45 protein-coding genes and 2 pseudogenes are annotated in these 48,724 nt (G+C 47.3%); 16 read left to right on the forward strand and 31 right to left on the reverse strand.

The genetic code is table 11. The features are described from left to right. Window positions 1-143 (forward strand): annotated as a pseudogene (locus RDO88_RS11840) (fructose-bisphosphate aldolase); the annotation flags it as partial. A gap of 83 nt (window positions 144-226) precedes the next feature. Here the strand turns inward: RDO88_RS11840 and RDO88_RS11845 are convergent. After that, window positions 227-1,522, reverse strand: a complete 1,296-nt coding sequence (locus tag RDO88_RS11845; RefSeq protein ID WP_307759571.1) for a DUF6198 family protein — start codon at window positions 1,520-1,522, stop codon at window positions 227-229. A 124-nt stretch (window positions 1,523-1,646) separates the two neighbouring features. Between RDO88_RS11845 and RDO88_RS11850 the strand changes: the two genes are divergently transcribed. Continuing rightward, window positions 1,647-2,522, forward strand: a complete 876-nt coding sequence (locus tag RDO88_RS11850) for a helix-turn-helix domain-containing protein (protein WP_307759572.1) — start codon at window positions 1,647-1,649, stop codon at window positions 2,520-2,522. A 562-nt stretch (window positions 2,523-3,084) separates the two neighbouring features. Here RDO88_RS11850 and RDO88_RS11855 read toward each other — a convergent pair. The 17 genes and pseudogenes from RDO88_RS11855 to mce all read right to left on the reverse strand — a co-directional run bounded on the left by RDO88_RS11855 (window position 3,085) and on the right by mce (window position 18,874). Then, window positions 3,085-3,411 carry a DUF2200 family protein gene (locus tag RDO88_RS11855; RefSeq protein WP_307759573.1) on the reverse strand — a complete coding sequence of 109 codons (327 nt, stop codon included), beginning with the start codon at window positions 3,409-3,411 and terminating at the stop codon, window positions 3,085-3,087. Between the two features lie 13 nt (window positions 3,412-3,424). Continuing rightward, complete coding sequence (locus tag RDO88_RS11860; RefSeq protein WP_307759574.1) at window positions 3,425-3,907, reverse strand: DUF2867 domain-containing protein; 483 nt, start codon at window positions 3,905-3,907, stop codon at window positions 3,425-3,427. Between the two features lie 6 nt (window positions 3,908-3,913). Further along, window positions 3,914-4,273 (reverse strand): DUF3795 domain-containing protein, encoded by a 360-nt coding sequence (locus RDO88_RS11865; RefSeq protein ID WP_075317752.1) that lies wholly within the window; start codon window positions 4,271-4,273, stop codon window positions 3,914-3,916. A 316-nt stretch (window positions 4,274-4,589) separates the two neighbouring features. Beyond that, window positions 4,590-5,090, reverse strand: a complete 501-nt coding sequence (locus tag RDO88_RS11870) for an HXXEE domain-containing protein (protein ID WP_307759575.1) — start codon at window positions 5,088-5,090, stop codon at window positions 4,590-4,592. A gap of 5 nt (window positions 5,091-5,095) precedes the next feature. After that, window positions 5,096-5,560, reverse strand: coding sequence for a GNAT family N-acetyltransferase (locus RDO88_RS11875; protein ID WP_307759576.1), 465 nt, complete (start codon window positions 5,558-5,560; stop codon window positions 5,096-5,098). 15 nt (window positions 5,561-5,575) lie between these two features. After that, entirely contained in the window at window positions 5,576-6,112 is a 537-nt protein-coding gene (locus RDO88_RS13570; protein WP_374043948.1) for a GNAT family N-acetyltransferase, read from the reverse strand. Beyond that, window positions 6,107-6,577: pseudogene (locus tag RDO88_RS13575) on the reverse strand (N-acetyltransferase family protein); the annotation flags it as partial. The gene RDO88_RS13570 and the pseudogene RDO88_RS13575, both read right to left, overlap by 6 nt. 174 nt (window positions 6,578-6,751) lie before the next feature. Beyond that, on the reverse strand, window positions 6,752-7,621 hold the full coding sequence (locus tag RDO88_RS11885; protein WP_307759578.1) for a fimbrillin family protein: 870 nt from the start codon (window positions 7,619-7,621) through the stop codon (window positions 6,752-6,754). Window positions 7,622-7,640: 19 nt separating this feature from the next. Then, window positions 7,641-9,443, reverse strand: a complete 1,803-nt coding sequence (locus RDO88_RS11890) for an IdeS/Mac family cysteine endopeptidase (protein WP_307759579.1) — start codon at window positions 9,441-9,443, stop codon at window positions 7,641-7,643. Window positions 9,444-9,642: 199 nt separating this feature from the next. Beyond that, window positions 9,643-10,404 (reverse strand): SDR family NAD(P)-dependent oxidoreductase, encoded by a 762-nt coding sequence (locus RDO88_RS11895; protein WP_307759580.1) that lies wholly within the window; start codon window positions 10,402-10,404, stop codon window positions 9,643-9,645. A 282-nt stretch (window positions 10,405-10,686) separates the two neighbouring features. After that, the gene (locus tag RDO88_RS11900; protein ID WP_307759581.1) at window positions 10,687-12,540 is read right to left on the reverse strand and encodes an alpha-amylase family glycosyl hydrolase; all 1,854 of its coding nucleotides are present in this window, start codon (window positions 12,538-12,540) and stop codon (window positions 10,687-10,689) included. A 113-nt stretch (window positions 12,541-12,653) separates the two neighbouring features. Then, window positions 12,654-14,006 carry a tetratricopeptide repeat protein gene (locus tag RDO88_RS11905; RefSeq protein ID WP_307759582.1) on the reverse strand — a complete coding sequence of 451 codons (1,353 nt, stop codon included), beginning with the start codon at window positions 14,004-14,006 and terminating at the stop codon, window positions 12,654-12,656. A 180-nt stretch (window positions 14,007-14,186) separates the two neighbouring features. Further along, window positions 14,187-15,347 carry a sodium ion-translocating decarboxylase subunit beta gene (locus tag RDO88_RS11910; protein ID WP_307759583.1) on the reverse strand — a complete coding sequence of 387 codons (1,161 nt, stop codon included), beginning with the start codon at window positions 15,345-15,347 and terminating at the stop codon, window positions 14,187-14,189. A gap of 1 nt (window position 15,348) precedes the next feature. Next, a complete protein-coding gene (locus RDO88_RS11915) occupies window positions 15,349-15,789 on the reverse strand; it encodes a biotin/lipoyl-containing protein (protein WP_307759584.1) in 441 nt (146 codons plus the stop codon). Window positions 15,790-15,813: 24 nt separating this feature from the next. Further along, window positions 15,814-16,746, reverse strand: a complete 933-nt coding sequence (locus RDO88_RS11920) for an OadG family transporter subunit (protein WP_307759585.1) — start codon at window positions 16,744-16,746, stop codon at window positions 15,814-15,816. A 35-nt stretch (window positions 16,747-16,781) separates the two neighbouring features. Then, entirely contained in the window at window positions 16,782-18,335 is a 1,554-nt protein-coding gene (locus RDO88_RS11925; RefSeq protein WP_307759586.1) for a carboxyl transferase domain-containing protein, read from the reverse strand. A 122-nt stretch (window positions 18,336-18,457) separates the two neighbouring features. Further along, a complete protein-coding gene (gene mce / locus RDO88_RS11930) occupies window positions 18,458-18,874 on the reverse strand; it encodes a methylmalonyl-CoA epimerase (protein ID WP_307759587.1) in 417 nt (138 codons plus the stop codon). Between the two features lie 239 nt (window positions 18,875-19,113). On the opposite strand from mce, the gene RDO88_RS11935 reads away from it, so the two are divergent. Further along, a complete protein-coding gene (locus RDO88_RS11935; protein WP_307759588.1) occupies window positions 19,114-21,369 on the forward strand; it encodes a cation:proton antiporter in 2,256 nt (751 codons plus the stop codon). A gap of 21 nt (window positions 21,370-21,390) precedes the next feature. On the opposite strand, the gene RDO88_RS11940 is transcribed toward RDO88_RS11935, so the two are convergent. From RDO88_RS11940 to RDO88_RS11960, 5 genes are all read right to left on the reverse strand, one after another. Then, complete coding sequence (locus RDO88_RS11940) at window positions 21,391-22,377, reverse strand: Gfo/Idh/MocA family oxidoreductase (RefSeq protein WP_307759611.1); 987 nt, start codon at window positions 22,375-22,377, stop codon at window positions 21,391-21,393. A gap of 31 nt (window positions 22,378-22,408) precedes the next feature. Further along, the gene (locus RDO88_RS11945) at window positions 22,409-22,837 is read right to left on the reverse strand and encodes a S4 domain-containing protein (RefSeq protein ID WP_307759589.1); all 429 of its coding nucleotides are present in this window, start codon (window positions 22,835-22,837) and stop codon (window positions 22,409-22,411) included. After that, a complete protein-coding gene (pth, locus tag RDO88_RS11950; RefSeq protein WP_075318978.1) occupies window positions 22,834-23,397 on the reverse strand; it encodes an aminoacyl-tRNA hydrolase in 564 nt (187 codons plus the stop codon). The genes RDO88_RS11945 and pth overlap by 4 nt, the downstream gene beginning before the upstream one ends. A gap of 236 nt (window positions 23,398-23,633) precedes the next feature. After that, window positions 23,634-24,224: a 50S ribosomal protein L25/general stress protein Ctc gene (locus RDO88_RS11955; RefSeq protein WP_307759590.1), complete on the reverse strand. Its 591-nt coding sequence runs from the start codon at window positions 24,222-24,224 to the stop codon at window positions 23,634-23,636. 141 nt (window positions 24,225-24,365) lie between these two features. Continuing rightward, window positions 24,366-24,788 carry a DUF3276 family protein gene (locus RDO88_RS11960; protein WP_307759591.1) on the reverse strand — a complete coding sequence of 141 codons (423 nt, stop codon included), beginning with the start codon at window positions 24,786-24,788 and terminating at the stop codon, window positions 24,366-24,368. Window positions 24,789-24,990: 202 nt separating this feature from the next. Between RDO88_RS11960 and nusB the strand changes: the two genes are divergently transcribed. From nusB to RDO88_RS11985, 5 genes are all read left to right on the forward strand, one after another. Beyond that, a complete protein-coding gene (gene nusB / locus RDO88_RS11965; RefSeq protein WP_307759592.1) occupies window positions 24,991-25,917 on the forward strand; it encodes a transcription antitermination factor NusB in 927 nt (308 codons plus the stop codon). 46 nt (window positions 25,918-25,963) lie between these two features. After that, window positions 25,964-26,296: a preprotein translocase subunit YajC gene (gene yajC, locus RDO88_RS11970; RefSeq protein ID WP_307759593.1), complete on the forward strand. Its 333-nt coding sequence runs from the start codon at window positions 25,964-25,966 to the stop codon at window positions 26,294-26,296. Between the two features lie 13 nt (window positions 26,297-26,309). Continuing rightward, window positions 26,310-27,335, forward strand: coding sequence for a CdaR family protein (locus tag RDO88_RS11975; protein ID WP_307759594.1), 1,026 nt, complete (start codon window positions 26,310-26,312; stop codon window positions 27,333-27,335). Further along, entirely contained in the window at window positions 27,316-27,933 is a 618-nt protein-coding gene (gene coaE, locus RDO88_RS11980) for a dephospho-CoA kinase (protein WP_307759595.1), read from the forward strand. The genes RDO88_RS11975 and coaE overlap by 20 nt, the downstream gene beginning before the upstream one ends. Window positions 27,934-28,020: 87 nt before the next feature. Beyond that, window positions 28,021-28,443: a DUF5606 domain-containing protein gene (locus RDO88_RS11985; protein WP_307759596.1), complete on the forward strand. Its 423-nt coding sequence runs from the start codon at window positions 28,021-28,023 to the stop codon at window positions 28,441-28,443. Between the two features lie 63 nt (window positions 28,444-28,506). Here the strand turns inward: RDO88_RS11985 and clpB are convergent, their stop codons facing one another. After that, window positions 28,507-31,101, reverse strand: a complete 2,595-nt coding sequence (gene clpB / locus RDO88_RS11990; protein ID WP_307759597.1) for an ATP-dependent chaperone ClpB — start codon at window positions 31,099-31,101, stop codon at window positions 28,507-28,509. A 206-nt stretch (window positions 31,102-31,307) separates the two neighbouring features. Between clpB and RDO88_RS11995 the strand changes: the two genes are divergently transcribed. Beyond that, a complete protein-coding gene (locus RDO88_RS11995; RefSeq protein WP_307759598.1) occupies window positions 31,308-31,925 on the forward strand; it encodes an L-selectin in 618 nt (205 codons plus the stop codon). A gap of 92 nt (window positions 31,926-32,017) precedes the next feature. Here the strand turns inward: RDO88_RS11995 and RDO88_RS12000 are convergent, their stop codons facing one another. The 5 genes from RDO88_RS12000 to RDO88_RS12020 form a co-directional block, all read right to left on the reverse strand. After that, window positions 32,018-33,094, reverse strand: a complete 1,077-nt coding sequence (locus RDO88_RS12000; protein WP_307759599.1) for a putative sulfate exporter family transporter — start codon at window positions 33,092-33,094, stop codon at window positions 32,018-32,020. 126 nt (window positions 33,095-33,220) lie between these two features. Further along, the gene (locus RDO88_RS12005; RefSeq protein ID WP_307759600.1) at window positions 33,221-34,102 is read right to left on the reverse strand and encodes a LysR substrate-binding domain-containing protein; all 882 of its coding nucleotides are present in this window, start codon (window positions 34,100-34,102) and stop codon (window positions 33,221-33,223) included. A 240-nt stretch (window positions 34,103-34,342) separates the two neighbouring features. Continuing rightward, window positions 34,343-35,383: a recombinase RecA gene (gene recA, locus RDO88_RS12010; protein ID WP_307759601.1), complete on the reverse strand. Its 1,041-nt coding sequence runs from the start codon at window positions 35,381-35,383 to the stop codon at window positions 34,343-34,345. Between the two features lie 30 nt (window positions 35,384-35,413). Next, on the reverse strand, window positions 35,414-35,860 hold the full coding sequence (gene bcp / locus RDO88_RS12015) for a thioredoxin-dependent thiol peroxidase (protein WP_205095645.1): 447 nt from the start codon (window positions 35,858-35,860) through the stop codon (window positions 35,414-35,416). 90 nt (window positions 35,861-35,950) lie between these two features. After that, a complete protein-coding gene (locus RDO88_RS12020) occupies window positions 35,951-37,144 on the reverse strand; it encodes a saccharopine dehydrogenase C-terminal domain-containing protein (RefSeq protein WP_307759602.1) in 1,194 nt (397 codons plus the stop codon). A gap of 211 nt (window positions 37,145-37,355) precedes the next feature. On the opposite strand from RDO88_RS12020, the gene RDO88_RS12025 reads away from it, so the two are divergent. Further along, window positions 37,356-38,150, forward strand: a complete 795-nt coding sequence (locus tag RDO88_RS12025) for an META domain-containing protein (protein ID WP_307759603.1) — start codon at window positions 37,356-37,358, stop codon at window positions 38,148-38,150. A 379-nt stretch (window positions 38,151-38,529) separates the two neighbouring features. Then, entirely contained in the window at window positions 38,530-40,449 is a 1,920-nt protein-coding gene (dnaK, locus tag RDO88_RS12030; RefSeq protein WP_307759604.1) for a molecular chaperone DnaK, read from the forward strand. Between the two features lie 720 nt (window positions 40,450-41,169). Here dnaK and RDO88_RS12035 read toward each other — a convergent pair. Beyond that, window positions 41,170-41,586 carry an AAA family ATPase gene (locus tag RDO88_RS12035; RefSeq protein ID WP_307759612.1) on the reverse strand — a complete coding sequence of 139 codons (417 nt, stop codon included), beginning with the start codon at window positions 41,584-41,586 and terminating at the stop codon, window positions 41,170-41,172. Next, window positions 41,583-41,816, reverse strand: coding sequence for a hypothetical protein (locus RDO88_RS12040; protein ID WP_307759605.1), 234 nt, complete (start codon window positions 41,814-41,816; stop codon window positions 41,583-41,585). The genes RDO88_RS12035 and RDO88_RS12040 overlap by 4 nt, the downstream gene beginning before the upstream one ends. A 1,567-nt stretch (window positions 41,817-43,383) precedes the next feature. Between RDO88_RS12040 and RDO88_RS12045 the strand changes: the two genes are divergently transcribed. The 5 genes from RDO88_RS12045 (at window position 43,384) to RDO88_RS12065 (ending at window position 48,701) form a co-directional block, all read left to right on the forward strand. Beyond that, entirely contained in the window at window positions 43,384-44,322 is a 939-nt protein-coding gene (locus RDO88_RS12045; RefSeq protein WP_307759606.1) for a hypothetical protein, read from the forward strand. 795 nt (window positions 44,323-45,117) lie between these two features. Beyond that, a complete protein-coding gene (locus RDO88_RS12050) occupies window positions 45,118-45,447 on the forward strand; it encodes a hypothetical protein (protein ID WP_307759607.1) in 330 nt (109 codons plus the stop codon). Next, window positions 45,431-46,543: a HigA family addiction module antitoxin gene (locus tag RDO88_RS12055; RefSeq protein WP_307759608.1), complete on the forward strand. Its 1,113-nt coding sequence runs from the start codon at window positions 45,431-45,433 to the stop codon at window positions 46,541-46,543. The genes RDO88_RS12050 and RDO88_RS12055 overlap by 17 nt, the downstream gene beginning before the upstream one ends. A gap of 279 nt (window positions 46,544-46,822) precedes the next feature. After that, entirely contained in the window at window positions 46,823-47,788 is a 966-nt protein-coding gene (locus tag RDO88_RS12060) for an MBL fold metallo-hydrolase (protein WP_307759609.1), read from the forward strand. Next, window positions 47,763-48,701 (forward strand): hypothetical protein, encoded by a 939-nt coding sequence (locus tag RDO88_RS12065; RefSeq protein WP_307759610.1) that lies wholly within the window; start codon window positions 47,763-47,765, stop codon window positions 48,699-48,701. Before RDO88_RS12060 ends, RDO88_RS12065 begins: the two co-directional genes overlap by 26 nt. The last annotated feature ends 23 nt before the right edge of the window (window positions 48,702-48,724 follow it).

The following is a 48,724-nucleotide window of genomic DNA, read 5'->3' on the forward strand; positions in this document are numbered from 1 at the left end:
CTGCTATCCGCAAGGTATTCGCTGAGAAACCGGCTGAATTCGATCCTCGTAAGTACCTGGGTCCGGCTCGCGACAACATGGAGAAACTCTACAAGCACAAAATCATCAACGTGCTGGGTTCAGACAACAAGCTGGCTGAATAAGTTTTGTCCGCATACAAGTAAGGAAAGCCGCCTGATGAGGGCGGCTTTTTTTGTGTCTGTCTCTTTCGTATATTCTTTTGCCTTTATGCTTGGGCTATGTTCTGATAAACCTCTTTCACCAGTTTGCAGGCTGTTTCCAAGCTGATATTTCCTGTGTTAAGCATCAAGTGGTAGTGATGCGGTTCGCCCCATTTCCGGCCGGTGTAGTATTCATAGTGATGGATGCGGTTGCGGTTGATGCGGCGGATTTCACTTTTTGCCTGTTCTGGGGGAATGCCGTAGTCGTTGACGCAGCGGTTCACCGCACTTTTCAGGTCGGAATAACAGAATACTTTCACCACTTTCGGATGGTCTTTCAGTATGAAGTCGGCACAGCGGCCTACGATGATGCAAGGTCCTTGGGCGGCGAGCTCCTGCACAATCCGACTTTCGGCTACGAACAGTATGTCGTCCGCCGAAAGGCTGGCTTCCACCGGTTGTTCGCTGTTCTTCGAGAGGATGCACTTCAGCCAGAACGAAGGGATAGACTGTTCGTTTTTTGCGATATATTGTTCGTCTATGCCGCTCCGTTGGGCGGCCATGCGGATGAATTCCCGGTCATACAGTTTGATGCCCAACTCTTTGGAGAGTCTTTCACCCAGCAGATGACCTCCGCTTCCATATTCACGTGCGATGGTGATGATAGTATTTGTATGTTGGGCCGAAGGTGTGGCGGCCTGTTTGATGGGAACATTGATCCAATGGTCGAAAATGCGGTAGGCAGGACTGACAAAGTGTACGATGGGGCCTACCAGCAAGGCGGACACTACTGTTCCTTCGCGTACGCCCTGAATGTCGGACAGGAAGACGAGCGACAGGAGGCAGGCTATGGTGAGCAGTGTGACGTCAAAGCCCAGTTTTACGTAACCGAACTCCCCATGGAAACGTCGGGTGATGGCTTTTACCAGATATTCTCCTGCCATCATGGCTACATTGGCTTTTACTTCGAGAGCGATACCCAGAGCCAGAATGACACAACCGACCAGCAGGACTGTCACTTTCATGACATAGGCCGAAGGTTCCAACCAGAAAAGCATGAACATGGAGAAGTCGATGAACAGGCCGAAGCAGAACGCAATGGGGATTTGGAGTAGGTACATCTGCAAGTCTTCTCTCAACTCTTTGCGTGTCATCAGAAACGGTTCGATGATGACGAACAGCAAGTTGAGCAGAATGGTCCATATACCCATAGTAAAGGGCGTAAACAGGCTCAGTACATAGGTTACACTCGTGATGGGCGACGTGCCCAGCAGGGCTTTGGTGATGAAGGCAATGCCGAAGGCGTTGATGAACAGCGAAGCGACGAACAGCAGGTAGCGTCTGAAAGAATATTTACTCATAATCTTCTGTTTTGAAAACCGCCGCAAAGTTCATACTATTTCTTTGCATTTCCTTCAGAAAAGAACGACCTATTTTGGTCGAAAACGAAACAAATCTTATTTTTGCTGATAAAAACAATAGGATATGAGCGTTGCAATTACCGAACTGATGACGACCTGTAGACCGGATACCGGTATGCCTTGTGGCCTCACTTGGAATGTGGCCTGTACAACATACGGACAAATTCTGCTTGAAAAGGGATTCTACTTCCTGCTCGTCGCAAACGGAGCTGCGTCGGTGTCGGACGCACATGCCGGTTATGTGCTTGCTCCCCTCCATTTGCTGGTCGTCACACCAAGTATTCGTGTCACACTCGCTGATATGAGTGCCGATTTCCGTATGGTCTGTCTGTATATCGAGCCCGATTATTTTGATACGCTTTCCGTCGGACAGCTTGTTTATGGTCAGGTCTCCCAGTTTGTGGGCAACTACCTGCTGCCGATTTTCCAGTTGGAAACAGAGCAAGCTGATTATTTGCAGAAAACGTTGGCACTTTTTTCCGGTCAGCTGGAGGAGATGCATCTCTATCGCGATGGTATTGTACGCCATTTGTGCAGCTTTTTCCTGTTGCAGATGGCCGATGCCTTGTATCAGAAGAACCGTGCGACGGCCGGTTTTGCCAACCGTTCGACTGAGATTTTCCGTAACTTCAAGCGCTTGTTGGTTCATCATTATCGTGAGCAGCACAATATCGGTTTTTATGCTGACCGTCTGCACATTTCCACCACCTATCTTTCGCGCATCGTGCGCAATATTACGGGGCATACCGTCTGTTTCCACATATCCGAACTGCTCTGTGCCGATGCACGCAAGCTGCTGGAATGTACCGACAAGGATGTGAAGGAGATTGCCGACGAGCTGGGCTTTTCCGATCAGTCGGTCTTTGGCAAGTTCTTTGTCCGCAAGACAGGCCTTTCGCCTTTGAAGTATCGCATGCGGGGAGCGGAAGTGTCAAAATGACATTTTGATTTCCCGACCGCCTGAGAATCGCTTCTTTCGGCCCGAAGTAGAGGACGGTGGAAAAGAAAGGAGAAGAAACCTGCTTTCTGTCTAATATACAGGATGATAGCGAAATATTTACATTTGAAATAGAAGAAAATGGGGCGAAAAAGGCCGCGGACAAGGCGGTAAACAGAGGGATTGTCGGGCTAAAGTAGGTGTTTATGCCGCTAAAGTGCCACATTAGGAGCATAAACATCCACTTTTTTGTCCCGTAACAAGCATTCTTTTGCATGAAAACACTCAATCTGCCGACAGGAAACAAGCATTGTACTGGCAGAAAACATACATTCTCCCGGCAGAAAGCATACTTCTTTTCAGGCGAAAGGCCCCTTTGCTTCTGTTTCCTTCGCTGTTTTCTTCTTTTATGGGAAAGCATGCGTTATCAGAAACGGCCGAATGCTTTCTTTTTGTCGCATCATGCGTTCGATAGGTGGCTTTCTGATATTTTGCCTCAGTCGCCTTTGCTCTGACAGCTACGGTGTTGTGATGAAGATTCTATCCGGGCAGACCGTTTCTCCGTTCATCCCCTGAGAATCTTTTCCGTCGGCTTTCCTTTGGCCAGTTCGTCCACCAGTTTGTCCAGATAACGTATTTCCTGCATCAACGGTTCTTCTATTTCTTCCACCCGGATGCCGCAGATACTGCCTTTTATCAGTTTGCGGTTGGGGTTGGGAGCCGGAGCCTTGCGGAAGAAGTCGCCGTAGGTAGTAGGTAGGTTCAGCAGTTCGTCCAGTTGTCGGGGGCTGTAACCGGTCAGCCAGCAGATGATTTCGTTGACTTCCTCCTGAGTCCTTCCTTTTCGTGTAGCTTTGTTCACTAGCAAAGGATAGACTTTACTGAGCGGCATTTGATATACTTTTTCAGATGTTGAATGTTCGGCTTGTTTCATTGCTTTCTGATTTGATGGATTCTTTAAGGTTGTTTTTTTCCCACCTTCGTGCCGCCCGTTTCAGAAGGCTTCTGCAAATCAGGTGATGGAAGGGACGGATAAAAAAGAAATAGACTCTGCCCAGTGTGTTGTGAAACTGGACGGAGGTTGTTATCTGTATGAGTTGGCTTTGTTTGTACGTGTCGGGTGGGGGGCACGTTAGCCTCACTTCAAAAGCTAGATGCTTGTCCTGCTTGCCGAAGACAACATTTTCTTCATTCTGTTCCTGTATCAGGTCAGTAAAGCCACCTCCGGCTTGAAGTCCGAATGGCTTAACAAGCCAATCCCGCAGCCGTAGCAGGTACTGGACGGGTTTCGGATAGCGCACGAACATCAGGTGGAACAAGTCGGGTGCCGTCATGCGGCGGGCGTTCCGGACAGTTGTCGCATAGGTGTCGGTATAGTCTGCTTCCATAAGGTCTTATTTTCTTTTCTTCAGGGTTTGCGCTTTCAGCCGGGTCATTTCTTCAGCAAAAGCTTCGCGCCCGTTTGTCTGAATGTAGCGGATGCACGCAGCACGGTCGGAGTTGAACAGAAAAGCGAAGATTTTTCCTATCACATTGTTATGCGTCTTGCAGGCTTTTACGTCTGTGCTGCATTCGGCACAACTGCGGTAACCTTTCTCCAGACAGCATTGTCTGATTTTACACCAGCTTGCCTGGTCGTTCTGCCGGCATCCCGGACATTTCCCGTAGAGATACTTACGGCATGCTCCGCAATACAGGCCGCAGGCGGCGATGTGTTCTGTGGAGGCGGTGATTGTTTTAACTTCGTTTTTCATCTGTATCTGATGTTTGTTTTTGTTGCCTTCCAGTTCCTCAAAGGGATTTCTTTAAATGCAGAAGCGTGGAACTGCAATGCCACATCTTAGTTTGAAGGTCCTGAGAAAACCTGAGATACAGATATGATAATAGCAGCCCACGCTATGGCGTGAGAACCACTATGCTCTTCCTTGTATCTCGTTATGAAAGTTTCTCAGGTTTTCAAACTACAAGATAAGCATAACGCTTCTTTCTTTACTTAACATGTTATGGACGAATTACTTCTTCCGGCCGCAAATATAAGAAAATTCTTTGGTCGGATAACTCTTTTTCGCTCTATTTGGCCAGACGGTACATGATTGCATGCATTCCTATTAAATTTACTCCACCTAGCAATGTTCCCAGTATCGTGTAGAAAAAGAGTTCGTATGGAGAAAAGAACAGATACGTATCATGTATCGCCCAGATACAATAGGGCAGGCATAATACCGTGGATATGATGGCAGGAATATATCTGCGCCATACAATAAACTGAATGATATGGACGAATAGATGGATGCTGAATGCGGCCAGGCAGCAATACCAGGTCCTCAGGTCTCCTGCCTGTTGGCTCACAAATGTGCAGGCAGAAACAATCAAAAATTCTTCAAAGGCGATTGTGGCAAATCTCCGTGTGGTCATTTCTTCCATCTTCCGGATAAGATATCTCAATCTCGGAAAGCGTCTGTGCATTGCGGCACCGTTCTTTTCAATCCACCGATGTACCATAAGGATTTCTTCCAACTCGTGAAGCAGGAAGAAAAAGGGTAGAAGGAAGAGTATAAACATCGTATCCATTCTTCTTAGCGGTTAGGAGTTAATTTCTTCTGAAAATAAATCATGTCCTTCAGTACCTTGCCTTCCTCTACAATCGGATGGTCGTAATTGAGAGTGAAAAAGTCGGCAACGGTATGCGAGTAGCTGAAACCGCAACTTTCGTAGAAAGCGATTGTCTGCTTGCTTTCCCCCGTGCCTACAAGCAACGTGTGACACACATCGGCATAGTGCCGGCAAAGGTATTCTACCATTTGCTGTCCGTATCCCTTCCGTTGGCAGGCTGGTGCAACGGCCAGGTTCTTCAGCTCATATACACCATTTCCTTCGTTTGTCACAACGGCTACGGCAACGGTTTCAGTTTCCTGCGTGCCGTGCATGACGAACAACTCTCCCCGTCCCAGATAACGGTCAATCATAGACTCCTGCTCGTCGGCCAGTAGAAGGAGGGAGAGGAAGCGTTTCTTGTCGGTAGTGATAAGTTGGATGTTCATACAGAGACAATATGTTCATATCTTTTTCAGTTGCTTTTTCATGATATAGTTTGTCAGTTTCAGGCGGTTGGCCTGTGCACGTTGCTCCTGCTCCACGACATATCCCCGTCGTTCGAAGAAGGGGCGTGCCGTGATACTTACTTCCGAAGTGATGTCGCAGATGCCGTGTTCCATGGCGTATGCTTCAATCCGCTGCAGCAGAGCGGTGGCAATGCCTTCTCCCTGGTGGTCCTTGTGGACGAACATGGAGTGCAGGTAGCCGTCTTTGCGGATGGAGGTGAAGCCCACGATGCGTCCTTCGGCATCGCAGGCGGCGATGAAGTGTAGGGTTGCCATCAGCTTTTCCCAATGACCCAGTCGATTGCCGCATGAAGCCCAGTCAGCTACTTCTTCGGCGGTATAGTCGCGGACATTTACCGTCAGCACCGTGCTGCAGAAAAGCTCTTTCAACTCTGGTATGTCGGTTACGGTAGCAGGGCGGAAAGTTATATCGGTTGTCTTGTTAGGGGCATGCATATTCATAAATTGATTGAAAGATAAAGGACGTATCATTATGTATTCTTCTTCTGTTTCCCGTACCGTTTCAAATCCGAGACGGTGGTAAAGGCGCACAGCAGGATTGGCTTTCTGTACCGAGAGTGATACCTGTTTATAACCTTTGGCACGCAACAGGCTTGTCATTTCCCGCATCAGGCGGGTACCGATTCCTTTCCCGCGGAATGGCGGATAGAGGGAAATGGCAAGTGAAGGCGTATGTTCGTCTATGTGGCCGTAATCGTTCATTTGGCGGACCCAGACGGCGCCTATAACCCGACCGGAACTTTCGGCTACCAGGCAATGGTCATCAGGCCGGGTACCGAAGTCTTGGATATAGACTTGCAGCTCGGGCAGGTCGATGACGTTGCGGGGAGGGGGAGGTGTGCCCTCGGACAGGTAAATGGCCTCGTATAGAAAGTTGCGTAACAGACGAGTTTCTTCCGGTTGCAACGCACGTATTATGTAATCTGGATTCTCCATATCTAGTCCGTTCAAAATCAAAAGCGGATAAAGATAGAAAAGTTTTTTATGAAAATAGGTTTGTGGCGAGACTTTTTCTCTCTTTGGAATAAAAAAACGGCTCTAGTCACTGGGACATAGAGCCGAAATGATGAATGAATTTCTGTCGAAAGATTTGTTTCAATTCAGAGAGAATCAGCCGATGACCACTTCACCGTCGGCCGTGACCTGGTCGCCCCAGGCTGTGATGGAACCTCCTTCTACGGTAATGCCTTCCCGACTAACTTTCAAGGTCAGTCTGCAACGTTTTCCTCCTTCCAGAACACTTTGCGGAGATTCCAGTTGCTCCAACAGTTTGTCCAAGGTCAGTGACTTCTGGTCGCTGCCGATGGCGATGGTCAGTGTGACATCCGACGTATTTTGGGGAACCAGGTAAAAAGAAGCTTGCGTGTCGTTTGCCGTATATTCGCCCGTCGCTTCCTTCACTTGTGTTATCTTACCCTGTACTCCGTCTACTACACACGTCGTTTTGGCATTGAGGGCCACGGAAAGTCCCTTCAGGTCTTCGTCTGAGTAACTGTTTCCTGCTGTAAAGGTCAGGTCCAACCGGTGCAGAGCGTGGTTGAAGGTCAGATGCACGGTTTCGGAAGTACCGGCTGTTACAGATTGGGCAGGAGCAAGGAGCAAATCCTTTTCCGAAGCCGTGAGCGGATTGAATTCGAACGTCCCGTCTTGTATTTCTTTCTGCTGCGGATAGCATGCAGCCAAAGAAATTTGGGCATTGCTTCCAGAGAGTCCCAAGCTGCTCCAAGTCAAGATACCTGAGCCGTAATCGAAGTCGACGACATGGCTTTCACCATCGGTTTCTGCCAGAAAGAGCGACATTTTATCTCCCTGGGAGAAACTGCCGCTTCCGTCGTTCGTCAATTGGGGAGCACGCGTTTGCGATGATATGCTGGCCACGATATTTATTACATCGGCGGGCAGCTCATTGGGGAGTTCGTTTGTACAAGAGGTTGCTGCGAATATGGCAGCCATCGTTACATAGAATACTTTCTTTCTCATTATCAGTTGGTTTTTATTGTTATTTTACATCAGGAAAAGCTTTTTGCCAAAGGTCACGACGCAGGTCGACCAAAGTAATCGAGGTAAATCGGAAACGGGTTGTCGAAGGAGTTCCGTCTATATTGTCTAATAGTGAAATATAGGCATAATCTCCTTTTAACTCGGGAATGGTTGATTTGTCATATACCACTTTATAACGTTTGAGTGATGCATGGTTCGGTTCATCTGCACTATTGTTGTTGTCACAGATATAGACAAAAGCCACGTTTCCTTCGGCATCGAATTCTGCTCCCCAAATAACCATGGAATGACTTTTGGTGTCGCGACCTGCAAAATCGTAGGCTGCAAATCCGATGGCTTGATTATATCGGAAAGCGTCTTTGATCCATTGGTTGAACGTTTCTTTGGACGTATCATACGTTTCTTTTGCTACGGCATCGTCTTTTGAGAATACTTTGCTGAAAAAACCATGGAAATCTTGCCATTTACAATATGTCAGCTTTTGTTTGTTTCCGTTTACGTACCAGTTTACACCTCCCGTGTCCCAACTTCCTTGATTGTTAAAGCAGGATTTGAAGAGGTTGAACACTTCACTGTGCTGCTGGTTTGTTTCTGTCATTTTGCTATATTTTTCCGGGCGGTCTATACCTTTGTATTCAGGACCATATTCCTTGTCGTACGCTTCAATGTATTTTCTGTTTTGGACCATCCACCAATGTATCAGATTGGATGCTGCAGCAGCCCAACACATATTGCCGTCTCCGTCATAATTGAATGTCTTGTTACAATCGAACCACCCGAAGTCTTCTTTCCAGGTGAGATATTCTTCTTCCAGTAAGAGTGGAGGAGACATAGTCTCGTTTGCATAGCGGAACCACAGTCCGTCCTCAAACTCTTTTATTCCAGGTCGTGCAGAGAAAAGTTCTTCCTTGCCGGGGAAAGTAGGGACTGTAATACCATATACCCAATAGGTCTGGTTACTGAACTCCAGGTCCACATTGCTCTCTTCCGTTTTTAAGGTCAAATTGAGAGTTGTCTGCATGCCGGGATTGAAAGTTTCGGCATTGCCATTGAATGTGTATGAGGCGGACTTCCCACCGGTAGTCAGACGCACCAAGCCTTCGCCGCTGGTGAATGCCTTTGTATCTTGTGGCAGGATGATGAGGCTATACACACAGTCACTCTTTCGAAATGGTTTTATCCAGACATAACCGTCGGATGCATCTGTCGTCACGGCTCCATTCTCCAGTGATATCTGTCCACCGGCAAGGCTCTTTACTTCGATTACCAGGTCTTCGGGGATGTTACCTTTCAGATTGATGTTGATGCGGTGCAGGGCATGGTTGAACTTCAGGGTAGCCGAAGCGTCGGTGATGCCGATTGATGTCCTTGCAAAAAGGATATCGGCAGCCGAATAATTTTCTTCACTACTCTGGTCTACAGGGATATGGATGTCACGTTGTTGCAGATTCTCTTCATTCTGCGTCTGCAGAGGGAACAGGGCTGAAAGAGTCAGGGGGCCTGTACCATATTCGTGGCGTTGCAGCTTCGGTGTCCATTGGCCGGTTTTATATTCCAACGGGGTGATGGCTGTCTTGTTTCCGCCTGCAATCCGTACTTCGATCCGGTCGCCTTCGGAGAAACTGCCTTGTCCTCCATTGTCCATAGTGGCACGGGTGCCTGTCCAGGTGGACTGAACGCACGTCAACGAGAGGTCGTCGGTAGGAAGGAACAGGTTTTCTTCCTGTTGGGAACAGGATAACAGGAGCAACAAGCTGCTTGAAAGTACGGTAAAAATAGTCCAAAGTTTAGTTCTTGTCATAAAGCATGTTGTAAAAAACTGCATTATATACAAAATAAGAACGCAGATTGTTCATTCTGATATTGCAGAAAGTATATTTCGGGCCGCAAAGATAATGCTTTTTCATAGATGAACAAAAAGTCTCATCCCCGTCGTCAGAAATCACGGCGGGGATGAGACAATATGGAGGACGGTTTGAACGACCGTTCTTGGGTGAAGATTATTTCTGCCGGTGGCAAATGGTACCGGTGGCCTGGTAGGTAGGCATTACCAGGACTTCGGCTATCTGCACGTGGGCTGGTGCGGAGGCTGCGTAGTACACGACGTCGGCAATGTCATCACCCGTCAACGGGCGGATACCCTCGTACACGGCGTCGGCTTTGTTTTGGTCACCACGAAAACGGATGACGGAAAAGTTCGTCTCCACCATGCCCGGCTTGATGTTGGTTACACGCAGGGGAGTATCTACCAGGTCGATACGCAGGCCGTCGGACAGGGCTTTGACAGCTGCCTTTGTGGCGCAATAGACACTTCCACCTCCGTAGGCTGCATCGCCGGCAATGGAACCGATATTGATGATGTGTCCGCATCCACGCTCCACCATGCCGGGGACTATCATACGCGTCATGGCCAGCAGCCCCTTGATGTTGGTGTCGATTACGATGTCCCATTCGTCAAGCGAACCTTCGTGTTCCTTGTCCATGCCGATGACCAGTCCGGCGTTGTTCACCAGCACGTCGATACTCCGCCACTTGCCTTCGAGGTTGTCCAAGGCCTGGCGCATGGCTTGTCGGTCGCGTACGTCAAAGGGGAGGGTCAGTACTTCTGTCCCTTGTGCGCTGAGTTCCCGTTTCAAACTTTCCAGTTTCTCAATGTTTCGTCCGTTCAGTATCAGATTACAGCCTTCATGGGCAAATTTACGGGCACAACCTTCACCGATGCCGCTTGTGGCTCCGGTGATGAAAATCAGTTTTCCTTTCATTGTGGTATCTCCTTTTACTATTGTTTCTTCGGTTACTTTCCGCTAAGGTACCGCTATTCCTTTTCATATCAAAGAAAAGCGGGAGATTTCTAATCTTGTCGTTTACATCCGTCGGTTCCATTGTCCGTACCCGTTGGTTTCGTCGCTTGAAACTCATGGTTTCATAGCTTGAAACTTGTGGTTTCATCCGTTGAAACCAGAATCGATAAGGTAACAGAAAAACGGGCTGCCCGTTTGTTGTTCGGACAGCCCGCCTGATTGTATGGAGAGTTGGGGATATGTTTAGAGTTCGATGATCAGCGATTCGCGTGGTGCCATCTTCAGGTCTTCGGTGAAACTGATGGTCCGGCCGCTGAGGATGTCCTTGCCTTGCGTCGTGTCCTTCAGGATTTCCTTGTAATATTTCAATGGGAGGATCGTTTCGCTGTCTGTGCCGTTCAGCATGACGAATACCGTTTTGCCTTCGTACTGGCGGGCGTAGGCATAGACTCCGTGCTGCACCATGAATTGTGTCATGCTGCCTTTGGCAATGACGTCGTTACCCTTGCGCCAGTTTAGGATGGTTTTGTAGAAGTTGTAGCATTCGTTTTGAAGGGCGGTACGTCCTTCGGCGGTGAAGGCATTCTGTTTGTCGCCTGCCCATCCGCCGGGGAAGTCGCAACGTACGTAGCCGTCACTCTTGGTCTTTACACCGTTCATCATGATTTCCGTACCGTAGTACAGTTGTGGGATACGGCGTGTGGTGAGCAACAGGGTAGTGGCTTGCTTCAACATGGCCAGATTCTGCCCTTCGCCTAGGAAGCGGTCGGTGTCGTGGTTCTCGATAAAGGCGAGTACGCTGGCTGGGTTGGGATAGAGGAAGTCGTAGACGAAGTTGTTGTACACGCGGTCCAGTCCCTTGAACCAGGTTTCAGTCTGTTCGTTTTTGGCGATGTTTATCTTGTCGAAGAAACTGAAGTCCATCACCGTCTTCAGATTACTGTTCTTCGGTGCAGAGAGTTTGGAGTCTTTCTGCCACCAGGCGGTATAGGCAGGTTCGGTAACCCATGTTTCGCCTACGGTATTGTAGTTGGGGTATTCCTCGTTCAGTTCCTTCATCCACTGGCTCATGCCGTCGTAATCGGCATACGGGTAGGTGTCCATGCGGATGCCGTCGATGTTGGCAAACTCGATCCACCAGAAGCTGTTCTGGATGAGATATCTCAATACGTGCGGGTTCTTTTGGTTGAGGTCGGGCATGGAGGGTACAAACCAGCCGTCGTTCATTTGGTCGAAGTCGTATTTCGATGTATAGGGGTCTACGTGAGAAGTCAGTTTGAAGGAAGTCTGTACGAAGTTCTTCTCGTGGTCGGGATTGTTGAACCAGTCTTTGGAAGGCATGTCCTTAACCCAGACGTGGTCTACGCCACAGTGGTTGAAGATCATGTCCATCACAATCTTGATGCCGCGCTGGTGGGCTTTCTCAATCAGCTGGCGGTATTCCTCATTGGTACCGAAGCGGGGGTCTACTTTGTAATAATCAGTCGTGGCATAGCCGTGGTAGCTTCCGCCCTGCATGTTGTTTTCCAGTACGGGAGTGAACCACAGAGCGGTTACGCCCAGGTCGGTGAAGTAGTTCAGGTGCTGTTCGATACCGGCTAGGTCACCGCCGTGGCGGGCGTTCGGGTCATTGCGGTCTACTTTGGCATCCAGCATGCCTTCCACCTGGTCATTGTCCGGATTGCCATTGGCAAAGCGGTCGGGCATCAACAGATAGAGGGCATCCGAAGCGTCGAATCCTTTATGGTCGCTGCCCTTCATGGCTCGTTCCTTCAATTCGTATTCCTGCACGGCTTTTTTCTTGCCTTGCGTGAACGTGAGGGACATTTTTCCAGGCTTCACATCCTTTTCCAGTTTCAAGTAGACCAGCAGATAGTTGTTGCTTTCCAGCTTCACGGTGCTGCTCACAGCTACACCGGGATAATCTACTGTGACGCGTGCATCGCCGATACCTTCTCCGTAGACCATCAATTGCAGTTCAGGGTTCTGCATGCCAGTGTACCAGAAGGGAGGATCGATCTTGTTGATGTTGGGTGCTGCGTAGGTGGTGAGGGACAGCAGCATCGTCCCAAGTAAGGAAAATACTTTCTTTTTCATGATAGGAATATTACGGTTGTTTTTCATGCCGCTAAGATACGCCAATTGGCGGAGAGACCCTGCGTTTCTCCGCCAATTGCTTCCTATTATATTATGCAAACGTTTGCTTTATACTATTTGCCGGTAGGCTTGTTTTCCTTAATGACGGTTTTCCCTTGAAAGAAATCATCGACTTTCTTTTTCTTTTTCAAGTCTTCCAGCCATGCTTCGGCTGCGTTGTAGCGGTTGTTTTCATTGAGAACGACATCGCCTTCGTCTGTCATCTCCTGTGGTTCGTCTTTGCTTCCTTTGGGGCGTGTCTTCAGATAGGCTTCCAGATATTTGATGGTATTGTCAATGTCCTTGAGGTGGTAGTAGGAGGTAAAGGCTGCCTTGTAGAGCACGTAATGGGCTGTCGGATCGTATTTATATTGTTGCATCAGCGCTTTAATCTGTTTGTGGGGTTCGGCGGCTTCTTTACAGCAGTCGGCCAGACCTCTGTAGAGTCTTGCCACGACACTGTCTTGTGGAAATACCAACCGGACGGCCTGCTCCAGATATTCCACTCCTTCTTTCTTCCACAGTGTTTTGGAGCAGGCTTTTCCTAGGTAGTAGAGCAGGTCGATGTGTTCGGGAGCCTGTTTACGGGCTGCTTCCAGTAGGTCGTGTGCTTCATACGGCTGGTTCAGAGCATAATGGCTGATACCAGCGTAGTAGCAGTTGTAAAAAGAACTGTCTCCCTGAGCCAGTAGCGGGAGATACCTTTCCAATGCTTTTTTATATTCCTGGTTCAGGCAGTAGGCTTGTGCTTCCAGGCGGTTGACGGTGGCGTTGGTGGTATCCGTTTTCCGGTAGTTCTCGCAGGTTTCGATGGCATAGTCGTAGTAATTGTTACGGATATAGAGGCTGGCCAGTTTGGAAGCTGCCAGATAGTCATCAGGATAGCGTTCGTGTATCTCAATATAAGCGCCGATCTGCATGATTGGGTCGGAATACAGTCCTTCCACACTTTGAGCTTTCAGGTGGAGGATGGCTGCTGAACTGTCTTGTTCTGCCAGTGCAGTACTTTCACCCAATGCTTCTTGATATTTCTGTAAATTCAGCAGTTGGTTGATGTATTGGATGCGTGCATATTTATGGTCGGGCTTCAAATCCAATACCCGCTGGTAGCATTGCAGGGCAGGCTGGAATTTCCCTTGGATTTTATAACATTCGCCCGCTTCGATATATGCCCGTGGATTGAGTGAGTCTTGTCGGGTCAATTGTTCGAATACGCTCAGCGCTTCTTTGTTCCGTCCCAATTCTTTCAATGCTTTGCCTTTCAGGTACAGTAAAGGGGTGGTGGGTGTTGTCTTTTCCATCAGGTGTAGTGCTGTTTCATAATCGTAGTTGTTCATGGCATCGCGTATGTCGTTGTTGATGGTCGTTTGTGCTTTGGATACCATCAGGCAGACGCAGAGTAAGGAAAGTAAATAAATCCGTTTCATATCGAATATAGTCTTTAATTTGATTTCTCGCACTAATATACTAAATATTCGTATGTATACGTTCTTGTCGTAGATTATTTTGGATAGATTAACTATTCTGTGTATTGGCTATTATAAAAGCAAAAGAGACCGTATCGGGTGATACGGTCTCTTTCTATTCAGATTTTGTAAATACTATATTTACATCAGGAAGCCCAACAGAATACCGGCAGCTACAGCCGAGCCGATAACACCTGCTACATTCGGGCCCATGGCATGCATCAGCAGGTAGTTGGTCGGATCATATTCCAAACCTACTACTTGTGAGATACGTGCAGAGTCGGGTACAGCCGATACACCGGCATTACCGATAAGCGGATTGATCTTGTTGCCTTTCTTCAGGAAGAGGTTGAATATCTTCACGAAGATTACACCCGATGCGGTAGCGATGACAAACGACAGGGCACCCAAAGCGAAAATCTTCACAGAGTCGAAAGTCAGGAATTCAGATGCCTGGGTAGAAGCACCTACCGTCAGACCCAGCAAGATGGTGATGGTATCAATCAGCGGACCGCTGGCAGTATTGGCCAAGCGACGTGTTACACCACTTTCTTTCAGCAGGTTACCGAAGAACAGCATACCCAGCAACGGCAGACCGGAAGGTACCAGGAAGGTGGTCAGCAACAGACCTACAATGGGGAACATCACTTTCTCCGTATGCGAAACGACGCGCGGCGGTTTCATGCGGATCAGGCGTTCGTGCTTCGTAGTGAGCAGGCGCATGATGGGCGGCTGGATAACCGGAACCAAAGCCATGTATGAGTAGGCCGATACGGCAATGGCACCCATCAGGTTCGGAGCCAGCTTGGATGACAGGAAGATGGCTGTCGGGCCGTCGGCACCACCGATGATACCGATGGCACCTGCCTGCATCGGATCGAATCCGATAGCCAGGGCTATCATATAGGCGCCGAAGATACCAAACTGGGCGGCTGCACCGATCAGCATCAGCTTCGGGTTGGATATCAGTGCCGAGAAGTCTGTCATGGCACCGATACCCAGGAAGATGAGTGGCGGATACCAGCCGGAAGTCACTCCCTGATACAAGATGTTGAGTACGGAACCTTCTTCATAGATGCCCACCTTGAGGCCGGCCTCCATGTTGAAGGGAATGTTGCCGATGAGGATACCGAATCCGATAGGAATCAGCAGCATCGGCTCGAATTCCTTGGCTACTGCCAGGTAAATGAAAAACAAACCTACCAGGAGCATGATGACGTGTCCCGCCGTTGCATTGGCAAAACCCGTATAGCCCCAGAAGTCGGCCAGGTTGTTTCCTATAAAAGTAATAAATTCTCCCATATTATTCGATGATTACGAGGTCAGTACCTTCGAGAACAGAGTCTCCTTTGTTTACGTTGATGGCTGTAATCTTACCGTCTTTGTCGGCATTGATGTTGTTCTCCATCTTCATGGCTTCCAGGATGATGATGGTTTGTCCCTTCTTCACGGCGTCGCCTACATTTACTTTTATGTCCAGAATAACGCCGGGCAGCGGAGACTTGACACCCGACTTGCCGCCCGATACAGCAGCCGGTTTGGCAATCGGAGTGGTGGGAGCAGTGGGAGCATCCGTATGTACGGGGCGTACAACCGGTTTTACAGATACCGTCTTTTTAGGTGCCTTTTCCATTTCCACGTTATAGGGAGTACCGTTTACTTCCACGTGGGCGATGTTGTCTTCAATGTCTCCAATGGTAACGTTGTATACATTACCGTTAATCTTATACTTATATTCTTTCATCGTTTGACTTTTTTAGAGGTGACTTTACTTTTTGTGCGGCGTTTCACGCAGCGTGTAGATCTTTGAACTCCAGGGTGAGTAGCTGCGTTTTACGCGGGTGATGGTCAATACCGTATCTTCCACGTCATGCACGTCGTTCTGCATTTCGTGCATAGCCATGGCAATGGCGGCAAAGACTTCGCCCGGAGCACGTCCCAACTGTTTCTCTTTGGCTTCCTGCTTGTCGGTAATACCTTTTACCTTCATGGCGTTGCGTGCACTCAGGCTTACAGATACCTTACCGATGATGCGGAATGCGATGTAAAGCAGAATCAGGCCGAGGAACACGACACTCATGGCCGAGATAGCCATGCCGATGCCCACGCTGTCGTGCTGTTCAAACTTCTCCATCTTGGCATTGCTGTCGATGGTCTTGTTGTTGGTACTTGGCGTAACATACTTGTCGTCAGAAGCACCTTTCACTTCCCATTCGGCAGCTGCGTCGTTCACGCGGGCATACGATTGGTCGGCTTTCAGGGCTCCGGCCGGTATTACAACCTGGTCCAGCAGCTTGCGTCCTGAATCGTAGAGACCAATCCAATTGCTGTTCTGCGTATCCAATGTGAAGTTGGTGTGGAATGTACCGCGGTTGGGCTTTCCGTCGGCCCAGAAGAGGGCATGCTGGCGGGGTCTTACCACGGTCAGTACATCTCCTTTCGGGATGAAATAGGAAACGGTATCGCCCGGCTGGCTGCTGAATTTCAGGTAACATCCTGCCAGGTCAGCGCTTCCGTATGATTTGTTGAATATTTCAATCCAAGCGCTGTGTATGCCGTAATCATCCTGAAAGTTGCTCTCGTTGTTTACAAGCACTTCATTCAGCAACAGCTTGCTGTTCGACTTCTCTTCCCCGCAGGAAGTGAAGAAGCCCAGTGCCAACGCCAATGAAAGAAATAGTCCGATATTAAACTTCTTCATAAAATTGATTTTAATTATCATGTTATCATTCTTCCTTAAAGCGGAATGTTTCCATGCTTCTTGGCCGGATTCGAGAGTTTCTTGGTCTGCAGCTGCTGCAGGGCACGGATGATGCGGAAACGCGTGTTGCGCGGTTCGATAACGTCGTCGATGTAACCGTATTTGGCTGCATTGTACGGGTTGGCAAACAACTTCGTGTATTCTGCTTCCTTCTCTGCCAGAAACTCTGCGGGATTCTCGTGCTCTTTGGCTTCTCTTGCATACAGCACTTCTACAGCACCTGCACCACCCATAACGGCTATTTCGGCTGTAGGCCATGCATAGTTCATGTCGCCACGCAGCTGCTTGCAGCTCATCACGATGTGCGAACCGCCGTACGACTTGCGCAGAGTAATGGTTACCTTGGGCACTGTAGCTTCGCCATAGGCGTAGAGCAGCTTGGCACCGTGCAGGATGACTCCGTTGTATTCCTGACCTGTTCCCGGCAGGAAGCCCGGTACGTCTACCAGCGATACGATAGGAATATTGAAGGCATCGCAGAAGCGGACGAAACGTGCGCCTTTGCGCGATGCGTTGCTGTCCAATACACCGGCCAGATATTTCGGCTGGTTGGCTACGATACCCACAGACTGTCCGTTGAAACGGGCAAAACCGATGATGATGTTCTTGGCATAGTCTTTCTGGATTTCCAGGAATTCACCGTTGTCCACGATGGCACCGATCACTTCATACATATCATACGGCTTGTTGGGGCTGTCGGGGATGATGTCGTTCAGTGAGTCTTCCAGACGGTCGATAGGATCCGTGCAGTCCACGTAGGGAGCCTCTTCCAGATTGTTTTGCGGAATGTAGCTCAAGAGCTTGCGGATCAGTGCCAGGGCATCCTCTTCCGTTGCGGCGGTGAAATGGGTTACACCCGATTTGGTAGAGTGAACACTTGCACCTCCCAGATTCTCCTGGCTTACGTCTTCACCGGTTACGGTCTTTACCACTTTGGGGCCGGTGAGGAACATATAGGATGTACCTTCCATCATCAGTGTGAAGTCAGTCAGGGCAGGCGAGTATACTGCACCACCGGCGCAGGGACCGAAGATTCCAGAAATCTGCGGGATCACACCCGAAGCCAGAATGTTACGCTGGAAAATCTCTGCGTATCCGGCCAGTGCATTGATACCTTCCTGAATACGTGCACCACCCGAGTCGTTCAATCCGATTACAGGCGCACCCATCTTCATGGCCTTGTCCATGATGTGGCATATTTTCAGCGACATGGTTTCGGACAGCGAACCGGCCGATACCGTAAAGTCTTGTGCGAAGATGTATACCAGACGTCCGTCGATGGTACCGCAACCGGTAACCACGCCGTCGCCCGGATAATGCTTCTTCTCCATACCGAAGTTGGTGCAACGGTGTTCTACGAACATGTCCATTTCTTCGAAACTGCCCTCGTCCAGCAGCATGGCTATACGCTCGCGGGCTGTATATTTACCTTTCTCGTGTTGCTTGGCAATAGCCTTTTCGCCACCTCCCTGACGCGCTACGGCGCGACGGTCGATAAGCTCTTTGATTTTCTCTAATTGATTGCTCATCGTTATTAGAATTTAAATAATGTATGATTTGGGGTTAGTTGCAGGTAACGGGCTACAAGTTACAAGTCTCAACGGACGAATAAAACTAGCCCGTCACTTGTCGCTCGTAGCTCGTCACTCCTTTATTCCGGTTTCTCGCAAAGTTCGGTCAGCACACCCAACGTGGATTTCGGGTGGAGGAAGGCAATGTTCAGTCCTTCGGCACCTTTGCGCGGAGCTTTGTCTATCAGCCGGATGCCGGCAGCTTCAGCCGAAGCCAGTGCATTGGCTACACCGTCTTCGATGGCAAAAGCCAGGTGGTGCATGCCGCCGTTACCGTTGTTCTTTTCAATGAATTTGGCGATGGTGCTGTCCGGCGAAGTCGGTTCCAGCAGTTCAATTTTTACGTCACCCACTTTCAGGAAAGCAGTTCTTACTTTCTGATCCTCAACAGTCTCGATGTTATAACACTTCAGGCCCAGTACGTTTTCGTAGTAGGGCAGGGCTTCTTCGATGCTTTTTACGGCAATGCCCAAATGCTCAATGTGTGAAATCTTCATAACTTTATTTTTTAAATCGTAGGTTGTACTTTTACAAGTCTCTAAAATTGGTACAAAGAAAGCGATTTCTTGGCGAATAGAGAAATATTTCCGCAATTAATTTAAACTGCTGAATCCTCCTTTTATATCTTAAAAGTCTTTTATTGAATAAATAAGGTACTAGCTTTAATTGGTTGTGAAACTTGTTTTCTCCGTTTTTCTCCGTACTTTTGTCTGCAGAAACGGAATAAGCACGAAATATGTCACATTTGGCTACATTGATCAGTGATTTGGCCCTGATATTGGTCTGTGCGGGGCTGATGACGTTATTGTTTAAGAAACTCAAGCAACCGTTGGTGCTGGGCTATGTGGTGGCCGGTTTTCTGGCCAGTCCGCACATGCCTTACACGCCTTCGGTGATGGATACGGCAAACATCCAGACGTGGGCCGACATCGGCGTTGTCTTCCTGCTCTTTGCCCTTGGTCTCGATTTCAGTCTGAAGAAGATTGCCAAGGTAGGCGGTGCGGCTGTCATTGCCGCCTGTACCATTATTTTCTGTATGATTCTGCTGGGGATTGCGGTCGGCACGGGGTTCGGTTGGAAACGTATGGACTGTATCTTTTTGGGTGGAATGATTGCCATGTCGTCTACGACCATTATCTATAAGGCATTCGACGATTTGGGGCTGCGCAAAAAGCAGTTTGCGGGCCTGGTACTCAGTGTGCTGATTCTCGAAGATATTCTTGCCATCGTGCTCATGGTGATGCTTTCTACGATGGCAGCCAGCCACAATTTCGAAGGAGCCGAGATGATGGAGAGCATCCTGAAGCTGATGTTCTTCCTGGTCTTGTGGTTTGTGGTAGGTATCTATCTCATTCCCGGCTTGTTGAAGCGTTGCCGAAAACTGATGAGCGACGAAACCTTGCTGATTGTTTCGCTGGGCTTATGCTTTGCCATGGTAGTCATCGCTTCCCAAACCGGTTTCTCGCCGGCATTCGGTGCTTTCATTATGGGTTCCATTCTGGCAGAAACGGCCGAAGCCGAATCTATCGAGCGTTTGGTCAATCCGGTGAAAGACCTCTTCGGTGCCGTCTTTTTCGTTTCGGTAGGTATGATGGTCGATCCGGCTATGATTGTCCAGTATGCCGGTCCCATTCTGGCCATCACTTTGGCTGTCATATTGGGGCAGGCCGTTTTCGGAACCTTGGGTGTGTTGCTTTCAGGCCAGCCGTTGAAGATGGCCATGCAGTGCGGTTTCAGCCTGACGCAGATCGGTGAGTTTGCCTTCATTATCGCTTCTTTGGGTGTATCTCTGAAGGTGACGAGCGATTTCCTTTATCCCATTGTAGTGGCGGTATCGGTCATCACGACTTTCCTCACGCCCTATATGATTCGTCTGGCCGGACCGGCTTCTACTTTTGTAGACAGCCATTTGCCCGAACGGTGGCATGTATGGCTCGAACGTTATGCCAACGGTTCGCATACGGTCAATCACGAGAGCTTGTGGAAGCGGCTGATTGTATCGCTGGTACGTATAACCGTTGTCTATTCCATTGTGAGCATTGCGGTAATAGCCATTGCTTTCCGTTTGCTGGTTCCTCTGTTGCGCGAGGCATTGCCGGGTATATGGGGCTCGTTGGTTGCCGCACTCATCATTGTGTTGGGTATTTCGCCCTTCTTGCGGGCCATCATGATCAAGAAAAACCATTCGGTCGAGTTTACGACTTTGTGGAAAGAAAGCCGTGCCAATCGTGCCCCGCTCGTAGCCACCATTATTTTGCGTATTCTGGTTGCGGCCGGTTTTGTCATGTTTGTGATAGGCGGATTGTTCAAGATGTCCATCGGACTGGTGCTGGGGGTAGCCGTGTTGCTTCTGATTCTGATGATTATGTCGCGCCAGCTGAAAAAGCAGTCTATCCTGATAGAGCGTACCTTCTTTCAGAATTTGCGCTATCGGGACATGCGGGCGGAATATATGGGCGAAAAGAAACCCGAATATGCCGGTCGCCTGCTATCGCGCGATTTGCATTTGACCGACTATGTGGTACCGGCCGAAGCCGAATGGGCAGGCCGGACGTTGGGCGAACTGAGTTTTGGCAGCAGGTATGGAGTTCATGTCGTATCCATTCTGAGGGGAAAAAGACGTTTTAATATACCGGGTGCTTCTGTCCGGTTGTTCCCTCAGGATAAAATCCAGGTGATAGGTACCGATGAAGAATTGGCCGTTTTCAGCAAGGACATGGAGCAGGCTTCAGCGCTGGATACCGATGTGGTGGAAAAGAGCGAAACGATACTGAGGCAGTTCAAGGTCGATGAAAATTCTCCTTTCTTGGGCAAGACATTGCGCGAAGCAGGCATACGCGAACAATATCATTGCCTCATTGTAGGCGTGGAGCGTAGCGACGAAACCCTTCATGCCCCCGATCCTCGCGAACCTTTTATGGTGGATGATGTGGTATGGGTAGTCGGCGAAAGCGAGGATGTCTATAAACTGGTCAACGAACAGGCCGGGTAGTATAGACCATCCTCGTTCTTGTCATAACTTTCCTAATATTTTGTCCATTACCCAGTTGGTCAGTGTGGCGCTTTCGCCGTCGCAGGTGCAGACCGACTTGCCCAGCAGATGGTCTACCACAGCTTGGATAAGGGGTTGCTGTACGTAAAGCGGGTTGTCTACAGGTATCTCCTCACGTCCTCTTTCGGTATGCAGGGCAATGGGGTCGTAGGTAAAGACAGAGAAACAAATCATTCCTTTGTCGCCGATGATCTCGATGCGGTCTTCGCGGGCAGAGTCGTCGGCCACGAAACACCATGAACCGCTTCCCACCAGTCCGTTGTCAAACTGGAAACAGGCGCTGATGGTATCTTCCGCCTGATAGAGGCCGCCTCGGTTGCTCTTGTAGCCGCTGGCTTCCAGGATACAACCGAAGATTTCTTGCAGAAGGTCTATCTGATGGGGAGCCAGGTCGTAGAAGTATCCTCCTCCGGCAATGTCGGGTTGCACACGCCAGGGCAGGTTCTCACGATTGTAATCCAGGTTGCGGGGCGGCTGTGCAAAGCGGATCTGAATGTTGATGACATTGCCTATGGTCCCTTCTTCGACGAGCGACTTTACCTTTTGGAAATAGGGCAGGTAGCGGCGATAGTAGGCCACAAAGCAAGGCACGCCTGTCTCTTGCGAGATGCGGTTGATGCGGCAGCACTCTTCGTAGGTCACGGCCATCGGCTTTTCGATGTAGACCGGCTTGCCCGCCTTCATGGCCATAATGGCATACGTGGCATGCGAAGATGGGGGGGTGGCAATGTAGACGGCATTCACGTCGTCGTCATCTACCAGTTCCTGTGCGTCGTCATACCATTTGGGGATGTTCCGTTCCTTGGCATACGCTTTGGCTTTGGCTCCGTTGCGGCTCATGACGGCCACTACTTCGGAGCCTTCTATCTTCTGGAAAGCAGGCCCGCTCTTGTATTTGGTCACTTCTCCGCAACCGATGAAGCCCCATCTGATTTTGTCTCTTTTCATCATTGTAGTATAGATGTCTTTAACTTCTTATTCAATCCTCCTCCTCGTCATCAAAGTCAAATTCAAAATCGAAGTCGTCCATAAACTCTGGCGTTGTGAACTCTTCCAGGCTTCGGCGATCCTTCTTGGTGGGACGTCCCGTACCTTTGGCACGGTTCACGAAGCCGCTGACGCGGCTCATCTCCAGCAGTTCGTACTGGTCGGGCGTCGTCACGTTTTCCATCATTTCGGATACCAGTTTGGCGCCCACTCGTTTTTCAATGGTTTGGAGCACTTTGAACGAGTAGGTGATGGGCGGCTTGCGCACCTGTACGATGTCGCCCGGCTTTACCATGCGGGCAGCTTTGGCTTGTGCGCCGTTGATGCTGATGCGGCCTTTCTTGCAGGCTTCGGCGGCGATGGTACGTGTCTTGAAGATACGCACAGCCCACATCCATTTGTCTATGCGTGCTTCACTCATTTCTTGTTGAATTGGTTCATGGTTATGTCGATGCCTGCCAGGCAGAAACTTTTCACGATCTCGCCGGCTGTTTTCAGCCGTTCGGGCATGGTCTTCCAGTCTTCGTCCGAGAAGTGTCCCAGCACATAATCCACCTGTCCGCCGCGGGGAAAGTCGTTGCCGATGCCGAAGCGCAGGCGGGCATAGTTCTGTGTGCCCAGTGTGGCGGCAATGTGTTTCAGCCCGTTGTGGCCCGCGTCGCTTCCTTTTCCTTTCAGACGCAGGGTGCCGAAGGGTAGGGCAAGGTCGTCTACGACGATGAGTGTATTCTCCAGTGGGATGTTCTCTTTCTGCATCCAGTAGCGCACGGCGTTGCCGCTGAGATTCATGTAGGTTGACGGCTTGAGCAGCAATAGCTGGCGTCCTTTGACCGACAGGGTAGTGGTGAAGCCGTAACGGCCGTCCTTAAAGGTGGCACCTGCTTCCTGAGCCAATGCGTCTACCACCATGAAGCCTATGTTGTGACGGGTTTCGTGATATTCGGGGCCTATGTTTCCAAGGCCTACAATCAGGTATTTCATTTCGTTTTCAGTTTAGTGGGGCGGAAGAAAAGCATTGCTTTCCTTGGCGTATCCCATTGTTTTCCTTCGGACAATCCATTGTTTTCCCTGGAAAAGGCGGATGTGGTGTCCGGCCGATAAAAAAAGGACGCGGATTATCGCAGATTTCCGCGGATTGTGTAAACCAAACCAGCGTCTCTGCGTTAATCCGCGTCTTTCTTGTTTCGTTTATCCTTGTTTCAGAAGGAACGTACCGATTAGTTGTTTGCGGCAGCGGCAGCACCTCTTGCGGCACGTGTCAGCTTAACGGCGCAAACGACAGCTTCTTTGGCGTTCATCAGCTCCAAGCCTTCGTAGCTCAGTTCGCCAACCTTGATAGTCTTGCCCAGACCCAGGTGAGAAACGTTTACTACCAGCTTTTCGGGGATAACGTTGTAGAGAGCTTTCACTTTCAGCTTGCGCATCTGCAGAGCCAGCTTACCACCGGCCTTCACACCTTCTGCCAGACCTTCGAGCTGTACGGGAACTTCCATTACGATAGGTTTGGCTTCGTCGATCTGATAGAAGTCAACGTGCAGGATGGTGTCCTTTACAGGGTGGAACTGGATATCCTTCATGATGGCGTTGTACTTCTTGCCGTCGATTACGAGGTCTACTACGTAGATGTGCGGCGTATAAACCAGGTTGCGCAGGCCGTCTGCCGTTACAGTAAAGTGGATGTTTTCGCCACCACCGTAGAGTACGCAGGGTACGCCGTTGTTTTTACGAATGGCCTTCAAGGCTCTTGCCTGTTCCGAAGAACGCTCTGCAATGGTTCTTGCAGTTCCTTTTACTTCAATTGATTTCATTTGAACAAATTTTTTGTGTTACTCTAAATTAAGTAGTTGTTTTTGCTTAATTCACCATCACACGATGCGGCGCGGCCGCATAATGCTGTAAAAAAGCGGTGCAAAAGTACTGCTTCTTTTTGAATAATCAAAGGGTTGCGCTTAAAAATCGATGTCGATTTTGATTTCTCCGTCATTCAGCGCATGCGTTTCCTCTTTGTCTGTGGCAGGTCCGAAGGTCTCTTCAGGTTCCGCGGCTGTTCCCTTCTTTTCATTTCTGGGGAACGTATGAAGGCCGCCCTGTTTGTCTTGGATGAAACGGATGGATTGCTGGAGTCCGTTCATGAATTTTTCGAAGTCTTCCTGATAGAGGAATATCTTGTGTTTCTCGAAACTAACCTGTGCATCTTCGCCCTCACCGTTGATTATCTTCTTGCTTTCAGTGATGGCCAGATACATTTCGTCTTTTCTGCTTTTCTTTACGTCCAGATAATAAATGCGCTTGCCGGCCTTGATGGCTTGTGAGAATACGATTTCCTTGTCACTGGCCTCTCCGCCGTTTTTCTTTTTCCACTCTTCTTCCATAATCAATACTATATTCTATAAATAGGTCTTTTAATGTTTCTCCCATTGTTTCGGGGCTCAAAATTGACGATTTTTTTTCAACTGTCAAAAGAAAATGCCCGGTTTATCAACTAATATGATAAAAAAAGTGATTTATTTATGCCAAGTCAGTAAAAATACCTACTTTTGTGCCCTGTTAAACAACCATATTTACTAAAAAGTCATGATTAACAGAGTTCTTATTCGTCTTAAGATTATACAGATTGTATATGCTTATTATCAGAACGGCAGTAAAAATTTGGACGCGGGAGAGAAAGAGTTGTTCTTCAGCTTGTCCAAGGCATACGATTTGTACAACTACCTGCTGATGCTGATGATTGCTGTGACGAACTATGCGCAGAAGCGCATATCGGCCGCCAAGGCCAAGTTGGCTCCTACACCCGAGGAGTTGAATCCCAATACCAAGTTCGTGGAAAACAAGTTCATCGCCCAGCTGGAAGTGAACAAGCAGTTGCTCGATTTCGTGAGTTCGCAGAAGCGTTCGTGGGACAATGACGAGGATTTCGTGAAGAGCCTTTACGAAAAGATCATCTCGTCGGATATATATAAGGAATATATGGCTTCGGGCGAGACTTCGTATGAAGCCGACCGCGAGTTGTGGCGCAAGCTCTACAAGACGTTTGTCTTCAACAATGCCGACCTCGACGCCTTGCTCGAGGAGCAGAGCCTCTATTGGAACGACGACAAGGAGATTGTCGACACGTTCGTACTGAAGACCATCAAGCGTTTCGACCCCAAGAACGGTGCCGCTCAGGAGCTGCTTCCGGAGTTCAAGGACGATGAAGACCGCGAGTTCGCACGCCGCCTGTTCCGTCGGAGCATCCTGAACTGTGACTACTACCGTCACCTCATCAGCGAAAATACCCGCAATTGGGATTTGGACCGTGTGGCCTTTATGGATGTCATCATCATGCAATGTGCGTTGGCCGAAATCCTGAGTTTTCCCAATATTCCCGTCAGCGTGTCGTTGAACGAATACGTCGACATAGCCAAAGTCTACAGCACTCCCAAGAGCGGCAGCTTCGTAAACGGTACTTTGGACGGAATTGTTAATCAATTGAAAAAAGACGGCAAGTTGTCGAAAAACTGATACCTTTGCCTCTGACATTTAAACATTAACTACAAGAAAGACTTTTATGAACTTAATGACCGTATTTCTCTTGCAGGCTCCTGTAGCAGGACCTGACGCCAGTTGGACGTGGATTATGCTGATAGCCATGTTCGTTATCATGTATTTCTTCATGATCCGCCCCCAGAACAAGAAGCAGAAGGAGATAGCCAACTTCCGCAAGTCACTCCAGTTGAACCAGAAGGTAATCACCGCCGGTGGCATCCATGGCGTGATCAAGGAAATCAATGACAACGACGTTCTGTTGGAGATCGCTTCGAACGTACGAATCCGCATCGACAAGAATTCAATTTTTGCCGCTGCTGCCGACGCAAACAGCAGTCAGGCTGTCGGTAAATAATGAAATGAAGCTTATGTCCGGACAGAGGAACATAAAGAGGCTTTATATTAGAATCAAGATAAGAATGAAGAACTTCCTGCTCAGCGACAAGAGCCGGGAGTTCTTTGTTTTTTTGGTTTTCTTCTTCATCGCCGCGGCTTTCTGGCTGTTGCAGACGTTGAACAACGATTACGAGACCGAGTTCACCGTTCCTGTCCGGCTGAAGAATGTCCCCGACAATGTCGTCATCACCTCCGAACCCGTATCCGAGCTTCGCATCCGTGTGCGCGACAAGGGCACCGTACTTTTCAACTACATGCTGGGCAAGAGCTTCTATCCCGTCTCCTTGGATTTTGCCGACTACAAGTCGGCCGATACCCACGTCAGGATACCCTCTTCGTCCATTCAGAAGAAGGTCACTACCCAGCTCAATGCCTCCACCTCCCTGCTGTCCATGAAGCCCGATACGCTGGAATACTATTATTCGACGGGCGAATCCAAGAAAGTGCCTGTCCGTTTGTGCGGGCAGGTAGAGGCCGGTTTGCAATATTACCTGCCCGATACGGTCTTTACGCCCGACTCGGTGCTGGTCTATGCCCCGGTCGCTGCGTTGGACACCATTAAAGCCGCCTATACCCAGCCCCTGCATCTGCAGAACATTACCGATACCTTGCGCCGCAAGGTCAGCCTGGCCTCTCATAAGGGCATCAAGTATTCGCCCTCTTCGGTCGAGCTGATTCTTCCGGTGGATATGTATACCGAGAAGACAGTGGAAGTCCCGTTGCGGGGCATCAATTTCCCTGCCGACAAAGAATTGCGTGCTTTCCCGTCGAAAGTGCAGATTTCCTTCCAGGTAGGTGTCGGCCGTTTCCGTCAGGTCACGGCCGAAGATTTCCATCTCATTGTCTCTTACGAGGAGCTGGTCCGTCTTGGTACCAACAAATATACGGTGCGGCTGAAGAAGTTGCCCAAGGGAATCAGCCATGTGCGTTTCATTCCCGAGCAGGTCGATTTTCTCATTGAACAGGTCAATACGAACGATGGAACATCCGGTTATTAAGATAGGAGTGACGGGCGGCATCGGCAGCGGCAAGAGCGTCGTCTCCCGTCTGTTGGAGCTGATGGGTATCCCTGTGTATATATCCGATACGGAGACACGCCGCCTGATGGTCTCCGATGCCGGGATTCGTCGCGGACTGACGTCCCTTCTGGGTCCGGACGTTTATCAGGACGGGTGCCTGAACAAGCCCTTGCTGGCCTCCTATCTGTTTGCCAGCGACTGCCATGCAGCCCGTGTGAATGGCATTGTCCATCCGCGTGTCAGGGACGATTTCCGTCGTTGGTGCGGCCTGCATGCTGCCTGTCCCTTTGTCGGTATGGAGTCGGCCATTCTTCTGGAAGCCGGTTTCCGTCAGGAAGTGGATGTGGTCGTGATGGTCTACGCACCGCTCGAAGTGCGCATCCGCAGAGCCATGCAGCGGGATGCTTCCTCGCGCGGGCAGGTCGAACAGCGCATCCGCCGGCAGATGGACGATGAGCAGAAGCGCGGTCAGGCCGATTATGTTCTTGTGAACGATGGTGAATTGTCTTTGATTTCGCAGGTTTTGTCCTTAATTTCTTCGCTATCTAAAAATATTGATTACCTTTGTCGCCGCTAAAGGAACAGGTATGCCGTCCGTTCGGCACGAAGTTTCAGGCACCACATAACTTATTTTAGTAACATTCAAATTTAAATAGAACTGACTATGTTGAAGACTATTTTGTCTATATCTGGAAAACCTGGTCTGTACAAGCTGGTTTCCAGAGGAAAGAATATGTTAATTGTTGAGTCGATTGCCGATAAAAAACGCCTTCCGGCCTATGGCAATGAGAAGATAATTTCTTTAGGTGATATTGCCATGTACACCGATGGCGATGATGTTCCATTGCAGCAGGTATTATTGGCAATGAAAACTAAGGAAAACGGTGCGGTAGTTGCATTGGATATCAAAAAAGCTTCGACCAATGAGTTAGGTGCTTATTTGGCAGAAGTTCTTCCCAATTATGATCGTGATCGTGTACATGTATCAGATATCAAGAAATTGATTACCTGGTATAACCTATTGGTTAATGCAGGCTTGACTGATTTTGAAGAAGAAGTTTCTGAAGAAGAAGTTACTGAAGAATAATGTAGTTTTTTTTAAAATAAAAAAGCCCAAAGGTTGTTCGCCTTCGGGCTTTTTATTTTTGGATCAGTTCTTGAATAACAGTCCGTCACGGGCAGCGTTTACATCGACAACAATCGGCTTGTTGCGGTCCACTTCCTGTGCCAGCAACTTCTTGGAGAGGTCGTTGAGCAGGTAGTGCTGGATGGCACGCTTGACAGGACGGGCACCGAACTCGGGGTCGAAGCCGGCCTGTGCCAGGAAGCTGACGGCGGCGTCGGTGAGTCTGAGCTGCACTCCGTTTTGTTCAAGCATGTGGCGCACGCCGTTTATCTGGAGCGTGACAATCTGCTTGATTTCGGGCTCGGTGAGCGGCAGGAACATGATGGTTTCGTCGATACGGTTGAGGAACTCGGGCCGTATGGTCTTCTTCAGCATGTTCATCACTTCGCGTTTGGTCTCGTCGACTATCTGTTCCTTGTTGCTGCCGTTCAGTTTCTCCATCTGGCTCTGGATGTAGGAGCTGCCCATGTTGGAGGTCATGATGATGATGGTGTTCTTGAAGTTCACCGTCCGGCCCTTGTTGTCGGTCAGACGTCCGTCATCGAGTACCTGCAGCAGGATGTTGAACACATCGGGATGGGCCTTCTCGATTTCATCGAACAGAACCACGGAGTAGGGCTTCCGCCTTACGGCCTCAGTCAGCTGGCCGCCTTCATCGTAACCGACGTATCCGGGAGGCGCTCCGACCAGACGGGAGACGCTGTGCTTCTCCTGATACTCGCTCATGTCGATACGGGTCATCATGGTCTCGTCGTCGAACAGGAATTCGGCCAGGGCCTTGGCCAACTCGGTCTTACCGACACCGGTCGTACCGAGGAAGAGGAAGGAACCGATAGGCCGCTTGGGGTCCTGAAGGCCGGCACGACTGCGGCGCACGGCATCGGAGACGGCTTCGATGGCCTCGTCCTGACCGATGACACGCTTGTGGAGCTCTTCCTCCAGGTGGAGGAGTTTCTCCTTCTCGCTCTGCAGCATCTTGCTGACCGGTATGCCGGTCCAGCGCGATACGACATCGGCAATGTCTTCGGCATCGACTTCTTCCTTGATCATGGCGTTGTCGCCCTGCATCTGATGCAGCTTCTGCTGGGTCTCTTCGATTTCCCTGTTGAGGGCCTGCAACTTGCCGTAACGGATTTCGGCTACCTTGCCGTAGTCGCCCTCGCGTTCGGCCTTCTCGGCTTCGAACTTCAGGTTTTCGATTTCGACCTTGTTCTGCTGTATCTTGTTGACCAGTGTCTTTTCGCTCTGCCACTTGGCCTTGTAGGAGCTTTCCTGTTCCTTGAGTTCGGCCAGTTCCTTGCCGATCTGTTCCAGCTTGGTCTGGTCGTTCTCGCGCTTGATGGCCTCGCGTTCGATTTCGAGTTGCTTGATCTTACGTGAGATTTCATCCAGCTCTTCGGGCACGGAGTCGACTTCCATACGCAGCTTGGCGGCGGCCTCGTCCATCAGGTCGATGGCCTTGTCGGGGAGGAAACGGTCGGTGATGTACCGGTTGCTCAGCTCGACAGCGGCTATGATGGCATCGTCCTTGATGCGGACGTGGTGATGGTTTTCGTAACGTTCCTTCAAGCCACGCAGGATGGAGATGGTGCTCAGCGTATCGGGTTCGCCCACCATGACGGTCTGGAAACGGCGTTCGAGGGCCTTGTCTTTCTCGAAATACTTCTGATATTCGTCGAGCGTCGTGGCACCGATGCTTCGTACCTCGCCACGGGCCAGGGCCGGTTTCAGGATATTGGCGGCATCCATGGCACCTTCACCCTTACCGGCGCCTACCAGGGTATGGATTTCGTCGATGAAGAGGATGATGTTGCCTTCGGACTGCTTTACCTCGTTGATGACGGCCTTCAGACGTTCCTCGAACTCGCCTTTGTACTTGGCTCCGGCTACGAGGGCACCCATGTCGAGCGAATACAGCTGTTTGTTCTTCAGATTCTCCGGCACATCGCCCCGAAGGATTCGCTGCGCCAGCCCTTCGACGATGGCGGTCTTACCGGTACCCGGTTCACCGATGAGGATGGGGTTGTTCTTGGTACGGCGGCTCAATATCTGAAGGACCCGACGGATTTCTTCGTCACGGCCGATGACCGGATCGAGTTTGCCGTTTCGGGCGGCATCTATCAGGTTGATGGCATACTTCTCCAGGGACTGGTAGGTGTCTTCACTCGACTGGGAGGTGACCTTCGAACCCTGACGCAGTTCGCTGATGGCGGTACGCAACTCTTTTTCGCTCATGTCGGCATCTTTCAGAATGCTCGAGGCAGTGCTCCTGACGGTGAGCAGGGCCAGCAGGATGGGTTCCAGTGAAACGAACTCATCGTTCAGTTCCTTGGAGTAGTCCATGGCTTTCTGCAACACTTCGTTGGTCTCGCGGCTCAAGTAGGGTTCTCCACCCGAAACCTTGGGCAGCGATTCGATCTGCTTGTCGAGAACCAGCTCTATCTGCTGGGCGTTCATGCCCAGCTTCTGGAAGATGAAGTTGGTGACGTTTTCGCCCACTTTCATGACTCCCTGCAACAAGTGTACCGGCTCGATGGCCTGCTGTCCCCGGCGCTGTACCTGGTTCACAGCTTCCTGTACGGCTTCTTGCGCTTTGATGGTAAAGTTGTTAAAGTTCATATCGTTTCTCCTTTCTTTAGTCTTGGTTAGGTTTGACACCCATTGATTTGCAAAACTCTTGCCACTTGTACCGGATGGACAAAATGTCTTATTGTTGGTAATTTTATATGACAAAATGGCATTCGGACGGTCTTTCTGTCTTATTTTCCCTTTATTTGTATTATCTTTGCGCACTTCACAGATGATAACTGACATGAATTAAGAATATGGATAGAACTGCGGAACTGAAACTTTCGGAACGTGTGATACTGGTAGACGTATCGTTCCTGAACCGGACGGTGGGGATGGTGCGTGAAGTGATGGCTGCCCGTCTGGGGCGCCCTTTGCCCGTACTCGACCTGGCGGCCTGGCTGGATTGCCTGCTGCTGGATGCGGGTATCCGGGATTTTTCATCGGCTGAGGTACAGGTCTTGTTGGTCCAGGGGACGGATGGGGATGCGTTGAGCGCTTGTATGCCTTCTCTTTTGTCTGACCTGGATGGAATGGCTTGTCGTACGGGGTTGGCCGAATATGTTTTTTCGGTGGTACCTACCGAAAAGATGGCTACAGCCGAAACGTTGTATCGGGACCTGCTGGCCCTGGTGCTGAACAATGCTTCCGTGAGACAGGCGTTATTGGTACCAGCCATGAGTGCCGACGAGGAAAAACTGAACGAGGTGACGGGGGAAGTCCTTCGTGAAAGGAGAAAGAATGCAGAGGGGGCGGATGTCCAAGCGGTGTGGTTCGGTTTGGAGAGACCTTCTTGCCCTGTTGTCGGCCAATGGTGTCCGGTTGTACCATCTCTGGCCCATGTATTAGGCATTCGGGAAGAGGAACTGAGATGACGTTGCTTTCTATATATTATAGGTATAATAGGGGAATGGGCCCGCTTCTGAAAAGAGGCAGGCCCATTCTATATGTGAAGTGGTTTTGGTTGTCACGCCAGTAGGGGAACCAGATACTTCACCAGCAGGTAACCGCCCAGCAGCAGCCAGATGAAGAGTCCGAAGGCCAGTACGAAGGGTTTGGCGCCTGCCTGCTTGAACTTGTCGATACTGGTATCTGTACCCAGTGCCGTCATGGCCATGGTGAGCATGAAGGTATCGATGTACTCGATGGCTCCGTTCAGCGGGATGTCCTTGACGGTCGGTGCGTCAAAGAGGTATTGAAGCAGGGAGTTCAGGCAGATGATGCCGATGAAGCCGAAGGCAAACCAGGGAATCGTGATTTTGCTCTTGGAGGCTGTGCCGTCGGCCGACAATCTTTTCCGGCCGGCAAGGGCGAAACTCATGATGACCAGTACAGGGGCCAGTAACATGACACGGATCATCTTGGTGATGGTGGCCGTACCGGCAATACCCAGCGTATCGGTTGGGTCCATCGCATTGCCTGCACCGGCTACATGGGCTACCTCATGCAGGGTACTTCCCGTATAGATGGCTACCTGTGTGTCGGACAGGCCGGACAGCAGTCCCGAACGATACATGATGGGGTAGAGGAACATGGCTATGGTTCCGAAAATAACGACGGTAGACACGGCGATGGCTGTCTTATGGCCTTCGCATTTGATGACCGGTTCGGCACCCAATACAGCTGCCGCACCGCAGATGGCGCTGCCGGTTGATGTGATGAGGGCCGTATCTTTGTCGATTTTCATCAGTCTGCCCAGGAATACACCCAGAAAAATGGTGCCGCAGACGATGATGCTGTCTACCACAATGGCAGGCAGGCCTACAGCTGCCACTTCGGTCAGCGTCAGGCGGAAGCCGTAGAGCACGATACCGGCACGGAGAATCTGCTTGGTACAGAACTTGATACCCGGTACCCACGTTTCAGGCAGGCGGTTGCGAAGGCTGTTGGCGTACAGCATACCCAGAATGATGCCGACGATGAGGGGGCTGAACGACAGACTTTTTACGAATGGGATTTCAGCGATGTAGAAAGCTGAGAAGGAGAATAAGGCAATGAGCAGGATGCCATGAAAGGTGTTGCCTCTGTTTCCACGTTCGAACATAACGATTCTTTTTTTTGTTGGTTTAACTTTTTCTTTGTCGGGCGCAAAGGTACGTATTTCCGGTGGAGGTTGCAATTCTTATATTTTTATCAGTTATAACCAAAAGTAATAAGAGCGCTGGAACGATTATCGTCGGGCAAATTGCATGAAAACCTGGCTCAATCCGCTTTCCTGGCCTTGCAGTTGGGCAAAATTGAATTCACGTTTCATTTCCAAGCCTTTGACATCGACTACGCGCAAGCGGCCGGCATACAGCTCCCTGCTGACGGAACGGATGGAAACGACACCCAGGCAGTCGGTATGTTCCAAAAAAAGCTTGATGCTTTCGGTGCTTCCCAGATACATGAGTACGTGGAGGGAGGATAGTTTGATGTTATGTGACAGGATGGCCCGTTCGAAGACATCCAAGGTACCCGATCCGCGTTCGCGCAACACCAGGGGGAGGGTGGCCAGCTGTTCGGGAGTTATTTCGTCGGCTATCGGCAGGCGGTTGCCTGTACGTACAACGACTACCAGTTCGTCTTCCAGAAAGGGGGTGTAACGCAAATTAGGCAGGCGGGTCACTCCTTCGACCAGTGCCAGATCGATGCGATGTTCCTGCAGGGCTGCTTCCATTTCGCGTGTATTGCCGTTGAGCAGCGAGAGTTCTACTTGTGGAAATTTGCTGATGAACGTACCGAGCATGGGGGGAAGTACGTATTGGGCGATGGTTGTACTAGCACCCAACCGCAGTTTGCCGGTATATTGGTTGTGGAGCAGGTGCATTTCGTACTCCAGTTTGCGGTATTCCTCCAGTATGCGTTCGCAATGTTCCAGCAGAATACGGCCCGATTCGGTCAGGGATATTTTCCCGCCTTGACGCTCGAACAGACGGGTCTGGTAGGTGCTTTCCAATTCCTGTATATGCTTGGTGATGGCCGGCTGGCTGATAAACAATTCTTGGGAAGCCTTGGTGAAACTCAGGTTTCGGGCTACAGCGTGGAACACTTTCAGACGGAAATCACTCATGCTACGGGGAATTATAATGAATAAAGGGTCTGTGTCAAAATGAGGTTGAGCTATTTAACTCCCCTCCTTCTGGAAGGAGGGGTGCCCAAAGGGCGGGGTGGTAGGTTTTCGCGAGAGGTTATCAATTAACGCGTTATGTTTTCACCTACCTCCTCCCCCTATCGGGTACTCCTCCTTCTGGAAGGAGGAGAGTTGAAAATACTTCTATTTTGACACACCTTCATAAATAGATATGGAACTTTATTTCTCTTTCTTGAGTTCTTCGAAAATCAGCCCTTCCAGTTCTTCGGCCAACTCGGGGTTGTCCAAAATGACCTGCTTGGCTGCATCGCGGCCTTGGGCCAGCTTGGTGTCGTTGTAGCTGAACCAGGAACCGCTCTTCTTGATGATGCCCAGTTCGGTACCCAGGTCGATGATTTCACCGGCACGCGAGATGCCTTCGCCGAACATGATATCGAACTCGGCACGACGGAAGGGAGGAGCCACCTTGTTCTTGACAACCTTGACCTTGGTCTGCTTGCCGATGACGTCTTCGCCGTTCTTGATGGCCTGACCACCACGGATATCGAGGCGGACGGATGCGTAGAACTTCAGGGCATTACCGCCGGTAGTCGTTTCGGGATTGCCGAACATGACACCGATCTTCTCGCGCAACTGGTTGATGAAGATGCAGCAGGTGCGGGTCTTGCTGACGGCAGATGTCAATTTACGCAACGCTTGTGACATCAGACGGGCCTGAAGGCCTACCTTGTTGTCACCCATATCGCCTTCGATTTCAGCTTTCGGGGTAAGGGCGGCTACGGAGTCGACGACGATGATGTCAATAGCCGAGGAGCGGATGAGCTGTTCGGCAATCTCCAAAGCCTGCTCACCGTTGTCGGGCTGGGAGATGAGGAGGTTGTCCACGTCAACGCCCAGCTTGGCAGCATAGAAGCGGTCGAAAGCGTGTTCGGCATCGATGAAAGCGGCGATGCCTCCTGCTTTCTGTGCTTCGGCGATGGCATGAATGGCCAATGTGGTCTTACCAGAGGATTCAGGACCGTAGATTTCGATGATACGACCGCGGGGATAGCCACCTACACCCAGAGCCACGTTCAGCCCGATGGAGCCGGTGGGGATGACTTCGACCTGCTCGACGCTGTCGTCGCCCATCTTCATGATGGAACCTTTGCCGAAGCTCTTTTCTATCTTGTCCATGGCGGCCTGCAAGGCTTTCAGCTTTTCGCTGTTGGGCATTGCGGCGCCTTCGTTTTCAAAATTAAGTTCGTCTTTTTTTGCCATATTTGTCTGTCGGATAAATGGTAAATGGTATTAAAGGATTTGTGCCGCATGGTCCTTGGTCTTGACTTCCTTCGGGCCGATGATGCGCTCCACGACGCCTTCTTCGTTGATGATGAAGGTGGTGCGGAAGGTACCCATGTACTTGCGGCCGTACATGCTCTTCTCGCCCCATACTCCGAACTGCTCGACCAGTTTCTTGTCTGTGTCGGCAATCAGGGGAAAGGGGAGGGAGTTTTTCTCGATGAACTTCTGGTGCGACTTCTCGCTGTCCACGCTGACGCCTACCACTTCGTAGCCGGCCTGACGCAGGGCGTCGTAGTTGTCGCGCAGGTTGCAGGCCTGGGCGGTACAACCCGATGTGCTGTCTTTCGGATAGAAGTAGAGCACCAGTTTCTTTCCTTTATAATTGCTCAGGCGGATTTCTTCGCCTTTCTCGTTGATGCCCAATATCTCGGGGGCTTTGTCTCCTACATTCATGTTTGTTAGTGGTTAACGGTTAGTGATTAACGGTCAGTGGTTGTCGGGGCGGCATGTTCACCGCTCACCGTTCACCACTTACCGCTGATATTAAAGTTCGAGGTCGCCATCAATTACTTCGTGCCAAGGCAATCCCTGCTTGTTGAGTTGTTCCATGAATGGATCGGGATCGAATTCTTCGACGTTCCATACGCCCGGCTTCTTCCAGATGCCTTTGAGGAACATCATGGCACCAATCATGGCCGGTACACCTGTGGTGTAGCTGACGCCCTGCATACCTGTTTCCTTGTAGGCGGCTTGGTGGCTGCAGTTATTGTAAACATAGTAGGTGCGCTCCTTGCCATCCTTCAATCCACGGATGCGGCAACCGATGGAAGTTTCGCCTTCGTAGTTCTCACCAAGGTCTTGCGGGTTGGGGAGTACGGCCTTCAGGAATTGCAAAGGTACGATTTTCACACCGTTGTAATCCACTTCGTCGATGCGGGCCATACCGATGTTCTGAATGACGCGCAGGTGAGTCAGGTATTCCTGGCCGAAGGTCATCCAGAAGCGGGCGCGCTTGATGGTGGGGAAGTTCTTCACCAGAGATTCCAGCTCTTCGTGGTAGAGCAGGTAGGAGTCGCGCGGGCCGATGTTCGGATAAGTCAGGTCCTTGTGGATTTCCAGCGGTTTGGTGGTCACCCACTGGCCGTTCTCGTAATAACGTCCGTTTTGGGTAATCTCACGAATGTTGATTTCGGGGTTGAAGTTGGTGGCGAAAGCCTTGTGGTGGTTGCCGGCATTGCAATCCACGATGTCCAAGTACTGGATTTCGTCGAAATGATGCTTGGCGGCATAGGCCGTATAGACGCCGCTCACACCCGGGTCGAAACCGCAACCGAGGATGGCGGTGAGGCCGGCTTCCTCGAAGCGCTGCTTGTAGGCCCATTGCCAGCTGTATTCGAAGTGGGCCACGTCCTTGGGCTCATAGTTGGCCGTATCCAGGTAGTTGACACCCGTCTTCAGGCAGGCTTCCATGATGGTCAGGTCCTGATAGGGCAGGGCAACGTTGATGACGATTTCGGGCTTGAAGCTGTTGAAGAGCGCCACCAGTTCGTCTACATTGTCTGCATCTACCTGAGCGGTCTGGATGTTGGGATTGCCGATGGCCTTCACGACGGCGTCGCATTTGGACTTTGTGCGGCTGGCAATCATGATTTCGGTGAACACATCCGGATTCTGAGCAACTTTGTGTGCAACGACGGTTCCTACACCGCCTGCACCGATAATTAGAACTTTACCCATTTTTGTTTCTTATTTAATAATGTGATTGATAAATATTCCAGTTGTTTCTTACTTGTATTTCGTCAGCAAATATACTGTTTAATTCTTAGATAAACATTAAAATAGCACTAAATACTTTGGCATTTCGGGTGCAAATGCCAAACAAATTGTTTGTAATCCTGTTATTTTGTTCTATATTTGCGGTTGATAATTTAACTTAAACTTAGAGACAATGAAGAAAATTCGTGTTTATTGGAGTGTGGCAGCTGTTGTGGCAATCATGTCATCGTGTGCCTCGACAAAGAATCTTACGCCGGTATCTGACCTCAGCGGCGAGTGGAATATTATCGAAATCAATGGGACGGCGGTTGTTCCGGCAGCGGGGCAGACCTTTCCGTTCATCGGTTTTGAAACAAATACGGGCCGAGTATATGGCAATAGCGGTTGCAACCGCCTGATGGGTAGCTTTGATACGGGCGGAAAGCCCGGCCAACTGGAGTTGGGACAGATGGGAAGCACCCAAATGATGTGTCCTGACATGACGCTGGAGAAAAATGTCCTGACGGCTTTGGCGCAGGTAAAGAAGTTCACAAAGCTGGGTGACGGACAGATAGCATTGTGCGGAAAGTCTTTGAAACGTCCGGTTATGGTATTGCAGCAACGTTTGTCTGACGTTTCGGCTGCCGATCTGAACGGACGATGGAAAATAGTGCAGGCTGGGGGAGAGGACATTCCTGACGGAATGGAGAAGCAGCCTTTCCTTGAGCTGAACGTAAACGAGAAGAGAGTGCATGGCAATGCAGGTTGCAATACCATTAACGGCGGTTTTGTGACCGATGAAAGCAACACGTCGGCCATTTCTTTCCCCAATCTCATCAGTACGATGATGGCTTGTCCCGACATGGAAGTGGAGGGCCGTATTACCAAAGCCTTGGGTGAAGTGAAAACTTTTGCCCGACTGGAAAACGGTGGTTTCGGTTTCTACAATGCAACCGGTGGGCTGGTACTGGTGCTCGTTAAGGAATGATATTAATATAATAAGGTGATAGAGCCGCTTCCTGAGGAAGATACATTCCAATGGAAGCGGCTTTTTTTGTTTTGGAGTAAAGCATTGCTTTCTTTGGCGGAAAGTATCGTTTTCCTTTGGAGAAAGCATTGCTTTTCCTCGAAGGAACTGGAGGAAATATATAGGAGCGTATTTGTCAGGGTAGAGGATAACTGTCGTTTAATGTTGTCTGTTTCGTCAGTTTATTGGATAGAATTCTGCCAAACTGGCAGGGCTTGTCAGACTTTTACTGCCTTGATGAAGCTGTTTGGCATTTGGCACGGCGTTTGTCCTTTCAGAAGCGTCTGCCGATGAGGCGGACAGAGATAAACAGAATAATAACAAATAAAAAATAACGATCATGGGAAAAATTATTGGTATTGACTTAGGAACTACAAACTCTTGTGTTGCCGTATTCGAAGGTAACGAACCTGTAGTAATCGCCAACAGCGAAGGCAAGCGTACAACTCCTTCAGTAGTGGCATTTGTTGACGGTGGCGAACGTAAGGTAGGTGACCCCGCCAAACGTCAGGCTATCACGAACCCGAAGCGTACAATCTATTCTATCAAACGTTTCATGGGTGAGAACTGGTCGCAGGTACAGAAAGAAGTATCCCGCGTACCCTATCCGGTAGTGAACGACAACAACATGCCGCGTGTTGACATCGACGGACGTCACTATACTCCGCAGGAAATCTCAGCTATGATTCTTCAGAAGATGAAGAAGACCGCTGAAGACTATTTGGGACAAGAAGTTACGGAAGCTGTCATCACTGTTCCGGCCTACTTCTCCGACTCTCAACGTCAGGCTACGAAAGAAGCTGGTCAGATTGCTGGTTTGGACGTAAAACGTATCGTGAACGAGCCGACAGCCGCCGCATTGGCTTATGGTGTGGACAAGGCTAACAAGGATATGAAGATTGCCGTATTCGACCTTGGTGGTGGTACGTTCGATATCTCCATCCTTGAGTTCGGTGGCGGTGTGTTCGAGGTATTGTCAACCAATGGTGATACCCACCTGGGTGGTGATGACTTCGACCAGGTAATCATCGACTGGCTGGTACAGGAGTTCAAGAACGACGAAGGTGCTGACCTGACTCAAGATCCGATGGCTATGCAACGTTTGAAGGAAGCTGCCGAGAAGGCTAAGATCGAGTTGTCTTCTTCTACTTCTACAGAAATCAACCTGCCGTACATCATGCCGGTAGGTGGTGTGCCCAAGCACTTGGTTAAGACGCTGACTCGTGCCAAGTTCGAAGCATTGGCTCACAATCTGATTCAGGCATGTTTGGAGCCTTGTAAGAAGGCTATGAGCGACGCAGGCTTGAGTAACTCAGATATCGATGAAGTCATTCTCGTAGGTGGTTCTTCACGTATTCCGGCCGTTCAGAAGCTGGTAGAAGACTTCTTCGGCAAAGTTCCTTCCAAGGGTGTGAACCCCGATGAGGTTGTAGCCGTAGGTGCTGCCGTACAAGGTGCCGTATTGAACAAAGAGGCTGGTGTGGGCGACATCGTATTGCTTGACGTTACTCCGTTGACCTTGGGTATCGAAACCTTGGGTGGCGTAATGACGAAGCTGATCGAAGCCAACACGACTATCCCTTGCAAGAAGAGCGAAACCTTCTCTACAGCTGCCGACAACCAAACGGAAGTGACCATCCACGTATTGCAAGGCGAGCGTCCGATGGCTGCTCAGAACAAGTCCATCGGTCAGTTCAACCTGACAGGTATCGCTCCTGCCCGTCGTGGTGTTCCTCAGATTGAGGTAACTTTCGATATCGACGCCAACGGTATCTTGAAGGTATCTGCCAAGGATAAGGCTACAGGCAAGGAACAGGCCATCCGTATCGAAGCTTCCAGCGGTTTGAGCAAGGAAGAAATCGAACGCATGAAAGCTGAAGCTGAAGCCAATGCCGAAGCCGACAAGAAGGAAAAGGAACGCATCGACAAGCTGAACCAGGCCGACTCTATGATTTTCACGACTGAAAATCAGTTGAAGGAACTGGGCGACAAGCTTCCTGCTGACAAGAAGGCTCCGATTGAGGCTGCCCTCCAGAAGCTGAAAGATGCTCACAAGGCGCAAGACCTGGCTGCTATCGATAGTGCCATGGCTGAACTGAACACTGCCTTCCAGGCTGCTAGCGCTGAAATGTATGCGCAGACGGGTGCTCAAGGTGGTGCACAAGCCGGACCTGACATGAATGCAGGACAATCTGGAGCTCAGAATAATAATAAACAAGGTGATAATGTGCAGGATGCTGATTTTGAGGAAGTCAAGTAAGTAACGATAAATAAACAATAAACATCCATAAGAAAAGGTGTGGAAATCAGACGATTCCACACCTTTTTTTGTTTTTATATTTGGTGTTTTTCTATCTATGTTTATTGTTTTTTATGGTATAAATGTACCATATTTGTACCGTAACTTAATGGTAGATAATGTGACACTTAAAAAAATATATAGTCTGAAAATCAAGGATATACACAAGTGGTTTTTCCTTTATCAATATTGAAAACGAATATTGGGATACATTTTTGATTCATTGTTCCTAAAATATATGTAATTCACTTATTTGTACCATATTTGTACCGCAACAAATTAGTAGATAATGTGCAACAAATGAATATATAAATACATAAATAACAGCAAGTTATAAGTTTTCATATTTTCTCTTCAAAGAATTGCTGAAATAAAATCAGATTGTTCTCTAAATTATAATCAAATATTACTCATTTTTTTGCTTAATAGCTTCATATATGCATCTGATCAGTCTTTGTTGTTTCTTGATTTTTATCTGTAATGATTTAATATTCAATAAGTTATTGTATATCTTTACATTTTACGCAGTGCACTAAGTATTTTTACGCAGCGGAATTATAATCTTTTTATATGAAATAGTATAGAAGTAACATTATAGTATTATGAGTAATCCGAAATCTGTTTTCTTTCATTATTGTGTTTGTTCATATATTTGTTTTCCAAATCAAGAAAAGCAGAGTATTATTCCAATATCGGGTTATAATTTACATCAATTAACTTGTCTGCTACCTCTGTTTCAACTTTATGGCCATTTTTGTAAAGGCTGAAGAATCGCATTTCAGGACTTTCCTCAGGAGTATATTCTGCAATCATTGATAGCTTGTGTGACAACAGATAATCATGTGTGGATACAAATACCTGCACTTTATATTTTTGGGCGAGTTCCACAATGAGATCTACAATGATTGAAATCAAGGTAGGATTCATGTTTGATTCTGGTTCATCCCAAAACAAGATACTTTCCGGCTTAAACTCTCCATTGATACATAGATACAATATGGTAGCCATCTTTTGTAGCCCTTCTGCCACCAGATGTGCTTCGTATTCCTTGCCATCATCAATTATATAAAAGCGATTTCCCTTTCTTATTATACTTATATTACACTTTTTAGTACTGGTGCAAGTATGTCCTGTACTTCTTTTAGAGCATCATTCTTTAAAGGTGCTACATCCATAGCTTTTGCAAGATCAAGATAGGTTTCATCGAACGAAATTTCTCTTTTTTCATATAAGCTAATGAAACCCTCAAATAGCGAAAACATTTCTCTTGGAGGAATGTAAATGAAATGCGGCTGATCTATATAAGTATTGTTGTCAGATTTTGCCAACGATGCCTTTTCACCGAAAGTACAGGCAAGTTCACCTGATTCCAGTGCTATTTTAACGGATGCGGATCCAGATCCATATTTGTATACTAGATGACATAGTGTGTCCGGCTTAAAATATCAAAGCAGTTTTTCCGTGAACAAATCTCCAAATTTATCCTTTGTCTTGGAGATTGACCGTGCAAAAAGCGAGTTAGCTTTCATCGAGGCTGCAAGAATTTCATTATATGGGTTTTCCCTGTGCCGTTGCGGCCAATAAAGACATTGATACCTTTACAGAAAGCAAGATTGCATTCTTAAAAGCATGTAAAGCTATTTAGATATAAACTTTTAATCATGATTACTGCAGATTAATCCTTGTGGGATACAATTTGTAAACTTAAGAAATTCTTTGTATCCGCCCAATTCCTTTTCACTTTTTATGACTATACTTATAGTTTCATCATTTCACCTGTGTTCATATTTTATGAATACGTCCGGACAAATGAACGGACATGGCTATAAACTTATAAAAATAATCTTCTATAAAAATGTTTTTTTATTAATTAGATATGTATCTTTGCAGATAAATCTGAAAAACTATGTATAGATCAGATAAGATTGGTCCATTGGCAGAATATGGTGACTTCTTCGGAAGAGAAAAGGAAATCCGCAAGGTAAACAGACTGCTTGATAGTAGCCATTCTTTTGACTGTCCGTACCCCGCCGCATTAGCAACTCTATATTGGCGAAATATCTGATAGAAAAGAAAAAGAATCAGAGGTGGAAATGTGTTTAGAAACAATCACAGAAGATGGTTTTCTTAACCTTGTAATTGAAACCTTCTGCAAAAATGATATTTGGAAACAGGTAGCTAAGGAATGTCCAAAAAGGGTTGGCTTCAGTACAGGAAAGAATAGAGAAGATTTCTCTCAGTCCTGTTTAATTTGATTTTTGGGAAAAAGAAGATCTGGAAGATTTCTTGAAGGAGCTAATCATGCACGATGAAGACACATTTATTGTCGTTGATGAATAGACTCTTTTCCTGGTGATTCTCAGCATGGGTGAAGACAGAACTGAAAAAGTGGACTTTATCCTCAACTGGCTTAGAAGCCTGCTACGGATTAGCAAAACGAAAGTCTGTTGACTGTTCTGCGGTTTTGTAGGTCTGAATATATTGAAATGAGCGATAAGTTTGTTGAGTATTTGCTGAACAAGTTGTATTGGAAGATCCCTTATTCTATTTCTCAAAATAGGTAGAAGACTATGAGGATAAGATGACTTGGGAAGATATAGACACAGTTTATCGTAAGTTATATTCAGAGAATTATTTGAGTACCAGGTCTGAGAGACTAGTCGAATATGGTGAATACGAGCTTCCTGCCCGGTAGATTCTGAAACTACTTGCCATTCTACGGAATGGTATGCTCAACAATTTGATGACAGGTCAGGATGCTTCAAAGATTGAGGCTGTTGATTATACTTTAAGCAAGGTTCTTGAATACATTATGAAGAAAGACTCTTTGCGTATGTTCCGCTCACCGCTTTTGAGAGATTATTGATTTGGCACGTTTGTTTAGTGATTAAATAGATGAATACAAGTACCAGCATATTACATCAGCCTCCTTTATCTCTTGGCAATGGGATAAAGGAAGAGGCTGTTGTCATAAACAATGATATTTTTACGTCCATCTTCAACTATTTGTTAAAGGAGGACAGGGATAAGGTCGCACAGTCCAATTTGATTATTGGTGAAAAAGGGAGTGGAAAGACCTCATTGCTCAAAAGGATGTATTTCAGTATAGAGAACAGTGCCAAATGGCTTAAGCCGATATTCATAGATGGAAAAAGCCTTTTCTCAACTGATGATATATGGAAGTTTCATTCATTGCAGGATGATTCTTGCAGGACTGTCTTGTTGATTGACAATGTCCAGTACTATTTCGAGAGGACTGATAATACTGAGCAGTATAATTTGAGGGGAAAGCTCAATAAAGCCGGTGCACCTATTCTTATAGCGACAGCCGACAAGGTGCTGCCGGCATTCACCCGTTATGAGTCTGCTTTCTTCGAAGGATTTAAGATCTCTTATATACGGCCTCTTGTCGTCACTGATTATAGTATGTTCGTAGGGTGTGAGGCGGATATGACACGTTTGGAAAACCTGATGTCTTACTTGCCTAAGACACCCCGTTCTGTGCAGATTGCCGCAAAGATTATTGAAGATTCTGCAAGTCCCGAAATGGATATAATGCTTCTTTTAGACTATTTCTCTTTCTATTATCAGGCAAAGTATGATAGTTATGTAGTGCAGATTCAAAGAATTTTATCGGCTATTGCAAGGCCTGAAAATGGAGTCAATCTGCAGGAGATCCGTCAGATGACAGGTCAAGATAACGGGAAGATATCCCCATATCTCAAACTGATGGCTGACCGGAAAATTATAGATAGGACATCTCAAACCCAACGGGGAGGTATATATACCATTACAGACCCGCTGTTTAAATTATGGTTGCAAACCAATGTATAATTTTTTTAGAGAATGAATGTAATGTTTTTCAGTCCCTTGATTTTCTATATTTTCTAAAAGTCAAGTAAGTGGCGATAAAAATCCATAAGGAAAGGTGCGGAAATCAGGCGATTTTCACACCTTTTATGCTTTTTATATTTGGCGTCTTCTTTCTTTGTTTATTGTTTTTTATGGCTTACTTGTTCCGCAACAAATTTGGTGGATAACACGAAATAAATAATTATGTAAATTACTAAGCATCAGTAAGTTATAAGCTTTTTATATTTACTCATCAAAGAATTGCCGAAATAAAGTTAAATTATTCTATAGATTAAACTGGTGAATTTATGATTACTTGATCATCATAGTCTTAGCATACAATTTGATACAGAGTAATCCATAATTTTAATATGCTTCAACTTCACTATCTTCATTTATATAGGTTATAGTCCACATTCTTGAACCATTTTTGAGTTCTCTTATATTACCTAAGAAAAAACTTTCAAAAAATACATCCAAAGCACTTAATCCATCTGGTAGATTTGTCCATCATTCAATGCTTTCTATGTATAATATACATATCTCTTTAATATCTGGTTTTATCTTCACATTTATAAACTAAGTATTTAGATAACAGTTCTACCATCTGTGGAAATTCTTGATTAATTTGTAAGACTTTCGTCATGGATGGAGAAAGTATATCGTTTGATGTAGTATTGGGAACTTTATTCTAGTATAAATAAAAATACCTATTGAAAAATTACCATATTTGGTAATTTATGCATATCTTTGCTGTAACAAATAGCATTTCACCGCATGAAAGTAATATTCAAAGATGAAGTTTTGTTAGAATTGTATGAAACAGGTAAGACAAGAGATAAAAGGTACAAGAACTTTTGCAAAAACAAGAAATTTATAGATGGATATATACGCGCAGTGAAAACGATGCATGATGTAGAGTCTACTGCTGAGTTAAAACTATTTAGTTTTTTGCATTATGAAAAACTGAAGCACCAAGTAGAGCAACGAAGCTCTGTTCGGATTGTCAATGGCATGGTAGAACGCCTCCTGTTTACGGAAACTGACGACGGTATTGAAGTTGAACTAATTGAAATAGATAGCACACATTATGGCAACAAAAAGTAACAATCCAATTCCCGTTAGAGCAATACACCCAGGAGAAATCTTGCGTGAAGAATTGCAGGAACGAGGTATAAAGCAAAAAGATTTTGCCCAACAAATAAGTGTGCAACCCACGCACTTAAATGCATTTATTAAGGGCAAACGTAACTTAAATGAAGATTTGGCAATGAAGCTGGAGCAGCATTTAGGCATACCTTTTAAGGTATGGATGAATCTCCAAAACAGTTATACATATGACTGTATAGCCATAGAGAAACGTAGTATTGAAGAACAGGAAGCCTTTGCGTTTGAGGAAGAATGTTCTAAAATACTAAATTTAAAACATCTATACAAATGTCTTCATTGCCCTTTTACATCTGTCGTTGATAAAGTAAGATGGATAAAAGACTTATTCCCATTTGACCTGCTAACTATACAGGAACAAAAGATGCAAGTGGCTGGTTTCTATAAACATAGTGAAAAAGTACAAATTGATGAGAAGAATATGTTCACATGGCTTGTCCTTAATTGGTTGACGATTTCGCATATTTCAAACTTAAACAGCTATGAACAAGGTAATGCTCTTAAAGCTGCTGAAGAAATTGCTTCAATGGCAAATCAAAGAAAAATGAGCGTGAATAATGTTAAAAAATGTTTACAAAACTATGGAGTATCTTTGGCTGAGGTTCAAAAATTAGACAAGGCTCCGATTGATGCTTATTCTACGATAGTAAATGGACATCCAATCATAACTGTGACCTACCGTTATAACGATATGGATAAGTTAGCTTTTGATATTCTACATGAATTATGTCATATAGATCGACACTTATCTGATATCCAAAAGGCATTCATTGCGATTGAAGGGGTCGAATATTCCTCAGATCCAAGAGAAAAAGAAGCGAACGAATTTGCTAAAAATACTCTCATCCCTGAAGCCATATGGAATGAAATCTTAAAAGTGGGTTGTAATAGTCTTTCTCCTCATAAAATTGTAAAAACTATAGCGACTGAAGCTGAACGATATGGTATTAGTCCATCTATTGCTGTTTCAAGATATAAGCATGATACCAACTGGTACAAGACCTCAGCTTATCGTTCTCCTAAGATATTTGATTAACATTCATAATGTCTCTTCCACTCGTACGAAACAGTTGGTAGTTTCATTTACACGAGTGGAAGGACTGCTGCTTCTAGTATCAAAAAGGTAAAGGTTTGATGTCATTAAATGGATTCATATATCGTAGAGAAGTAGTTACATATTTTATCTGTGATTTAAATAATTGCATCCAAACAGGACACTATCGAATATATAATGCAGCGGATTCAGAAAATTCATCCGGAATTAAATTAAAACGGGAGGACTTATTGTTATAATCATGTCTATATATATTACAAGATGTTCATAGAAATTCTTCAAGCAGGTACTGGCGATAGCATTTGGGTTAGCCACAATAAGAAAAACATTGTGATTGATGGCGGAAAATCTACAACTGCAATTAGGACTCGGTATGACCAAATGCCACAGGATGAGATTATTGACCTCCTTGTAGTGACTCATATTGACTCAGATCACATAGCTGGTATCATAGCATTGATTAAACACATGAAAAAAAAGGGGGAAACACACAGGTTGAAACATATTTGGTTTAACTTCCCCAAGAAAGAAGATATAAATGAGTACTCTGTGCCCGAAGGAAATGAGTTAACGTCTCTTCTTCTTGAAATAGACAGATTGTGTTGGAATAATAATACTTCTGAGTTACTTGGTTCTACGACAGAGGTTGGCGACATAAAACTACATGTATTAGCACCTGATCATGATGTGGCATATGAATATAAACCGAAAGAACCTGATGAGCTTGGAGCTTGTTCAGATGATTGGCACATTGATTTAAGAACCTTGATTGATAATGTTGATGATGACGATCTTGATGAAGGTGGTGCAAATAGCCAGTCAATTATAATTCTAGCAGAATGTGAAGGAAAAAAAATATTGTTACCAGGTGATAGTACTCCTAAGGTACTATGTGATGCGCTTCAGTATTATAATAAGACGAACGGTACACCTCTTGAATTGGATTTAATGAAACTTCCCCATCATGGGAGTACGCGAAATGTTACTAAAAACATCATTGACGAGATAAAATGCTCAAACTTCATTATTTCAACTAAGAAGAATAAGAAATATTATTTCCCCAATAAGGAGACTATAGCCAAGCTTATTCGTTACAGAGAAAGTGCAGATAAAGCAATCAACGTGTATTTTAACTATCAAGAATCTCTTGATATACTTGGAATAACAGCTGATGAATTGAAAAAAAATAATATTAATCTCAATGTTTGTAATGGATTCAGGATTTGATATTCGCAGCAATTGTGTTAAAATAAAGGCAGACATCAAAGGAAGAGGACTCCAGTTTCGAGGAAGTGGAGTCCTATATCCATTAGGTGGAGATGAAGAGTACGATTATATCTTCACAGCTCAACATATTTTTAAAGATACTCGGAGGAAAAAGTTGAACGATGTTCTTGATAAGATAGGATCAATCGAAATTGAAGTATTTGAGGATGGTCGTTTTGTAACCTATAAAACCATTACAAAAGACACGATCTCAAATTCTTTGCTTCCTATTGGTGAAGATTTTCTTATCATTAAGATTGATAAGAGCAAAAAGTATTTTACCCCTTTCTTGTTGGCGGATGACCTCATTGAAGAAAAATCCATGCAACTGTACGGAGTTTCAGGTGAGGCACAAGATATAATTACCAGACTGGACTGTAAATGTGTAGATAGCAAAGTAGATTTGGTTAATATCACTTCGCATGTTGACAATATGGACAGTTTACATGGAATGTCTGGTGGTGGTGTCTTTGCCCAGAACCAACCATTGATGTATGGTGTACTATGGAAATATGCTGCGACGGAGGGTGAGTTTCACAATGTAAAGATTACACAGGCATTAGAAGAAAAGATAAAATCACAGTTAACGCGTCGAAAATGGAAATCACTTAATTTCATCAATATAACACAGTGTAAACAAGCAATGAATGTTGTTTACGATAGCTTGTTCCGTGATGTCAATGATTCAATATTAGTTAACCGTAATAATACGAGGTTCCCTCTTGAGGCAAGATTTGTAATGCCTGACTTTATTGATGAAGTACAAAACTTATATTCTGATGATCAAATAAAACCAGAGGAGAAGCCTATTCTGCATGACCCTACAAATATATATAAAAAATGGCAGTTATATACTATTCTACACAACTGGTAGTATATAACTGCACTTGTTGTTAA

It is taken from the genome of uncultured Mediterranea sp., assembly GCF_902493215.1.
GTDB lineage: Bacteria > Bacteroidota > Bacteroidia > Bacteroidales > Bacteroidaceae > Bacteroides.

Excerpts from the sequence above, each read along its gene's own strand:
- RDO88_RS11845 (WP_307759571.1), bottom strand. The coding sequence starts at position 1,522 with ATGAGTAAATATTCTTTCAGACGCTACCTGCTGTTCGTCGCTTCGCTG.
- RDO88_RS11850 (WP_307759572.1), top strand. The coding sequence starts at position 1,647 with ATGAGCGTTGCAATTACCGAACTGATGACGACCTGTAGACCGGATACC.
- RDO88_RS11855 (WP_307759573.1), bottom strand. The coding sequence starts at position 3,411 with ATGCCGCTCAGTAAAGTCTATCCTTTGCTAGTGAACAAAGCTACACGA.
- RDO88_RS11860 (WP_307759574.1), bottom strand. The coding sequence starts at position 3,907 with ATGGAAGCAGACTATACCGACACCTATGCGACAACTGTCCGGAACGCC.
- RDO88_RS11865 (WP_075317752.1), bottom strand. The coding sequence starts at position 4,273 with ATGAAAAACGAAGTTAAAACAATCACCGCCTCCACAGAACACATCGCC.
- RDO88_RS11870 (WP_307759575.1), bottom strand. The coding sequence starts at position 5,090 with ATGGATACGATGTTTATACTCTTCCTTCTACCCTTTTTCTTCCTGCTT.
- RDO88_RS11875 (WP_307759576.1), bottom strand. The coding sequence starts at position 5,560 with ATGAACATCCAACTTATCACTACCGACAAGAAACGCTTCCTCTCCCTC.
- RDO88_RS13570 (WP_374043948.1), bottom strand. The coding sequence starts at position 6,112 with ATGATACGTCCTTTATCTTTCAATCAATTTATGAATATGCATGCCCCT.
- RDO88_RS11885 (WP_307759578.1), bottom strand. The coding sequence starts at position 7,621 with ATGAGAAAGAAAGTATTCTATGTAACGATGGCTGCCATATTCGCAGCA.
- RDO88_RS11890 (WP_307759579.1), bottom strand. The coding sequence starts at position 9,443 with ATGACAAGAACTAAACTTTGGACTATTTTTACCGTACTTTCAAGCAGC.
- RDO88_RS11895 (WP_307759580.1), bottom strand. The coding sequence starts at position 10,404 with ATGAAAGGAAAACTGATTTTCATCACCGGAGCCACAAGCGGCATCGGT.
- RDO88_RS11900 (WP_307759581.1), bottom strand. The coding sequence starts at position 12,540 with ATGAAAAAGAAAGTATTTTCCTTACTTGGGACGATGCTGCTGTCCCTC.
- RDO88_RS11905 (WP_307759582.1), bottom strand. The coding sequence starts at position 14,006 with ATGAAACGGATTTATTTACTTTCCTTACTCTGCGTCTGCCTGATGGTA.
- RDO88_RS11910 (WP_307759583.1), bottom strand. The coding sequence starts at position 15,347 with ATGGGAGAATTTATTACTTTTATAGGAAACAACCTGGCCGACTTCTGG.
- RDO88_RS11915 (WP_307759584.1), bottom strand. The coding sequence starts at position 15,789 with ATGAAAGAATATAAGTATAAGATTAACGGTAATGTATACAACGTTACC.
- RDO88_RS11920 (WP_307759585.1), bottom strand. The coding sequence starts at position 16,746 with ATGAAGAAGTTTAATATCGGACTATTTCTTTCATTGGCGTTGGCACTG.
- RDO88_RS11925 (WP_307759586.1), bottom strand. The coding sequence starts at position 18,335 with ATGAGCAATCAATTAGAGAAAATCAAAGAGCTTATCGACCGTCGCGCC.
- mce (WP_307759587.1), bottom strand. The coding sequence starts at position 18,874 with ATGAAGATTTCACACATTGAGCATTTGGGCATTGCCGTAAAAAGCATC.
- RDO88_RS11935 (WP_307759588.1), top strand. The coding sequence starts at position 19,114 with ATGTCACATTTGGCTACATTGATCAGTGATTTGGCCCTGATATTGGTC.
- RDO88_RS11940 (WP_307759611.1), bottom strand. The coding sequence starts at position 22,377 with ATGAAAAGAGACAAAATCAGATGGGGCTTCATCGGTTGCGGAGAAGTG.
- RDO88_RS11945 (WP_307759589.1), bottom strand. The coding sequence starts at position 22,837 with ATGAGTGAAGCACGCATAGACAAATGGATGTGGGCTGTGCGTATCTTC.
- pth (WP_075318978.1), bottom strand. The coding sequence starts at position 23,397 with ATGAAATACCTGATTGTAGGCCTTGGAAACATAGGCCCCGAATATCAC.
- RDO88_RS11955 (WP_307759590.1), bottom strand. The coding sequence starts at position 24,224 with ATGAAATCAATTGAAGTAAAAGGAACTGCAAGAACCATTGCAGAGCGT.
- RDO88_RS11960 (WP_307759591.1), bottom strand. The coding sequence starts at position 24,788 with ATGGAAGAAGAGTGGAAAAAGAAAAACGGCGGAGAGGCCAGTGACAAG.
- nusB (WP_307759592.1), top strand. The coding sequence starts at position 24,991 with ATGATTAACAGAGTTCTTATTCGTCTTAAGATTATACAGATTGTATAT.
- yajC (WP_307759593.1), top strand. The coding sequence starts at position 25,964 with ATGAACTTAATGACCGTATTTCTCTTGCAGGCTCCTGTAGCAGGACCT.
- RDO88_RS11975 (WP_307759594.1), top strand. The coding sequence starts at position 26,310 with ATGTCCGGACAGAGGAACATAAAGAGGCTTTATATTAGAATCAAGATA.
- coaE (WP_307759595.1), top strand. The coding sequence starts at position 27,316 with ATGGAACATCCGGTTATTAAGATAGGAGTGACGGGCGGCATCGGCAGC.
- RDO88_RS11985 (WP_307759596.1), top strand. The coding sequence starts at position 28,021 with ATGTTGAAGACTATTTTGTCTATATCTGGAAAACCTGGTCTGTACAAG.
- clpB (WP_307759597.1), bottom strand. The coding sequence starts at position 31,101 with ATGAACTTTAACAACTTTACCATCAAAGCGCAAGAAGCCGTACAGGAA.
- RDO88_RS11995 (WP_307759598.1), top strand. The coding sequence starts at position 31,308 with ATGGATAGAACTGCGGAACTGAAACTTTCGGAACGTGTGATACTGGTA.
- RDO88_RS12000 (WP_307759599.1), bottom strand. The coding sequence starts at position 33,094 with ATGTTCGAACGTGGAAACAGAGGCAACACCTTTCATGGCATCCTGCTC.
- RDO88_RS12005 (WP_307759600.1), bottom strand. The coding sequence starts at position 34,102 with ATGAGTGATTTCCGTCTGAAAGTGTTCCACGCTGTAGCCCGAAACCTG.
- recA (WP_307759601.1), bottom strand. The coding sequence starts at position 35,383 with ATGGCAAAAAAAGACGAACTTAATTTTGAAAACGAAGGCGCCGCAATG.
- bcp (WP_205095645.1), bottom strand. The coding sequence starts at position 35,860 with ATGAATGTAGGAGACAAAGCCCCCGAGATATTGGGCATCAACGAGAAA.
- RDO88_RS12020 (WP_307759602.1), bottom strand. The coding sequence starts at position 37,144 with ATGGGTAAAGTTCTAATTATCGGTGCAGGCGGTGTAGGAACCGTCGTT.
- RDO88_RS12025 (WP_307759603.1), top strand. The coding sequence starts at position 37,356 with ATGAAGAAAATTCGTGTTTATTGGAGTGTGGCAGCTGTTGTGGCAATC.
- dnaK (WP_307759604.1), top strand. The coding sequence starts at position 38,530 with ATGGGAAAAATTATTGGTATTGACTTAGGAACTACAAACTCTTGTGTT.
- RDO88_RS12045 (WP_307759606.1), top strand. The coding sequence starts at position 43,384 with ATGAATACAAGTACCAGCATATTACATCAGCCTCCTTTATCTCTTGGC.
- RDO88_RS12050 (WP_307759607.1), top strand. The coding sequence starts at position 45,118 with ATGAAAGTAATATTCAAAGATGAAGTTTTGTTAGAATTGTATGAAACA.
- RDO88_RS12055 (WP_307759608.1), top strand. The coding sequence starts at position 45,431 with ATGGCAACAAAAAGTAACAATCCAATTCCCGTTAGAGCAATACACCCA.
- RDO88_RS12060 (WP_307759609.1), top strand. The coding sequence starts at position 46,823 with ATGTTCATAGAAATTCTTCAAGCAGGTACTGGCGATAGCATTTGGGTT.
- RDO88_RS12065 (WP_307759610.1), top strand. The coding sequence starts at position 47,763 with ATGTTTGTAATGGATTCAGGATTTGATATTCGCAGCAATTGTGTTAAA.